This window comes from Pseudomonas sp. NPDC089401, from assembly GCF_044749485.1.
In the GTDB taxonomy this organism is placed as follows: domain Bacteria; phylum Pseudomonadota; class Gammaproteobacteria; order Pseudomonadales; family Pseudomonadaceae; genus Aquipseudomonas.
The window spans coordinates 112021-167949 of the sequence record NZ_JBIVIA010000005.1 but is presented as its reverse complement, the minus strand read 5'-3'; the positions used below and the strand labels follow the sequence as shown (position 1 = coordinate 167949).

The following is a 55929-nucleotide window of genomic DNA, read 5'->3' as shown; positions in this document are numbered from 1 at the left end:
TCTCACCCGGTAAGCTTCTCGAGTTTGGCTCTTATCACGCAATCGTGGCCTGTGTGGCAGCAGGGATGGGAGTCGGTGTCATCTCCCAGGCGTTGCTCGATCATGCAGTGCTGGGTACCAGCGTTCAGTGCCATCCGTTGCCGGCTGCATTGGCGAGCAATCGAACGCATCTGGTATGGCAGGGAGAGATGACTGCGCCTGTGGCAGCTTTCATGCATCTTTTGCAGACTCCCGAAGCCGCCGCTGAGTGTATGCGGCCTAGGGCTGGTAGCGAAGCTCAGCCAGCCCTGGTGAAGTGATGCTGCAGCTTTACTTTCACTCGCCAAGGGCGAAGGCGACAGCGGCATCGACATGAATGGCAGTTGAATCGAAGCCTGGTAGCGGGAGCTTGTCCGTTTCCAGAATCATGCAGATCTCGGTACAGCCGAAAATAACCGAGTCAGCGCCTTGGGCTTTGGCTGTTTCAATGATACTGATCAGCAGATCACGCGAACCAGCGAGCACTTTACCGATGCTCAACTCGTCAAAAATGATGTTGTGGATCTGCTCCCGTGCTTCGGCATCTGGAACCATGACGTCGATGCCCGCTGCTTTCATCCGGGCCGGATAGAAGCCGTTCTCCATGGTGTATCGCGTAGCGATCAGCAGTGGCTTGCGTTTGTTGGCAGCGATCAGGCGCTGGCCAACCGCGTCGACGATATGGATGAAGGGCAGGGGCGTGGCCTGGGATACTGCGTCAGCTACCAGGTGCATGGTAACCGCGCAGATCATGATGCAATCGGCTCCGCCCGCTTCCAGGCTGCGCGCCACCGCGGCAAGGTGGTCACCCGCATCGTTCCAGCGGTTGGTTTTCTGCATGTCGACGATGGTCTGAAAGTCGACAGAGTGCAAAAGCACTTGTGCAGAGTGCAGGCCGCCCAGGCGTTGGTTGATCGCTTCGTTGATCCGGCGATAGTACACGGCAGAGCCCTCGAAGCTCATACCGCCAATCAGGCCTATTTTACGCAGGGACATGGTGACTCTCCATTGGGCTGGAAACGGTTTGACAACTGTGTTGAATAAAACTGAGCAGCAGACGCCTGGCGTGGGCGGTGTCTTGAAGGGCTGTCAGCAGCTTCGCTGGGTCCAGTCCTTGAGTTGCAAGTGTTGACTCACGACGGCGTATGCAGGCCGCTGCCAAGGGTAGGGTGAATTCTGGATGGAACTGAACCGAAATGGCATTTGCTGCATAGCGGATGATCTGGTGTGGATCATGATCCGAGTACGCAAGCACCTGGGCGCCAGGCGGTAGGCCAGTGACGGTCTGCAGGTGAGTGAGGTGAGCAGGAAACGCTGACGGCCATTGGCCGAGCAGCGGGTCGCTGGTGCCCGCTGCAGTCCGCCGGACTGGCAGACAGCCGATTTCGCAACCGTCAGCATGGTAGTCGACGCTTCCTCCCAAGGCGTGGGCCATGAGTTGGTGTCCGTAGCAAACCCCGAACAGCGGCATGCCCACTGCCATCGCCTGGCGGATCCAGCCAGCGAGGTTTTCGCTCCAGGGGTGCCTGTCAGTCACCATCGACCATGATCCGGTAATGATGGCTACTCGATCGATGGTGGGGTTGGGCAGCGTTTCGCCCAGGTAGGCCTTGACCACTTCCACACTGTGCCCGGTGCCTTGCATCGCATTGAGAAACCACTCGGGTATGTCGCCGTTGTCATCGCGCACGTCTTCTGGAGCGGTACCTGCCTGGAGGATTACGACATCGGTCACGTTGAGCTAAGCCTGATAGTGGGTGATTAGCAGCTGATGCTAGCGAGCCTTTTCAAGCATGAATACTGAATTGTCATGACTGATATTTCTCATTTTGAGAAATATGGGCGTGAGTGTTCTGACTTGCATAGGCTCAGGTGATACAGGACGCAGGGCTGAGAAAATCGGTAGTTCTACGGAGGTGTTGGACGTTCGAGATGAATACGATCCAGGGACAATAACCACAAGAAGGAGTCACCCATGTCCATTGGATACGTCTGGAATACCCTGTATGGCTGGATGGATACCGGAACCGGAAGCATGATGGGCGCCAGCGTTGGCGCTCGACTGCAACCCATCACCCATCACCTGGCCCATCCTGATACCAAGCGTCGCTTTCACGAACTGGTCTGCGCGTCCGGGCAGTTGGAACATCTGCGCAGCATCCAGGCCATCAAAGCCACAGCTGAAGACATCAACCGTGTCCACGTTCCCGAGCATTTGCAGAACATGCAGCGCATCAGCGCCTTGCCTGCTGGCGGCGATGCTGGCGACGGTGTGACGATGCTGGGTAATGGCGGGCTTGAGATCGCGCTGCTTTCAGCGGGTGGGGCGATCGAACTGACGCGCAAGGTGGTGCAAGGCGAGGTATCATCTGGTTACGCACTGGTCAACCCACCGGGCCATCATGCCCCGCGGCAAGGGGCATTGGGTTTCTGTGTCTTCAACAATACTTCTGTTGCCGCCGCCTATGCGCGCGAGGTCTTGGGTCTGAAGCGCGTAGCGATCGTCGACTGGGATGTTCATCACGGTAACGGCACCCAGGATATCTGGTGGCAAGATCCGAGCGTGCTGACCATTTCCTTGCACCAGCACCTCTGCTATCCGGCCAACCTGGGTTACACGACCGAGCGCGGGGAGGGTGATGGTCACGGCTACAACCTCAATGTGCCTCTCCCACCAGGCGGTGGTAATGCCGCTTACCGTTATGCCATGGAAAAAGTTGTCGTACCGGCACTGCACGCCTATCAGCCGGAACTGATCATCGTCGGCTCCGGCTTCGACGCCAGCATCATGGACCCACTGGCGCGGATGATGGTGACCGCGGCTGGTTTCCGCAACCTGGCGCGTACTATCATCGACTGCGCCAAGGATGTATGCGAGGGGCGTATCGTGTTTGTCCAGGAGGGGGGATACAGTCCGCATTACCTGCCATTCTGCGGTTTGGCGGTGATCGAGGAGCTGACCCAGGTGCGCACGGTTGCAGACCCCTTCAATGACTTTCTCACCACCATGGGCGGTGATGAGTTGCTGACTGCAGAGCGCGAGGCGGTGGACAGCGCCGCGAAATTGGTGCGCGATATCCGCTGAGGGTCAAGGCCTGAGCCTGCCGGCATGGCGCGGCTCAGGCCTGGGTGTCATGCAACTGCCATGCAGGCTGGCGAAGAGGATGCCATCAGGGTCAGGAATGTACCAGTGATTGATGGCGGCCTTCACCGCAGCCTGGGAGCGTCTGCTGACGTCCAGCTTTCTGAGCAGCGAGGAGACATGGCTGTGCACGGTCCTCTCGCTGACATGCAGGGCGCGGGCGATTTCCTGATCGGCCAGGCCGGCGATCAGCCAGCTAAGTGTGTGCAACTCCTTGCCGGTGATCTGCTGCGGGTACAGCACGGGTGTGAAATGGGCCAGCACCCCGTTTGAGGCTAACGATACCGCCGTTACGCTGTAGCAATGCCGACCATCCGGCCAATAGAAACGTATCGGTTGAGTGCCGCGAGGCAGGTGTGACAGCGTCTGCGTAAGACGGTCGCAGGCATGCGGGGCAAGCAGCCTGGAGGCGCCTGTGCAATGGTTATTGGCAATGCGCAGGGTGAAGGATTCCGGTGTGTGCAACACCAGCGTTGCTCGTTCGAGGGCTGTTTCGATGACTTGCCTGGCCACTCGGGCAAGCTTGCGGCTCTCGATACCATAGGCGCATTCGGTTTTGCTGGAAAAGTGCGCCAGCCCTATAGGGCGATCCTGGTGCCACAGCTCCAGCGTCATGCCGTCCCGAAAGCCCTGCCGATGCAAGGCCAGTTTGTAGATGTCGGTGCTGCGAAATGGCGGGTACAGATCATCGCCTTGCTGGGAAATCGACGGCGGAAGCAGTTGCGCTGGCGAAACGCAGGCGGTGAAGCCGGGTGGGTACAGGGCTGGAAAATCGTGAGACAGCGCCTGGGTGCAAGCACTGTCGTATCCCTCGCTCCAAAGCTGCAGGTGATGGCCGTCTTCGGTGCAATTGGTGAGGATCAGCGCAGCATCGAAATCGACCAGCATTTTCAGCGTCTGGATGCAGTCGTTCAGCGAGTTCATGGCCCATTCCCTCTTGCTCAGCCACCCTTTCACGGCGGTCTGACCTGATGCTGCAGGGCGGCAGGGGTACTGACTATCCAATTTCAGCAGCCTTGCAGATGGCGCTCATCAGTGTCGACGGGCCATCGCAAGTTCTGTCATCTGCAGCTGGAGCTTCAGGCGCTTGAGCCGTTCGGCGAGCGTACAGCCCGCCGCGTTTCGGATCAGATGATGTTGTCTTTGGTCAGTTGGTCGATCTGGCCCACGTTATAGCCCAGCTCCGCCAGAATCGAAGACGAATGCTGCCCGACTGCCGGAACGTCGCCCATGCGTGGCTCGAACGCCGAGCTGCGTCCTGGGGGTAGCAGTGCGGGTAAGGTGCCCGCCGGGCTGCCCACCTCACGCCAGCGATCGCGCGCCTTGAGCTGTGGATGCTGCCATACGCCGGCCATCTCGTTGACCCTTGCATTGGCGATCTGTGCTTCATCCAGGCGCTGCACCACGGCGTCGGCGCTGAGGCTGGAGAACAAATCGAGAATGATCTGCCGCAGCTCCACCCGGTTGGCCGAGCGCAGTGGGTTGGTGGCAAAGCGCGGGTCATCGGCAAGCTCGGGCAGTTGCAATACGCTCTCGCAGAACGACCGCCACTCGCGCTCGTTCTGCAGACCCAGCATGACCACGCCGCCGTTGCCCGCATTGAAGGGGCCGTAGGGGTAGATGGTGGAGTGCGAGGCGCCGGCCCGTGGCGGTGGTGGCGCGTCGTTGTAGGCGTAGTACAGCGGATAGCCCATCCACTCCACCAGGCTCTCGAGCATGGAGATGTCGACGCGGCTGCCGGCGCCGGTCTTCTCGCGCAGCAGCAGCGCACTGAGAATGTTGGTGTAGGCGTACATACCGGCGGCAATGTCGGCAATCGAGCAGCCGGCCTTGGCCAACTGGTCTTCGCCCTGGCCGCCGGTCACCGACAGAAAACCGCCTTCGCTCTGGATGAGCAGGTCATAGGCTTTCTTTTTCTCGTACGGGCCGCCGACGCCATATCCAGATATGTCGCAGACGATCAGGCGCGGAAAGCGCTCCTTCAGCGCCTCGTAGTCGAGCCCCATGCGCGCTGCCGCACCTGGCGCCAGGTTCTGGATCAGCACGTCGGCGTCTTCCAGCAACTTGAGCAGGATTTCCTTGCCTTCGGCAGCCTTGAGATCCAGGCCCAGGCTCTCTTTCGAGCGGTTGGTCCAGACGAAGTGGGAGGATAGGCCATTGACTCGAGTATCGTAGCCGCGGGCGAAATCACCGCTGCCTGGCCGTTCTACCTTGATAACTCGGGCGCCGAGGTCTGCAAGTTGACGGGTGCAGAAGGGGGCCGCGATTGCGTGCTCCAGGCTGATGACTTTGACGCCGTCCAGCGGCCTGACAGTGTGTGCATTGTTCATTGATAGTCTCCCGTTGCAACGCCAGCCGTCTGGCGGCTGGCCGGACAGTCAGTTGAGAGTGGCATGCGCTGCCTGAGCGAGAATTTGCTCGGCACGCAGCACCACCGGGCGATCGATCATCTGGCCGTCGATCGTGGCCACGTTGCTGTCTGATGCGCGCTGAACAATTGCGGTGGCCCAGGCGATCTCGTCTTCGGTAGGCAGGTAGGCGCGTCGTACCGGGGCGACTTGGCGAGGGTGAACGCAGAGCTTGCCGGTGAAGCCCAGGGAGCGGGCATATTCAGCCGCATGCAAGGTCACTGACTCATCGAGGATATTGGTCGTAACCCCGTCGATGGGGCCGGCGATCTGGCTTGCAGCGCAAGCCAGCACCAGTTGAGAGCGTGCGAACAGTTGTGCCTGGTTGTCGTCGGACTTGATCTGCACGTCTGCAGCAAAATCGACATTGCCGAAGGCCAGGCGGGCAACGCGGGGAGAGGCCGCGATCTGTGGCGCGTTGAGGACACCCTTGGCGGTTTCGATCAGGGCGACGATCAGAATCCCGTCGCCGAGTGTGGCAACGGTTTCGGCAATGTCCTCAGCGGTTTCGGCCTTGGGCAGCATGACCGCACGCGCAAGCCCGGCGAGGGCGTGCACGTCTTCCTCGAACGCCGGGGTCGTGCGCGGGTTGATGCGTACGACCGTCGGCAGGGTCGGGTTGCTCAGGAGCCAGGTCCGCACGTTTGCTCGTGCTTGCGCTTTCTCGGCTGTAGCGACGGCATCCTCAAGGTCGATGATGACGATATCGGTGCCTGACTCATGGGCCTTCTGGAACCGTTCAGGACGGTTGCCTGGTACGAACAGGAACGAAGTGGCGCCATTGATGACGGTGTGCAGCGACATGATTCTTATCCTCTGAGGCGACGCAGGCGCCGCCCCGTGCATCAGTGGTCAGGAACGCTCGATAAGGCTGGCGATCCGCAGAGCGCGGTTCATTTCGTTGAAGACGATGTTGTAACCCTCGTCGAAGCCCATGCCGGGCTTGGCCAGCATCTGGCTAACGCCGGTTGCCACGCCGATATGGGCGGTAGTACGCGCCGACTGGTCCGTCTCTGCGCAGGTACCGCCGAGTACCGGGCCGATACCGTATTTGTGGCAGTCGAGGATGGCGTCGATGGAGTTGTGAATCGAGCCCAGGTCCGGGGTCTTGATCTGTACCATGTCGGTAGCACCGGCGGCTGCGAACAGGTGGACGTCCTCGGCCGTGTTGGCCCATTCATCGGCAATGATCGATACCTTGCTGCCACGCGATTTCAGCGTTTGTCGCAGATTCCCCATGGCTTCGATCTGAGCGTCACGGTTACCGGCATCAAGTGGGTGTTCGATGCGCAGTTCGTGGTCGCCTGCAGCACGTTCGAGCTTCTGGATGATGTTGGCGGTGTGCTCGATCGAGCCTTGTGCCACGCTGCCGATCAGGCCATACACGTCGATGTGGAGGATGGGTTTGTAGCTTTCGCTGACGCGCAGTTGGCCGATGCGCGCGCGCAGCCAGCCGATGTACTCTTCCAGTGCGACGCCGTCGGTGCCTACCAGGCTGGGAGTGTTGATCAAGCCATGGGGAAGGACCGGGACGCTCTTGAGGATCATCTTGTCGACGGTGGTATAGCGTTCATCGCCGCATTGCCCGTAGATCGGTACCGCAGCCAGTGGGCGACTGATGTCCCATTCGTCCTTGATCACCTGAGCCATCAGGTGGTGACCCGCGGCATGCGCAGCAGCATTGAGCAGTGCCTGGGACACGCCGTAGGCAGCACCTCGCTTGCTGTCGAACAGTTCATCGACCAGGCGCTCGGTGGCGATCGCGGCTTCACGGAAGCCGTTCACCGGCATACCCACCAGGCGAGGCCCCAGTTCCTGTTCGATCTGCTGGGCTAGGGCGGCGGCGTGGAAGCGTGGCTCGCGGCCGCCCACGCCGGTGTACTGCACGCTCGCGCAGTCGCCGTGGGCGATGTAGCCATCGCTCAGCACCAACATCACCGAGACGGCTTCGGAGGGCTCGCGAACCGCTTTGAAGCCAGGGGTCACAGGGACGCCCAAGTAAGCCGAGCCATCCCTTACTGCACCCGCCTTGATCGCGGCTTGGTCATCGAAAAAGAACGAACCTACGCCAGGGGACGCAATTACCTTGGCGATTGTGAGTGGAGTAGCCATTTCAACCTCTTCGAGATGTCGCGAATAATCGCGCCCATTGATATTTGGCAAAGGGCGCTCCCGATCCAGGACGGTGAGCGCCAGTTCGTCATGTTGCGAGTCAGAGCGCAGACTGGTTGATCAGCTTGAGTTGGGTGTAGGCGAGCACGCCTTCGCTGCCGCCTTCGTAGCCGTAACCACTGTTACCCAAGCCACCCAGCGCAACGTCGGGCAGGGACGGGGCTGTCTGGTTGATGCCCAGGTTAGAAGCGTTCAGCTTCGCCACGACCTCGTTGCGCACGCGCAGCGAATCGCTGAACAGGTACGCAGCGAATGCATAAGGTGCTGCGTTGGCATGCTTGAGGGCTTGCTCAAGTGAGGCGACTTTCTGCACGGTGGCAATCGGGCCAAAAGGTTCTTCGAAGAGGATCTTGGCGTCGCTAGGTACATTGCTGAGGATGGTTGGCTTGAAGAAGAAGCCGGGGCGGTCGACTTGGTAGCCGCCCGTCTCGACCACTGCACCTTTGCTAACCGCATCCTCGATCAGCGCCTTGAATTCGGCGATACGACCTGCATGGGCAACAGGGCCGAGGGTGGTGCCGTCCTCGAGGCCGTGGCCCAGCTGATAGGACTCGGCCTTTGCGACGAGACCCTGAACAATCTTGTCATGCAGGCTTTCATGAACCAGGTAGCGAGTCGGCGCGACGCAGGACTGACCGGCGGTGCCGAACTTGGCAGGTGCCGTCACCTGGATAACGCGCTCTGGATCGGCATCCTCCCAAACGATCACCGGGGCGTGGCCACCGAGTTCAAAGACGCAGCGTGTCAGATTGCGCGCCGCTTGGGCGGCCAAGAGCTTGCCGACATGGGTGGAGCCAGTGAACGAGACGATCTTGACCTCAGGTGCGGCAAGCAGTTGCTCACTCACTGCGGCAGGGTCGCCGTACACCAGGTTCACAACCCCGGCCGGGATACCCGCATCGACGATGGCGCGGATGATCACGGTGGCACTGTACGGCGTGAACTCAGACGCTTTGAGGACTGCAGTGCAGCCGGCGGCAAGTGCAGCACCCAGCTTGCGGGCAATCAGCACGGCGGGGAAGTTCCACGGTGTGATCGCTGCCGCTACTCCCAATGCAGTTGGTACTGACAGGCGCGTGCTGCCCTCGACGATGCCAGTGTGGACTTTGCCGAAGACGCGCGAGGCCTCTTCGCCGTTCCAGCCGAATGCTTCGATGGCGCGCCCGGCTTCGCCGTAGGCATCTGCCTTGGTCTTGCCACCTTCGAGCAGCAAGGCATTGGCCAGCTCATCGACGCGTTCCGCCAGCAGGGCCGAAACCTTCTTCAGCAGCAGCCCGCGGTGGACGGCAGGGGTTCTGCTCCAGGCCGGGAACGCTGCGTCGGCCGCCTTGATAGCGGCATCGACCTGACTAGCGCTGGCCAGGCTGACAATGCCAAGGATCTCGCCGTTGCCAGGGTCCACGTTGTCGCGTTTGCCCGCGCTGCCCTCCTGCCATTGGCCATTGATGAAGAGATGTGCATCCAGGTTCTTAGCGGGCATAGCGGACTCCGAAGTATCAATCGATGGGCATCAGCGCCAGGGCTCGGCGGTTGTTTTTTGGATGTCGTGCCGAGAATTTCATTCGCATGACTGATTCTACACAATGCCTTTCGAATGACAACAGTCTGCTTAAAAATCCTTTCTTATGAAAGATATTGATTCAATGTTGTTTTTGTATGTAGAGTCGCCCAGGGCTTTCGCTTTAGCAGCCCTCAGGCCTCTTCGTTAAGCCTTGACCGCTGCAGTTCTGCTGCAGCGGTCTTTTTTATCCGGCTGTGTGCGGCTTCAGGCGTCGGTGCGCAGCAGAATGCGTTCGCTCCAGTACTGCGGGCCGGTTTGATGCACCGAGGTGCCTTGGCTGTCGACTGCCACGGTAACGGGCATGTCCTTGACCTCGAACTCGTAGATGGCTTCCATGCCAAGGTCCGCGAACGCCAGCACGGTCGACTTGCGGATGGCTTGCGCCACCAGGTAGGCGGCGCCACCGACGGCCATCAGATACACCGCCCGGTTATCCTTGATGGCCTCGATTGCCGCAGGGCCGCGTTCGGATTTGCCGATCATGCCAAGCAGGCCGGTTTGTTCCAGAATTTGCCGGGTGAACTTGTCCATGCGAGTGGCAGTTGTGGGGCCGGCAGGACCAACGACTTCGTCACCCACCGGATCGACGGGGCCAACGTAGTAGATGAATCGGCCTTTCAGGTCGACGGGCAGCGACTCACCCCGGTTCAGCATTTCCACCATGCGCTTGTGCGCCGCATCGCGCCCGGTCAGCATCTTGCCGTTCAGTAGCAGTGTCTCGCCAGGTTGCCAGCTGGCGATGTCATCCGGGGTCAGGCTGTCCAGGTCAATGCGGCGTGCGCTCGGGCCAGCCTCCCAGACGATCTCGGGGTAGGCGTCAAGCGAAGGTGCTTGCAGCTCTGCGGGACCGGAACCATCAAGCACGAAGTGAACATGTCGGGTCGCCGCGCAGTTGGGAATCATGCAGATGGGTAGAGATGCCGCATGGGTGGGGTAGTCGAGGATCTTCACATCCAGGACCGTGGTGAGTCCGCCCAGGCCCTGTGCACCAATCCCCAGTTGATTGACCTTCTCGAACAGCTCCAAGCGTAACTCCTCGACCCGGTTCGCAGGGCCGCGGGCCCTTAGCTGGTGAATATCGATAGCCCCCATCAGGCTTTCCTTGGCCATCACAGCAGCTTTTTCCGCAGTACCGCCTATGCCAATGCCGAGCATGCCAGGAGGGCACCATCCGGCACCCATCGTTGGCACGGTCTTCAACACCCAGTCAACGATCGAGTCGGAGGGGTTGAGCATGGCCATCTTTGACTTGTTTTCCGATCCACCGCCTTTGGCAGCGATGTCGATTTCGACGGTCGCGCCCGGTACCAGCGAGTAGTGAATGATTGCCGGGGTGTTGTCGCGCGTATTGGGGCGTCGGCCTGCGGGGTCGCTGACGATCGATGCGCGCAGCACGTTCTCCGGCAATTGGTAGGCGCGGCGTACCCCCTCATTGATCATGTCGTCGACGCTCAGGCCGGAATTCTCCCAGCGTACTTGCATGCCAACACGTACGAATAGCGTGACGATGCCGGTGTCCTGGCAGATAGGCCGGCGCCCGGTTGCACACATGCGTGAGTTGATCAGTATCTGCGCCATTGCATCCTTGGCAGAGGTTGACTCCTCGCGTAGGTAGGCCCCATGCAAGGCTTCGATGAAGTCGGTGGGATGGAAGTAGGAAATGTACTGCAGGGCGTCCGCCACGCTCTGGATCAGGTCTTCGCTTCGGATGACAGCTGCGTTGTTGGGGGGGATCTTGGCTTTATCGTCCGGATGCATAGAAGGATCTCGAATTTCGATTATGGTCATTTGATTTGTTTTTCTTTGATTGGCCTTTCCTTTGTAATTTATATTGCATCAAGTAATTTCAAATGAGAAGATTTTGCGGGTCGCAGTTTTCTTTGCTTTCGCTGAATGTCAACGGGATGACGCTAGGGCGCTGGACGCGGGAGGTGGATAGCTCGGGTTGATCGCACACCAGGAATTATCATGACCATGAACATCAAGGACTTGGCGCTTTTCGTCGAAATCGCCAGCGCGCCGAGTCTCAGCCTTGGGGCCAAACGGGCGCTACTGTCACCGGCCGCAGCCAGTGCGCGGATCAAGGCGCTCGAGTTGGAGTTGAACGCTCAATTGCTCTATCGCAATAGTTGCGGGGTGATGCTCACGGATGCTGGTTCACGGCTGTTGGTACACGCCAGGCTCGTCATGCAGCAGCTCGAATGCTTGAAGTCCGAGTTTGCTGAGCCAGGCGTAGGCAGCTTTGGGCGCATCAAGGTCGTCGCCGATACGATTGCGGTCATCGATGCGTTGCCGGTAGCGCTAAGACGTTTTCGAGCGGATTTTCCAGGTGTGGAGATTGAGCTCCAGGAGCGCAATTCAGTGGATGTCCTTGGCGACATTCTGGAGGGGGCTGCGGATATTGGAATCACCACTGGCCCTGTCAGTGGTCCGGTATCAGCCATCGGCCTGGAGGTCATTCCGTTCAGTGCTGAGCGTCTGGTGCTGGCTGTGGCCGCAGATCATCCGCTGAGTAGAAACCATAGCGTGACGTTAGCTGACACCTTTCTCTATTCCCATGTCAGCTTGCCGGCGGGAAGTCCGCTGCATGAGCTCCTGAAGAAGCACGCGAGCCAGCTCGGCTGCGAGTTTGCTCCACACCTTCAGGTGGCCAGCTTCGAGTCTGTCAGCAGACTGGTGGAGGCGGGGGTTGGCGTTGCGATATTGCCTCAGTCGCTCGGCAGAAGGTACCGCAAGGCCATGAGTCTCCACATCAAGGAGCTTTCGGAGCCGTGGGCGGTGCTGGAGCACAGCGTTGTTTTCCGAGATTTCAGCGCACATCCAGGCTACACCAAGTCACTCATCAGCATGCTCCGTTCGCTTCATTGACCGCTTCACTCTGAGGTATACAGCTCCAGATATGGCTATTGCAGAGTGCGTGCGCGCCTGATTAGGTTGGGCGGCAGACTTACCCTAAGAAACTAGGCCTTGCTGATAGGGCCTCTGTCTGAAGCAGATCTCAAACTCCTATATTCGTCTTGTTGGGCACGTTTCCCCTCGCTTTAAGACTCAGCGGCAAGCTCAAGGTGAAAAACCCCAAGACTGAATTTTATTGAGCCTTGCTTGAAAACGGATCGTTTGTCACTGCTGTCTCTGATCTAGACCATGACACCACCCCAAACAATAACCAGAGGTGGTAATCGTGGAATCGGTACTCAAACTTGACCCAACCGCAGGCGGCAAGAAACGTATTTCGATCTATCAGCCTGAACAGGAAGGGCTCATCTTTCCCGAGATCCCTGAGTTCAAGAACTTCGAAGAAGAGCGCCAGTACCGCAAGAAGCACTTGGTGGCTGCGTGCCGCGCATTCGCTGAGCACAGCCTTGATTATGGTTTCGCCGGCCACCTGACCGTGCGCGACCCGGAGTTCCCCGAGTTGTACTGGACGAACCCGATGGCTGTCCACTTCTCCAAGGTCAAAGTGTCCAACCTGATCTTAGCCGATCACAAGGGCAAGGTGGTGCAGGGCGAGTACGCCATCAACCGTGCCGGTTTCGTACTGCACGCTGCGGTGCACGAAGCGCATCCGGATATCGTCGCCATGTGCCATGCGCACACCATCTACGGTGGTGCCTGGGCCTCGACCGGGCGGCCACTGCTTCCGATCACCCAAGATGCTGCTGTGTTCTTCGAAGACCACGTGGTCATCACTGCTGAAGCCGGTGCCGTCGCGGTGGAAGCCAAGGCCGGTAACGCAGTCTGCGACTACTTCAAGGATGTACGAGCCGCCATTCACCAGAACCACGGCCTGCTGACTGCTAGCCGCCACAGCATCGACGAAGCTGCGTTCTGGTTCATCGCGCTGGAACGTTGCTGCCAGCAGCAACTACTGATCGAGGCCTCGGGCATCACGCCGAAACTGGTATCGCCGGAGCGCTGCCGCTATAGCCGTGAGAACGTCGGCAGCCCGTTCATTGGCTGGCTGCACTTCCAGGCGCTCTACGACAAGATCGCGGCTGAGCAGCCTGACATGTTCTCGTAAGTACCCTGGCGCTGTCCGTCCGGGCGGCGCCTTTTCTTGCCCGCCATACAATAACAATGACTGGAGATAGGCAGATGCCTAATGCTCTTGATGCTGCCTGCGTCCCTGATTCGCGTTCCACCCCGGACGAGTCAAAGCTGTACGCGCGCTTGACCCTTCGACTGATTCCATTTCTCTTTCTCTGCTATGTCTTCGCCTACCTTGATCGGGTGAACGTGGGATTCGCGAAGCTGCAGATGCTGGATGAACTGAAGTTCAGCGAAACCGTTTACGGGCTGGGGGCAGGGATTTTCTTCTTCGGCTATTTCATTTTTGAAGTGCCGAGCAACATGATGCTGCACAAGGTCGGCGCTCGTCGCTGGATCGCTCGCATCATGGTCAGCTGGGGCGTGTTGTCGGCCTGCATGGTGTTCGTTCAGACGCCTGCCATGTTCTACACCCTCAGGTTTTTCCTGGGCGTAGCAGAAGCTGGATTCTTCCCCGGCATCATCTTGTATTTGACCTATTGGTTCCCTTCCTCCCGGAGGGGAAAAATCACCGCGATGTTCCTGACGGGTATTCCGATGGCGGGGGTATTGGGTGGCCCACTTTCCGGCTGGATCATGTCGAGCACTCACGGCTGGCACGGCTTTTCAGCTTGGCAATGGCTGTTCGCCCTCGAAGCAATACCATCGATCGTCGCTGGCTTCGTTGTCTTGGCGTACTTGCGTGACAATCCCGACGATGCCAAGTGGCTCACCCAGGAAGAGAAGGCCATTCTCAAGCGCAACCTTCAGGGGGAGGCCCAGCCGCATCACGGACATTCCGCATTCAGCGCTTTCACCAATCCTAAGGTTTGGCTGCTAAGTGCAGGATACTTCGGTGTGATGATGGGCTTGAATGGGATCACGTTCTGGCTGCCATCGCTCATCAAGAACTCCGGCGTTCAGAGCGCTGCTGAAGTCTCGCTGCTGACCACCATACCGTACGCGTTGGCCACGATTGCGATGGTCATGACTGGGCGACATTCTGACAACGTGTTAGAGCGTCGATGGCATGCGGCGGTGCCGGCAGTGATTGGCGCGATGGGTTTGGTGCTTGCTACTACTACGGAGCAGAACCCTATTCTGACGGTCGCGTTTCTCTCGATCGGAGCCATGGGCGTGATGTCTGCCATGAGTCAGTTCTGGTGCTACCCACCCGCGTTTCTGGGCGGGGTCGCAGCAGCTGCCGGCATCGCGATGATCAACTCCATCGGTAACTTGGCGGGCTTCATAAGCCCTTATCTGATCGGCTGGGTGAAGGATTCCACAGGGTCGACCAGCATCGCGTTGTACTGCATCGCAGCGGCGCTGGTTTGTGCTGCCGTGGTCTGCCTAACAATGCCGAAAGGGGTGGTGAACCGTTAGCGAATTAGAGTCGGCGCTCGTACTCGATCATGTCTCGTCGAGGCGGGCGTCCACAGACTGAATGAAGGCAGAGAGGCACGGGTTCGAGTTGGTCGTGTTCCAAACCATTCCCAGAGCCAGTTCGGGGGCATCATCGATCCGTACGAATCGAACTGACTCTGGGTTCGACTTCGACATGGCGGTTGGAATGATCGAGACACCTAGCCCTTCTCCAACCAGGTTCACGATCGTCCCTTGGAGCTGCGTATACATCCGAGCACGGGGCTCAAAGCCGTTTTGTCGGCACAGCTGGACGATGCCATCGTACAGCACCGATGCAGTGTCGCGGGGGCTCAAGATGAAGGGTTCATCTATAAGGTCTTTGACGCCTACGACCTTCTGGTGCGCCAAGCGGTGATCGGCTGGAACGGCGATGCTCAGCGACTCACGCTGCAGCTCCAGGTATTGATACGGAGGCTGAACCGTTGCCTCGAAGGTGAGGCCGATATCGCATTCTCCGGACTCTACGGCTTTCATCAACGCACCTGGGATCAGTTCGCTCAGCTCCAGATTTACGCCGGGTGCGCTATCGGCGTAGGCCTTGATCAGCCTGGGCAAACCAGACCAGGCGATCATGGACGTGAATGCGATACGCAGCGCTCCTTTCTCACCTCGGGCTACGGCCTGGGTGGAGCGAATCGCCGAATCCATCGCCTGCATGACCAGTTGCGCGCTGCGCTGAAACTCCAGGCCAGCCGAGGTCAGTTCAACTGAACGAGAAGTGCGCACAAAGAGCTGGCACCCAAGCTGGGATTCCAGGTCTGCAATCTGGCGGCTTAGCGAGGACTGGGCCACGTTCACCTGTGCAGAGGCCCTGCCGTAATGAAGTAGATCAGCCAGGGCCAGGAAATAGCGCAAGTGCCGGTGTTCGATCATTGATGCTCCGGAGGTATCAATCGACTACTTCATAGTCATTGGACTGCATTGGTTGGCGATTCTAATCTATGCAGGCCCAAAACCCTCGTCATTGTGGAAGTCATGTACACCGTTCTCGCTATCGTTTTACCTATTTTCGCTCTCATCCTCGCTGGATTTATTTGCCGAAAGACGAATCGACTTGGAGACCAAGCCGCCTCCGAGATCAACAAAATGGTGGTGTGGCTCTGCTTACCTGCCTTGCTGTTCAAGGTGACCGCGACCGCATCATGGGCTGAAATCTGGCAACCTGGTTTCATCATTTCCTTCGGTGCCGGCACCTTGGCAATTTTCGCAGGGACGCTGGTCTGGCGACTGTGCACTGGGCATAGCCTTGCCAGCTCCAGCATCGACGGCTTAAGCGCTGGTTACGCCAACACCGGCTACATTGGCATTCCGCTCTGTGCCATCGTCTTTGGCCATCCAGGCCTTCAGCCCGCGCTCATTTCGACGCTCATTGTGGTGTGTGTCCTGTTCGCGATTGCGGTCATTTGCATTGAGGTTGGCTTGCAGGAGGAGCGGCATATCGGCAAAGCGATAGCCGTCGTCGTGAAGGCACTCTCGAAAAATCCCTTGGTCATCGCGCCCATCGCTGGTGCTGCCTGGGCCATGACAGGGGTTCCGCTGGTTCACCCTGTCCTGAGTTTTCTCGATATGTTGGCAACAGCAACCACGCCCTGTGCGCTCATTTCTCTGGGACTGTTCCTTGGGCAGAAAACGGTCAAGTCGGCTGCGGGCAAAAGCAGCCCCTGGCCCCTTGTCACCATCAAGCTGGTGGGGCAGCCGTTGCTGACGTGGTTCCTCGCATTCAAGGTGTTCGCACTTCAATCGATGTGGGCAAATTCTGCGCTACTGCTCAGTGCGCTTCCAACCGGCACCGGGCCTTTTATGCTGGCAGAGTTTTATCGTCGGGAGGCTGGGTTGATTTCCCGCACCATCCTGATCTCCACCTTGGGTTCTCTGGCGACTCTGACAGGCCTGATGATCTGGATGAATGCTGGGGTGGCAGGCACTTGAGGGGCCTGGCTCTGACTCAAGTTTGAGCGGGGAAGGGCAGAGGCTTCATGCCTCGTTGATCTGGCTCATGATCCATTCCTTGAACCGCTCAATCTTGCGGCTGCCTCTCATCGATCCTCGATAGCAGAGGAAATGCATCTCGCGCTGCAACGCAGGCATATGCCCGTTCAATACCACCAGTGAGCCTTGACGCAGCTCATTCTCCGCCAGTCGGGTAGATTCCAAAGCAATGCCAAGCCCATCTGCTGCGGCTGAGAGAACGAGAGCCGCGCGGTCGAAAGAAAGCCCTCCCAAGTCCGATCGTTCAGCCACGCCCTCATGTCGGAACCAGTCGCTCCATCGCACCGGGCTAAGCTGGGAATCGATCAACGATCCTGGCTTGAGCGTGCGAGGTTCAAGCGTTTCAGATGCGTCGAAGAAACGCGGTGAACTCATGGGTGCGATAGTTTCCAGGCCCAAGGGCTCGGAAATTACGCCGACGCGCTGGATCGGCGCACCGTAGGTGATCGCGATGTCGATCTCCTCGTGCCGAGTGAGCTCGGGGGGCGTAGCACTGGAGGTCAAACGGATGTGAAGAGGGTTTGGCTCACTCACCAGGCGTGCCAAACGAGGCGAGAGCCATTTGGAAGCAAAGCTAGGTGCGCAATGGACGGCGAGCTGCAGCTGCTCCGCACTGGGCATCCACATCGACAGTGCCGACTCCAAGCCGTCGAGGGCTGTGGTGAGACGCTGAGCGAGGGCACGACCTTGGATCGTTAACTCGACCGAGCGCGGCTGTCGTTTGAAAAGCTCCATGCCCAGAGTAGCCTCAAGTTTTCTCACCTGGTGACTGACGGCGGAGGGAGACAAGTGCAATTCGTCAGCAGCAGCGACGAAGCTTTCCAGGCGAGCAGCAGCCTCAAAAGCCTTGATAGCGGCGAAGTTAGGAATCTTTCTCATTATTATTTGATTAGGCTAAATTTAATTCAACCTTGAGTGAAAAGCCTTCGTTTGTCAATCCATACGCCTAAAGTCAACTATGGGTCTCCAACAACAATAAAAGATGAGGTTGGCATTATGGATCCCTTGCTGCGAATTGAACCAGCATCCAACGAAAAACGCCGCATATCGGTCTATCAACCTGAACAGCAGGGACTGATCTTTCCGGAAATGCCAGACTTCAAGAGTTTTGAAGAAGAGCGGCAGTATCGGAAGAAACATCTTGTTGCAGCCTGCCGGGCGTTTGCAAAACACGGCCTTGATTACGGTTTTGCCGGTCATCTGACCGTTCGCGATCCGGAGTTCCCAGAGCTGTACTGGACAAACCCGATGGCCGTCCATTTCTCGCAGGTGAAGCTGTCCAGCCTGATCCTCGCGGATCATGAAGGGAAGGTCGTCCAGGGTGACTACGCGATCAACCGGGCTGGCTTCGTGCTGCACGCTGCCGTTCACGAAGCGCACCCGGATATCGTCGCCATGTGCCATGCGCACACCATCTACGGCGGAGCCTGGTCTGCCACCGGGCGCCCGTTGCCGCCGATCACCCAGGACGCAGCGGTGTTCTTCGAAGACCACGTTGTAATCACCGCTGAAGCCGGCGCCGTTGCGGTAGAGGCGAAGGCGGGCAAGTCAGTTAGCGAATACTTCAAGGATGTGCGTGCAGTAATCCACCAAAATCACGGCCTGCTTACGGCCAGTCGGCACAGTATCGATGAGGCTGCATTCTGGTTCATCGCGTTGGAGCGGTGCTGCCAGCAGCAACTGCTGATCGAAGCCAGCGGCATCACGCCCAAGCTGGTGACGCCGGAGCGCTGCCGTTACAGCCGTGAGAATGTGGGTAGTCCCTTCATCGGCTGGCTTCACTTCCAACCCCTCTACGACCAACTCGTGGCAGAACAGCCGGACATGTTCTCCTGACCCATCTCTGCAGCAGCGCCGAACCTGGAACGGCGCTGCTGCACGGCCCGCCTACAACAAATACAAAATCAATCGGAGATTGGCATCATGTCTAATGCTCTAGAGGCACCTTATGCCGTCCAGGATTCAGCCGCTGAGTCCCAGTTGTATACCCGTGTAGCCTTGCGACTTATTCCCTTTCTATTTGTTTGCTATGTATTCGCGTATCTGGATCGTGTGAATATCGGGTTCGCCAAACTTCAGATGCTGGATGAATTAAAGTTCAGTGAAACCATCTATGGTCTTGGTGCTGGCATATTCTTTCTCGGATACTTCATGTTTGAAGTGCCCAGCAACATCATTCTGCACCGGGTAGGAGCAAGGCGCTGGATTGCCCGGATCATGATCAGTTGGGGCATCCTGTCGGCAAGCATGATCTTCGTTCAGACGCCGATGCAATTCTACGTTCTGCGCTTTCTGTTGGGTCTCGCCGAGGCAGGTTTCTTCCCTGGCATCATTCTGTACCTCACCTACTGGTTCCCACCGTCGCGCCGGGGCAAGATTACGGCGATGTTCATGACCGGGATCCCTATGGCGGGAGTGGTCGGTGGCCCTCTGTCGGGCTGGATCATGGCCTCCACGCACGGGTGGATGGGGCACTCTGCCTGGCAATGGTTGTTCTTCTTGGAGGCGCTACCCTCCATCATCGCGGGTGTGGTCGTGCTGTTCTACCTGCAAGACAAGATCGATGATGCCAAGTGGTTGTCGCCGAGCGACAAGGAAACCTTGAAGCGCAACCTGGAAAAAGAGGGTGGAACCAAGGAAGTCCATTCGGTGTTCGGGGCATTCAGGAACAAGCGGGTATGGGTGCTAAGCTCGGGTTATTTCGGCTTCATGATGGGGCTCTATGGCGTCAGCTTCTGGTTGCCCTCCCTGATCAAAAGCTCAGGTATCCAGGAGGCATCCACAGTCTCTCTGCTGACCACCATCCCGTACGCGTTCGCCACGGCTGCAATGATCTACACCGGTCGTAGTGCCGATCGCCACAAGGAGCGCCGTTGGCATGCAGCCTTGCCGGCACTGCTGGGAGCGTTCGGCTTGGTGATGAGCACGCTCACAGCCGGCAACCCAACTGTTTCTCTTGTTTTCTTGTCATTAGCGACGATGGGAATCATGACCGGGCTATGCCAATTCTGGTGCCTGCCCCCTGCATTTCTGGGAGGAGCGGCAGCAGCTGCCGGCATTGCGATGGTTAACTCTATCGGCAGTCTGGCCGGATTTGTCAGCCCGTACATGATCGGTTGGGTGAAGGATACTACTTCATCCACCGACCTGGCTCTGTACTGCATCGCTGGATCTCTGACCTTTGCCGCGTGTATATGCCTTGCAATGCCTAAATCTGTAGTCAACCGATAAGCCACTCGTAGCGGGTGCCCGGTTTCCCGGGCGCCTGTTTCACGCTTGCGAAAGCAGATGGCCGAGCCGCTCGATCAAGTTTTCACTCGCCTGCGTTGTATGGACATCAGTCAGCGCGCCCGCCGCTTCCACGTCACCCGCCGCAATCGCTTTGGCGATTCCTTCATGCTGATCCCAGATGGCATCGCGTTGGCCCGAGGACTGCAGTACAGCCCCCATTGCTCGACGCAAATGCACCCAGTAGACCTGAGCACTCTGCGCGATCAGTGGGTTCCCAGACGCTTCGTAGATCGCGTTGTGGAATGCCACGTCGGCATCGATCATTTCCTTGATGTTCTTGCCCTGTGACGCCTTTCGACCGCGCTTGATCAGCGCCGGATCCAGCGGGATTTTTCGCGCCGCTGCCATCTTGGCTGCCAGGTTATCCAGGGCTCCCCGGATCAGGTAAAGGTTGCGGATGGAGTCTGTTGTCAACGGTGTGACCAGCAGCCCACGACCTGGAGCGTCCTGAACCAGGCCATCTTTCTTAAGCAACCTCAAGGCCTGTAGAACGGGCGACCGCGAGATGTTCATCTGATCGGCGATCTCTTCCTGCGTCAGCCTTGCTCCTGGTGCAAGCGAGCCATCGCTGATTGCGTCGAGCAGGGCTTTGTAGACCTCATCAACATAGTCAGTGCGTGATTGGATTCGCTTGAGTGTGCTTGTCATTGCTTGACCCTGCCGAGCCTCGGCTTCCTTCAGTGAGAGCTGCATTGTCCACGTTCTCCTCAGACATTCAAATTTTCCTTGACTCCCGTTCAGTGTAGGTCAAGACTGTGAACTCTGTATACAGAGTACATAGCGCGAAATCCTGAACACAAAAACAAAAGGGTCTCACTGATATGAAGCTGTTCTACGATAAAGATGCCGACCTAAGCCTGCTCCAGGGACTCTGCGTGGCGATTATCGGCTACGGTGCGCAAGGGCATGCGCACGCTCAAAACCTGCGTGACAGTGGAATCGATGTCATCGTTGGGTTGCGTCAGGGCTCGGCATCGTCCAAAAAGGCACTGGCTGCAGGCCTGGCCGTGAGCACTGTTTCCGAGGCGGTTGCCCAAGCTGACCTGGTGATGATGCTGATCCCTGATGAACTGATCGCCGAGGTCTACCAAGCCCAGGTCGAGCCGCATCTGCGTCGCAACGCGACCCTGGCCTTCGCCCACGGCTTCAACATCCACTATGGGCAGGTCAAGCCGCGCGCTGATCTGGATGTCATCATGATTGCGCCAAAGGCGCCGGGGCATACTGTTCGCTCGACATTCCAAGCGGGGCATGGCGTACCCGCTCTGATCGCCGTCGAGCAGAACACATCTGGCCATGCCGTTGAGCTGGCCCTGGCCTATGCGTCAGCCATCGGCTGCGGTAAGGCCGGCATCATCGAAACCAACTTCCGCGAAGAAACCGAGACTGACCTGTTTGGTGAACAAGCGGTACTTTGTGGCGGCACCGTCGAGCTCATCAAGCTGGGTTTCGAAACGCTCGTAGAAGGTGGCTACTCGCCTGAACTGGCCTACTTCGAGTGCCTGCACGAACTCAAGCTGATCGTCGACCTGATCTACGAAGGCGGCATCGGCAACATGAACTACAGCATTTCCAACAACGCCGAATTCGGCGAGTACGTCAGCGGGCCGAGGATCGTGCCTGCTGAAACAAAGGACAGGATGCGCGAGCTGTTGACCAGCATCCAAAACGGCGAATACGCCAAAGATTTCATTCTGGAAAACAAGGCAGGCAATCCTACGCTCACTGCCCGGCGTAGCCTGCTGCAGCGTCACCAGATCGAAGTGGTTGGTGAGCGCTTGCGCGACATGATGCCCTGGATCAAGGCGGGCGCCCTCGTCGACAAATCCATCAACTGACCCCTTAGCGTTTGCAGCAGTACCCGCAGCACCATTGCGTTCGAACAATATGTATACAGAGTACGAATACCGTATCCCGTATCTGACAATAAAGCCTGAGGCAATGAAAATGACTGAGAAATTCGACAAGCATGATGACCAACGTGGCGCCGGCGGCACTGCCGTTCCGAAGAAGCTGATCGCCTACGGTGGCTACTACACCAACAAAACCCCTGACCATGATCCAGAGCTGACTGAAACCGGCCCAGGTACCCCATCTGGTGAGTACCTCCGTCGCTTCTGGCATCCGGTCTGCATGTCGCTGGAACTCACCGATACGCCTCGCTTCCTCAAAATCATGGGCGAGGAACTCGTGGCGTTCCGCGATGGTAGCGGCCAGGTTGGTGTGCTCCATGCCCACTGCTGCCACCGCGGTGCTTCGCTGGAGTACGGTGCGATTCAAGAGAAGGGCATCAAGTGCTGCTACCACGGCATGGTCTTCGACGTAGATGGGGCGTGTCTGCATGTGCCGTTCCCTGCCGGCGAGGAGAAGGAAGGTGAGAAGTACGCCTGCTCGATCCGCCAGGGCGCCTACAAGGCGTTCGAGCGTCATGGTCTGGTGTTCGCCTACATGGGCCCGCCGGATGAAGAGCCGCCGTTCCCGGAGTGGGAGCAGAACTTCACCGTGATGGAAGGGGACGAGTTGGTGCCTTACAGCAACTTCCAGCACTGCAACTGGCTGCAGGTTCAGGACAACGCGGCGGACAATTTCCACCCGACGGCCTTGCACTCTGCGAAGAACGTGGTGGGTGAAAACTTCCAAGGCACCACTTTCGACGAGGTCGGCGCAGCTTCCATGGAAGTTGCTCCCGACATGCAGTTCATCCCCGTTCACCAAGGCCGCAGTCTGGCCTGTGCCGGCGCTCGTCGCGTGAACGATGACCGCATGTTCCTGCGCATCCAGCACCAGGTGCTGCCAAACCTCAGCCTGCATGCCTACACCTCGGAAGACGGTTCGGCGAAGAAACTGTTCAGCCGCTTCCACATCGTGCGCTGGACAGTGCCGGTGGATGACGAGAACGCCAAGATGATTGGCTGGCGTGTCATGGGCCCTGGCATCGATACCCGTGGTGTGGGCGACAAGAGCATGGTCGGCTACGAGACCATCGACTTCCTGGAAGGCCAGGTCGCCATGCGCCGTCCAGAGCGCTTCGGCAAGTACAAGATCGACGACATTCCGCCGATCCCGTCCAACCACCGTGAGCGCCACAACTACAAGGAAGCCCAGTACGCACCCGGCGACTACGAGGCAATCATCAGCCAGCGCCCGATCGCGGTGCACGCGCTGGAGAACCCAACCAAGTTCGACGCCGGCCTCTATGCCTTCCGCAAGATGCTGCGTGACGGCATTCGCGGCAGTAACCCGCAGGCTGCGGCAGCAGGCTTCGCACAATGGTTGCGTGACATGGGAGGCGAGCCGAACAGTTACTGCACCGGCAACGTGTTCAACATGCCTAGGGCTGCAACACCGGAGCAGGAGGTCATCAACCGTCGCAAACTGGCCCGTGAGGCCGTAGCGATCCTCACCGAGGCGGACAAGCTCAAAGGCAAGGAGCGCGCCGAGTTCGTCACCGCGCGGTTCGAACAATTGGAACAGAGCTTCAGAGAACAATAATAAAAAGCGGGGGCCCTGGTATGCCCAGGGCCCCGTGCCTAGGTGAGAGGTGAATGACGATGACATCCTTAGCAAATCCCAACCCCGCATTGCTGGAGCTGTTGATCCGACGTGTTACCCGTGAAGCCCAAGGGATCAACTCCTACGAACTCGTCGATCCAAAAGGTGGTGCGCTTCCACCATTCACCGCTGGATCGCACATCGACATCCATCTGCCGAATGGAATGGTCAGGCAGTACTCCTTGAGCAACTCGCCTGCCGAGCCGCATCGCTATGTCATTGGTGTGCTGCGAGACGAACGTGGTACCGGTGGCTCGATCGCAGTCCATGAACTGCGGGTAGGGCAGACCGTCAGGATCAGCGTACCCCGCAACAACTTCATGCTCAGCAAGGACGCACGCAGAACGATCCTGCTCGCTGGTGGGATTGGCGTGACGCCCATGAAGTCCATGATGCACGCGTTGGAGCTAGCCAGGCAGGACTATGAGCTTCACTACTGCTGCAAAGGCCCCGAATTCGCGGCGTTCTCGGAGGAGATGGAAGACCTGATCGGCGAAGGGAAGGTCATCCTGCATTTCGATGGTGGTGATCCGTCCAAGAGTTTCGATCTGAAGACGTTCCTCAAGGACGCCTCCGACGGGTGCCACGTCTACTACTGTGGGCCTGGCGGCTTCATGAATGCCTGCAAGGAAGCTGCTGCGCACTGGCCTGCCGGGACAGTCCACTTCGAGCATTTCAAGGCGCCGGTGAAAGCCCCGGAGCAACCGAGTTCTGAACAAAGTAACGGTTCGTTTGTAGCGCGGATTGCCAGTACCGGCGAAGAGGTTGTCGTCCACGCCCACGAGAACCTTGCCCAGGTGCTTCAGGATGCGGGTTATCCAGTTGAGACTTCCTGCCAATCCGGGTTGTGTGGTACCTGCAAGATCCGCTACCTGGAGGGGGAGGTTGACCATCAAGACTACATCCTCGACGACTCGGAAAAGAGCTCCTGCATGACCGCGTGCGTGTCTCGTGCGAAGTCCCCGCTTATCGTGCTGGATCTCTAGTAGCGGGTGAAGCACATGAACGTCAATAAGCTGGAGAGTTTTCTGGCGACCGTCGACCACGGCACGGTAAGTGCCGCTGCCGCTCAGTTGGGAATTGGTCAGCCTGCGGTAAGCAAACATCTCAACGCGTTGGAAGCGGAGTTAGGGGTGGAGCTGTTTGACAGCGAGTCGCGTAGGACGGCGCTCAGCCCGGCAGGTGCGAAAGTGCTATCAACCGCTCGAGTGATTGTCCAGGCAGTGATTATGTTGCGGGCCGAGCTCGAAACTGGCCGCAACAGCTAAAGGTTGCATATGGAACTTGGCCCTAGTGAGGTACTGCTGGGGCATTTTTTTGACGAGACATAGATTCCAGGTATCAACCGGCTGGTTATCGGCCAACGAGTGACTTTATCAGGCCACTAATGCGTCAGCACTCCAGCTGCTGCTTGGCTGTCAACCGTTGCTCGTGCAGTACCACTGAGGCAGTTTGTCATTCATCTGGTTCGGCTGCAGGTCAATCAGGGGGGTACTGTAGGTCATAAATCACGATCGAGCTCACTCTCATTCACATTGCGAGAACCATAGGGAAAGGCAGTTGTAGAGGACGGTCAATTTCTTCCATTGAGCAGGATGGCCTGATGGGATCGACCATCCACAAATTAGGTCACTTGCCTACCCCGAAAAATGAGTCAAAAATCAAGGCTATACCTGTTTCAGGAATTGCTGAAAACCCTTTGATTTCAATGGCTCGCAGGCCCGATGCGAGTCTCGTTTCCCGCTCCAAATATCGATCTACAGAGTTCCATGGAAGTCATTGAAAATAGACGCTTAGGCGTCTTTTTTTGTTCCAGTCAAAGCCACTCCGATCCATGGGCATCCGGACTTTTTTAGTCCAGAAATTAGTCCATGAAATCCGGGCTGCTACCGTGGCGGTTTGTTGCTGGAGAGGAGCGTTGAGCGTTACGAGCATCTAGCCCTGAATTTCATGTTCAGGAGCTCGTACATGGCACTCTCAGATGCAACTGTTCGCCAAGCCAAGGCAGCCGGCAAGGACTACACCCTCGGCGATAGCGACGGCCTGTCACTCGGCGTGAGCGGGGCTGGCGGCAAGTCGTGGCACTTCCGCTACTCATGGGCCGGCAAGCAAAAGCGCATGTCCCTGGGTACCTACCCCGAAGTCGGCCTGCGCCAGGCACGCTCGCTGCACGACGAAGCGCGGCGGCTGATTGCCCAAGGCACCAATCCCTGCACCCATCGCCGGCATCAGCGCCACACCCACAACCTTGCAGAGCAAAACACCTTCCAGGCCATTTACGCGTTGTGGCTCGAGCACCGCAGCCGTGTGCTGAAGAAGGGTCGGCAGAGCACCCTGGCGCAGATCCAGCGCATATTCGACAACGACGTGTTGCCGGTACTGGGCAAATCTTCCATCTACGCGGTCAAGCGGCATGACCTGCTGGACGTACTGGCCAAAATCGAGCGGCGCCGAGCTTACATCGTGGCCGAGAAGGTCCGGACGTGGTTCAAGCAGCTGTTTCGCTTCGCTCTGGTCAAAGCACCAGGGCTGGAGCAGAACCCTGCGTCGGACCTCGATGTGGTGGCCGCGCCCAAGCCGGCTGTGGTCCACAACCCCTTCCTGCGCATGTCGGAGCTTCCTGGGCTGTTGAGGGCTATCGACGGGTACGGTGGTGCATTGCAGACCCGTCTCGGCTTGCGCCTGCTGTTGCTAACGGGCGTGCGCACGGGCGAGCTGCGCATGGCTACGCCGGATCAGTTCGATCTGCAGCGGGGGCTATGGACGATTCCGCCCGAGGTGGTTAAACAGCTGCAGCTTGAAATGCGCTAGGAAGGCCGTCGTAACCAAGAAATTCCGCCTTACATCGTGCCGCTTTCCAGGCAGGCGAAGGACATTGTGCGGCAGTTGCTGCAGCAGATACGGCCAGCGCAGAAATACGTGTTCTACAACCGACGCGACCTGACGGACCGTATGAGCGAAAACACCCTCAATGCGGCATTGCACCGTATGGGATACGCGGGGTTGCTGACCGGTCATGGCATGCGTGGCACGCTTTCCACGGAGCTGCATAAGTTTGGCTATCCCAAGGCTTGGATAGATGCCCAGCTTTCGCACGCGGACCCCGATAAGGTCAGCTCGGCCTACAACCATGCTGAGTATGTGGAGCAGCGCCGGCGCATGATGCAGGATTGGGCCGATCGGCTGGACCTGTGTGAGCAAGGGGAGATTAAGGCGGCTACCAGGCAGTTGACCATCTATCTGGATGGTGTGGCGTTGGAGAGCGAGTTTCAACACGGCAGGTGCACGGCGCTGTCGTCGTCCAGGGTACTTCCTTTTGTTGCATCAGGTGACGGGCGGTGATGACGGCTCTTGTTCGGCCTCAGGCGGTAGCAACTGCAGGTAGGGATTGTTGAGGGCGATGTCGCCCATCAAATCCTTGGGATCTTTGAGCAGGTAGCCGTGGAGGCGCCTCGTTTTGCGTGGGCCGGAGACTTGGCAGGTCCAGATGTTGAGCCCGTTGGGCTGCTTGCGGTGGGTCCGCTGGCGTTCGAACTGGCGTTGCAGCCATTCCCAATCCTGTTGCTGATCCTGCTTGGCCAGGCGTGCGATATGGGGGTGTTCACGACAGTAGCGCTGGAAGATGCTGGGCGTGACCAAGTACAGGGTGTCAGCCACGGTGTGGATCAGGGCTTTGGCGTCATTGATGATCAGGTGGCGCGAGCGGATACCTTGTTCCAGCCATAGCAGGAATGCTTCGCCTGCGCTGGCTTCCTCTACTGGTGCAGATTCCGGGGGCGGGGCATCGTCAAGAAACGGCGGTAGGAAGTCCATCAGAATCGAGTCGGGATCAGCGTACGGAGCTGGAATTTCCGGCATGTCGGGCGGTATGGGGGCGCTGGGTGGTGCCTCTTCAGTCAGTGGATCGACTGTGACAGTCCCTGCAAACGGTGCCGGGCGTTCAGCGCTGTTCCAGATCAGTGCCGGCGAGAGTTTGAGGAAGGTCAGGCTTTGCGTCCAGCCGCTATCGCTGGTGACGGTGGCTTTCCAGATGGCTTTGCCGGTGGGGCTCTCCAGGGCGATGCCGTGATCCTGCAGGACGTTGAATACGGCGGTGTTGCGTTCCGGTATGCCCTCGATACCGTGGCTGAGCAGATGTGCGCGCAGTTTGTCGGAAACGGTCTTGCTGACCAGCCAGAGGGCGTCGTCGGTGAGCCAGGCATCGGAGGCTTGAGGCTGGTTGAGTTTGAGTTCTTCCTTGAGCAGGTAGCGCAGTCCATCGATCAGCTTGCGCTGCAACGCCTGCTTCGGCGCGGCAATGGCCTTGCTGGGGTCACCGCCCAAGGCCTGCGATGCCGAGGCCTGATCGGCGCGGGCTACAAGTTCGCCGAGGATGCCGGCGTGCTCGTGCTGGCCAGACAGCACGAACAGCAGAGATGCCCATAACTCCGGGTAGGTGCTGAGCCAGTCGAGGCAACCGCGGCCGAGCACGCGGGCGTACAGCAGACCGGTGGCCGCATTGTGCAGGCGGTACTGACGGTCGGTGCGGTAGCGTAGCCGGTAGGGTTGCGTCAGTGGTCCGTGCCACGGATGCCAGGTGCTGCCATCCATCAGTTCGACATGCAGGTCCACGGCGATCTTGCCGAGGTCGTGTAGCAGCGCGGCGTAGGCGACGGCAGCTGTCCAGGCTTCTGCTTCAGCGGCTTGGGCTTCGGGTGGTGCGCCAATCGGTAGTAGGTGGGATTGGCGCAGCTTGAGGGCGAAGGCAACCGTTTCCAGGCCGTGGTCCAGCATGCCACCAGGGTGGGCGTGGTGGTGGCTCTCGGAAGCCGGAAGCTGCTGGACCAAGGCGGCGTAGCGGTGGAGTGGGGCCAGGTACAGCGTGTCGAACTGTGGGCGGGAGAGCGACGTGCGTTGCCAGATGTTCTCTAGCAGCTTCTGCCGGCGCGAGGTATTTAGCAGTTCAACGGCAGGTTGTGGGGCAGTGAAGCCGCTCGCAATGGGGGCATCGGCCGCAACGGGAGTTGGCGTTTTTCGCTTGAACCAGAGGTGCATGGCAGACCCCGCGAGTTGGATGGTTGTAGTCCTTTTTCCATTTTCGGGTAGGGCCTTTCCCCTTCGACCTCTTGCCCGTGCAGCCCTTCCATTTGCCGTTTACCGTTTTGGGGTGAGCGGACCGCAGTGGTTTCGCTCGGAGTGGAACGGCGATCAACGTTCGGATCGGGCTAGGCGCCGATAATCCTTTTTCAGCGGCAGGAGGCAGCAGATGAAACAGCAAAAAGGTAAGAGCATCCCGGAGCGGCTTGGGAGGCTAGCGGCAAAGGCTCGAAGATGGTGCGTGGATCGCGAGCGAGCTCTCACCGCTCGATTGACCAAAATGGGAGTGCCACTGTTGCTCAGTAAGACTGTGCTATGGGGCGCCAAAGTAACTCTTGCTGCGGTAATGCTGTATGCAGCCTTCTGGATTGCCATTGTCCTCATTGGCCTTGCGCTATTCATTTGGCTTGTCAGGAGTGTGGACGATACAGAGGCGCCTCAATGGGGAGCCAGAGCTAGCGAGGATCATCGGGAAAGCATCTTCTATCATCCTGCTTCTCACAACGATGATCCTGATCCTCGCTTTGACGATGACTAGTTTCCCTTTGAGGCTTTGATTGCAACGCCAGAGCCTTTGGAGCCGGCTTGGCCTGCTTCTTTGGTGCCATCAGTCAAACCTTGGAGAACGCTACCCGCACGAAGCCCTGCCCAAACCAAAGATGTCATCCAAAATCCAGGCAGCACCAGAAACATGGATGCCATCACGAAGTTCAGCAACATGTCACCGAACGAGTTGTTGAGACCCATCAGCAAATTGAAATTGCTGTGCGGTGAGTCCCATCCGTAGAGTGCATCCAGAATGGTGCTGTCGATCCAGCGCGCCAGTTGGAACCAGAAATCAACGAAGAACAGCGCGAACTGCACGCTTGTGACGGTCATCAACGTTTTCAAGTCGTAGGTGCCGAACAGCATCACCAATGGCATGCAGGTCACCAGGGCCATCTTCAAGAACGAAAGCACCATGGGCAGTGCTTGGCGTACCACATCCATTGCTGGAAAGTAGCCGAGAGCTCCTACAGAAAGCCCCAAGTCACTCGTGGCCCGAGTGGCGATGTTGGGGGCCGTCATCGCCACCTGCCCACCGTAGTCGGTATACACCGCGCCTTGATTCAACGCCTGCTGACGAGGGGAGGCGAGGGTGCGGATCATCGCGTCGTCGGCTTCGGTCTGGCTGAGGAACCCGGCCCATTTCCCCAGGTTCGACAACAGCCCCGGATCAACTTGGCCAACCAAGCGGGCGCGCAGGCCTCTGCCGGCGTCATCCCACCATTGGCTACAGGTCGGGTAGCCGCCAGCACCTTCAATCTGTGCCAGCCCTGCATCGCGTTTGGGTTCATAGTCCCAAGCTTTCATCGGGGTCTTGGCGTGGTAGTAGTCGTAGTAGCCCGGCATGTTCATGAAGAACTTCGAGCCGATCCAGTTCACCTCGTCCATGTCAGCCTCGGCCAGGCTTGGGCGCTTCATGAACAGCCGTGCCCGTGCTGGGCCATAGCAGGCGTGACTGAAGTCCGCGACTTCCTGAGCCAGCAACGGGTCCCGGATGCGCGTGGCATCGATGTCCATACGCATTTGTCGTAGGTCGGTGCCGCAGGGGATAGCTGCAACAGCCGCGCCGGTCACGGCCTTGGAGGCCGCATGAACCAGGTACCACCAGATCGGCACCTGGGCGCTTTGGTTGTTGAGGGTGGTGAAGCTGTTGGACCAGCGTGTCTGCTGCGGGGTGGCGACTTGCACCTGACATTGTGTGGAACGCGAGGTGTCGTAGCCCAGGGTATTCAGGTCGATGGGGATCGCCGGTATGCAGGCGAAGTACATCACGGCCATCGCCACATACAGGCGACCCTCGATGCGCAATGTGGAGAGCAGGCCCTTGTTCCCTTCGTCAGCTCCCTCGCTGCGGGCCTTGAGCCATTCCTGCGTGATCATCACCACGATGGGCAGGGCGACTATGCCGCTGACAACCAGGACGTCCCAGATGCCATTGCTGATGATCCAGCCGACCAGTGTCAGGTAATACTCCAGGTAGTCATTGGTGTAGAGCGTCATGGCTCACCTCCAGGTGTTTGCAGCTCGATCAGTACCAAAAGGGCGACGACCGTGCATTCCAGTCGCAGTAGGCGCTGGTGGCGTGCGGGTGGGAGAGGGTGCGCACGCCGTAGGCGAATCCAGTAGGCGAGGGTCGCGGCGTAGAGGCCGATTCGCCAGATCCGAAAAGCGCCGGTGTGGTCGGCGATCCATTGGCGCCACTCGATCAAACCGCCCGTCAGCTTGATGCCTATCAGGCTGATGCCCGTGCCGATGGCAAGCACAAGCAGAGCTGTACCGGCCACCGTGGCCGCTCGCTTGAGTGGCTGTCGCAGATTCATGGCCGTGTCCTCGTTTGAGGTGCTTTCTCAATCTCACCCAGGCGGTTCCGAGTGGGGTCACCCTCGTAGATGCCTCGTGAGCCACTGCTGCGTGTGCTGTGCCGCTGGACCAGCATCATGGCGGAATTCCCGGCCAGGGTCTGGCGAAGCTCCAGCTCTGTCTTCAGGTTGTTGATTTCCTGCGTCAGGGTGTCGCTTTCACTGCCGATAGCCTGTTGAGCCAGATCGTTGATGGCAACGTTGGGCTCCTTGCGACCGGTGAGCAGGGTGCGCTGCAACAGCAGGGCCTTTTCCAGGACGCTGGCCAGGGCTACTTCGGAGGCCAGGCGCTGGGTCAGGAGACTGCTATCTGCTTCTTCGCGCAGTGCTTCAACCACCCCGCGCGTGATGGGCAGGGACTGGCAACCGGCTACGGCCAATTGTTCGGGGGTTGGGTCAGTGGTGCCTTTGATCAGGGCCTGCAGGGCTTCAAGCTTCTTCTCGTACTCTTCTTGAATCAGCGGGGTCAGCCCGACACCGGGCGTGGTTTGGGTCTTGCTGCAGCCATCACAGGTGCGTTGCTCGCGCTCGCCTAGCACGCGGGTAGCGAAGTCGGCTGCGGCTTGCGGCGAGTCCCAGGTCTGGCAACTCAGGCTGTTGCCACAGCGATCCTGACCAATGCTGGAACGATCGCCGACCTGGCGGCCGTTGAGCAGGTTGTACCCGGCGCGGCTGACATCGCTGATCAGCTTGATAGGGGCCTGGCCTTGTCCACCGGCCTGCTGGCCGCCGACCCAAGGCACGCCCTTGTTACCACGCTCTTTTTCGGATTGCTCGATGGCTGCCACCGCATCGGTGTTCTGGCCGGCTGTCGATTGGCCGAGTGCCTGACCCTGAGCCATCTGATCCCAGCCCAACTGGGCCCCGGCCATGTCGGCCATGCGATTGGCCATAGCCTGACAGCTAGCCTTGGAGCGGTCGAAATCCAGGCGGCCCTGCAGGATGCCGTTATTCAGCAGGTTGTACAGCGCCGGGTCGGCACGCTGGATGATCATGGCCGGCAGTGAAGCCACGGCGCTGGTGGCGTTCTGGATTACCGAGCTCATGATCGACTGAAAGCCGTTGGTCACGCCGTTGAGCTGGTTTTGCAGGGTGGCGCTGAGGTCCATGTTTCCGCAGATCAGATTGCTGTTCCAGCCAACCCCGATCCCAATGCTGCGCATGTCGGCGGCGCCGCTCATGGAGACTGCACTGCCGCCGCCGATGCTGTAGAGCACGTCGTCTCCCAGCACGCTGCCAGTGCTTTCGTAAGTGGTTCTGGTCTTTGGGGTATCAGCTGAGTGGACGGTGCTGGTGATGGCCAGCAGCGCAACCAGCAGGCTGCGTGAGGTGGCGTTCATCGCTCAGCACCCTCGGTATCGACGCTACCCAGGAAGATCTGCCCGGCCCGCTCACAGCAGCTGTAGGGGCGCCACAGCGCCCAGGCAAAGTCGCTTTGTTCTGCCTGTAGCTGCGTCTCCTGATGAGGGAACACTGCACAGGTGGCGGCGGCGGTGGGGGTCAGCTCCTGCCACTTTCCAGTTTCGGCATCGTTCTCTTTCAACTCACCCGCGGGCCAATAGCCGTCTTGCTTGTCCGCCAGCAGCGGCTGGTACACGTGCACCTGTCCCCGGCGAGTCACGATGTCGCCGGCACGCTGGGCGATCACGGCAGCGGCCTTGTAGTCGTCGGTCTGCTGAACGAATCCACTGCGCGGGTAGAGGTTGCCCCACAGATCAGAGGCCGTTTGGCTGCCAACCTCACGGCGGCCCGGCGTCAGCGACTCGGGGTAGACAGCTTCAGGAATGCCATACCGCCAGGCCAAGGTGTCGAGTGTGCTGAGCAGGTGGGGCATGAAAGCGGTACCTGCCCCAGCGCAGGTGTAGCCGGATTGGCCGGCAAACTGGCTGAAGGCCCAGCCGCCAGGGTGGCCGATTACATCGGCGTTTTTGAAGCGCAGAGCAGGGGACTCGTGACTGTTGCCCGCAGTACTGGCGCCGCCGCTCTGTGCTTTGGCATTGGCCGGGCTGAAACTGCGCACATCACGCCAGGGGTTCTCGCCCGTGTTGGCGTAGCTGGACACCACCGCGTCGGGGATGTAGTGGCGGACCTTGGTCGAAGTGCGGACCTGGCAGCCGTAGGGCGTGCAGAACAGCCAATAGCAGATGCCGACGACGCGGTAGGTCAGGCAGTCGGGGGAGGCTGTTGAAGCGGTGATGTCAGCGGTGCTGAGTGCCATCGACGCGGCTGGGAGGCATAGAAGACCTGCCAACAGACTGCGGCGAAGGGCGAGGGAGGGAAGTGCGGCCATGATCGAATCCTGCGAGCGTGGATGCTGGCGATTGGATCAGGTGCGATGAATGAAAACCTCAAAGAATAGGGACGTGAAGATTTCGTATTGTCTACTCTGAATTGGGCGGGCAGGTACTCCAGTAAAGCGAAGCACCTGCCGGACAGCTTAGGCTTACTGGCCGCTAGTAATTGCCTTGTGAATGGTATGGACCAGGCTGTGAGATTTCAGTTGGTCGGGGTCACTCTTCATGTAAGTGAGCAATTCGGAGCTGGCGGAGTAGTCTCGGTATCTATCGGGTAGCCGCTCAATAATCTCTTCGCTCTCAAGCAGAAGCTCAGCCAGTGATGGGGTTGTATCAACCTTAACCAGTGCGTCGATACGTCGAGCCAATGCGTAGAGCCATAGGTTAACCTCATGAGCCCGGATGTGTGACTGCCAGCTCACCTGAGCGCTTAAAGGTTGGCGGATCGTCCGAGCCAACGTATTGAAGATCTTCCACAGTTCAGCAACGATCACTTCTTGAACCTCTGACGCCAAATAGCGGGTCAATATGGCCAGTTCGTCAGTGAAAGCGCCATCTGCTTCCAGGCTGAAATGCAGGCTGTTGTTGTCTTTGAGAGATGCGCGCCATTGGTTCGTTAGCTCATTGAACCATTCTCTAGCGACCTGGGCTGGATCTACTGCCTTCTGTTCGAGCATGGGAACCAGCAACGACTCAAGGATCCAAGGCGTCAAGTAATGCAACTTTCCAAGCCGGTCGCGCACAGGCTGCAAGATGTCCTTTAGCTCTTGGTCAGACAGACGCTTTTGAAGAGATTGTGTGAGCTTTGAAATCAGTTGCTGCTTGATGTCCGATTTACCGTAATTTGCTTTGTTGATGAGCCAGCACAGAATTGTTCGATGAGCGCTGGCTGGTGTTATCTGGTCGATCAGGCCAAGCGTTTCAACGCCCCACTCGCCCTTGTTGATTGCATCTTTGAAGGCATGAAGGCCTACCCAAGTGACGAGGCTTGTGTCACTGCGCAGCAGGGCTTCTATTTGTACTGGGTGCTTATCGAAGCCGAGCGACAGGCAGATGCGCTTGAAGACCTCAATGACCAAGCTCCTAGTACGCAAGTCGTTGATAGGCTGTGCGCACACTTCGCTCAACCAACTGGCAAGCGCCTGTGGTGCATGTGACCAGAGTAGCTTGAGCGCGTAATAGTCACTCCATGACGTATCGGGTGGCGAGTAGTGGAAAGCCGCATCTGGATCATCAGTGGACAGCAGCAGTTTTGTGAGGTCTTGTGATCGATAGTGTTCAAGATCCAGCAGAGCTTTCCGACGCCTTGGTTGCAGGGCACCTTGGCGTGCAGGGTTGAGGTGTTCGAGCAAAGCGCTCTGCAGCGCTTGCGGGAAGGGCTTGTGCTCGTCGGTGAACAGGTGCCCCCCTTGGCAGTGGGCCAGCACATAGCCAAGAGCATCCCAGGCTGAGTGGAAGTCTTCGAGAGGCAGGCCTTTGGTCCAGAACTTTGCAGGGATACTCTCAAACATTTCTGGATTGAGCTTCCCTTCTTGAACGTAGTCCTTGGTCTCCAACTGATTCATCAATTCAGCACCAGACAGCCCCGCCAGCTCCAGGTCATCAAGCCACCAAGCCAGCACATCGCCAGCGCGAGGCGCTTCAGTGAAACCGGAACGACGGTTCAGACCTTCTGGTTCCTCGTCTTCCTTCCCGGATTTGATGAACGAGGTTGAATCGAAGATCAGCTTGGCGGTTGGTACCTTCTTGCCCTCACCATGTAGCGTGCTTTGAATGATCTGGTCACAGTATTCGAAGACGTGCGGCATCACATCCAGAGGGATTGGGGTTACCACCAGTGGGTAGTTATCATTGGCGCGTTGTATCGAGTTGGAAAGCTGGTAGCCAGCCAGTGGACGACCGCTGGCTGATCGAATCAGGATCATTCGATCATGGATCTTGCTCTCAGGTACGGCTAGCACCTTGAGGCGAACGTTTCCGAAGTAGCCATTGCCCCACCCAGAGCACTGGTTGAGAAGGTTCTGAACACGGCTCGGCTGATCAGCACCTGCTTTGCTATCGTCCTTCGACTCTTTCTCAGTCGTGATGATGAGATAGTCGCCTGTCGCGGTGCCCATTCGATGGAGTAGATCAATGCCCACGTCCTCCATGAATGGATCGAACCAGGCAATCTGAGCGTCATGGTGGTTCTCGAAGATCTGACGGAGCCATTCCGTCAGTTGTATCCGGCTGGTGCCGCCGCTGTCGGTAAGCGTAAGGAAGAAGCGCCCTTTGGAGGTCTTGGGGCAGAGCTGTGCCATGGTTGTTTCGGTTGCGCTGTTTAGGGCCACCCAAGGATCAGAGGTATGGCCTCCCAGCTGCGAGCGCGAATCTCGGAATGCCCGGCCTACCCGTGCAGTGGCTGGAAGCTTCGCTTGTTCTTTCGGTGGGACGCGTTTTTCCAGCCAGCTCAGCTTTTCGTTAGAGCGGATAGGTTCGACGATCTGCATGTTGAGGTTCATGCTGCGGACGAAGTAGTTACCGGTCTGTAGCACCAGGAAGGATTCGCCGAGGTCATTGAGGGCGTAGATTTCCAGGGTGAATGATGTACTGATCTGCTTCTCGAAGGCTTCAAGCCTGAAGCCATGCTTCAGTGGGTACTTTTCGTGCTTGGCCAACCGAGCTGTATGGGTGGCCAATACGCTGTCGGCACTATAAGCATTTACCACGACCAAGAGGTCGGACGCCTCACGTGTCAGTGGCTCGAAAAGTTTGAGGGAGGCGTCATCTCCCTTCAACGTGATGTCGTACTTACTCTTTTCCGCGCGATTTTGGCTGGGGATACAGATGAACTCAAAATCCCCAGTGCGCCACGCATCCAAGGCGGCGAAGTCGAGTCCGGTATCTGCGTTGAGGCTCTGGCATGCGACCTCTGCGATCTTTCGGTCCAAGCCCTCCGCCATATTGAAGGTCTCTGCCTTGCTGTCGGACGAAATGGCTGCACTGTCCACGCTGGCATAGCTGGTCGGACTGAGGCGGCTGGTACGAAACTGAAAGAAGTCTCGCGTCGGTAAGTGCATGACTGGGCGGGCGACTGGCTTGCCCCCGAAGAGGGTAGCACCCACCTTTTTGTTCAGTTTGTCATCTAGCTGCAGATCGGCCAGCTGGCTGGCAGCATGCAGTGTCTCGCCGGCAAGGAAGTGCTTCAGGAAGGTCTTGAGTTGCTGAGTGGATGTGTGCAGTGCCAAGGCATGAGTCTTGGCGGAGCAGCCATCATACACGGGCGTCTTGCTAGTTGAGGTACCGCTCCACTTGTGAGACTGATGGGTACCGGGCAGTGATCGGGCGTAGAGGAACCGCAGTTCAGCGGATCCGGTGCGTTCGATTTCAAGAATCCATATCTGGGTGGCAGTAGCGAGTTGATCGTCACCAAAAAGCTCATGAAGCCGGAAATCGGAGGCCAGTGTGTCGAGAGCATCGGTCATAGCGCATCCTTTTGCTTGGTCGGGGATCAGGCCTGGAGCGCAACGCTGATGGCGTAGCGGCATAGACCTGCGTCAATTTGACATCAGTTTCATTGACAAGACTATGACTGAACTCAATGTTGGCGAAGATTCAAAGAGTTCTGAGATGTTGAGGCGATCCCGTGGAGTTGGGCATGTAGATAGACAGAAGCCAGGCATCAACCTGGCTTGTGTCTTCCAACGATGAGTTTTTGGTGAAAGCGTTACAGTTCGCCACTCTCTGCGAAGGAGTAGGCTTCGCCGCTGCCCACGATGACATGATCCAGCACTTGCACATCCACTTGGCCAAGCAACTGCTTCAAGGTCCGGGTAAGCGACTTGTCCGTTTCGCTGGGCAGTACATCGCCCGATGGATGGTTGTGGGCGAGGATTACTGCAGCACAATTGATCTCCAAGCAGCGCTGCAAGACACGGCGAGGAGGGACTGTGGCCGCATTGATCGTGCCTTCGCACAGAATCTCGAAGGCCAGGAGACGATTACGGTTGTCGAGGAAGATCACGGCGAACACTTCGTACTTGTACGTCACCAACTGCAACTGCAGGTAGCGTTTGGTCACAGTAGGTGTGTACATCCGTGGCCCGCGCTCGAATAGGCGCTTTTCCAGGACCTTGATGGCCCGGCTCACCAGGCGTTCTTCGGCGACGGACAAGGCCGAGACGTGGCATTCAATGCTCGGGTAGGACTGCGACATGGAACCTCCAGGGACGAGAGGAAGGTTCCGCCCCACCGGGCTGGAACCCCGTTGGGAAAGGACAAATTGGCCCGGTATGGGCAGGGACAGACGCGTTCAACACCGCAGCGCGGTGTCGTAGCCGTGACGAACGTGGGCTACCTGGGCATGTCGCTGATCACGTCAGCAGGCATTTCGGAAATTTCGGGTGCACTCAACAGGTCCACTGCCGATAGCAGGGCATCTGGCTCGATGGGGCCTTGCAGGATCAGGGTGTGCCGGGTGTGATTGTCCACCAGGCGCAGGGTCGGCGTGGCATTCAATCCGTTCTGTGCGGCTTCCGCTTTTTGCGCATCTACAGTTTGAACTACCTGTTCGCCTGCCAGGCAACGTTGCAGGCTTGGCGTCGAGCCGGGGTAGGTGGTGCCGGTCGCCAACCCTCGGCCATTGCCCTGTGTGTTCAGGTAGACCCAGACGACTGCGCCCCAAAAGCCCTCACGGCCCTCGAGCTGACCCACGCATTCGACCAGCCGCGCCTCACGGCTGGCGGCGGGCTCGTGTTGGCGCAGCGGCAGGTGGTGCCAGGCCAGATTGACGTGATCGTTGGTGACGATCCAGCGCTGCAGTTGCGGCAGGTAAATCCGGCAGTGCGGGCATTCAAGGTCGGCGTGCAGTACGACCGTGAAACGCGCATCGGGATTGCCATAGATCCAAGGTGGGCCGCCATGCTGGGTGGGGCGAAACGGTTGCCACCAGCACAGTGCCAGTCCTGCCAGGGCAAGCCAGCCGATCGCCCACTTCATATTGTTCGCACTTATCCATTTGCGCATGATGCCTCTCCTGGTAGGTCCAACTGCAGCGGTTCTATGCCGCGGGCCCGGTCAATGTCCTGGGCCATGCGGATCGCGGCATCGAGTTCGCTGATGCCGTGTTGCCGCATGAGGGTATGACGGGCGGCTTTTTCTTCTGGCTCCGTCATGGCCAGGGCCAGATACAGGCTCGGTGGCACGGCGCGGAACAGCAGCTCCATCGACTTGGATAGAATCACCCCCTCGCAGTACTTTCCGGATTCCTTGCGGGCCGAGAGCATCAAGGCCTTCTGCTCTGGGCTCAATTCGCGGAAGCGGGCGATCTTTTCCACCTCGTCCGGGGGCATGCTCAAGCAGATCCACCACTCGATCATGTTGAGCATCGGCTCGGCAGCTTTGGGCAGGTCGTCGAGGTTCTGCGTGGCCAGCCAAAACCAGGCCCCGAGCTTGCGCCACATCTTGGTGATCTTGACCACGTAGGGCGCGAGCAGCGGATTCTTGGTAATGATGTGGCCTTCGTCGGTAACGTTGATGATCGGCCGGCCGAGCATCTGATCGCGTTCAGCGATGTTGTTGACAGTGTTGAGCAGGGACAGGTAGGCAATCGACAGCTGGGCGTTGTAGCCCTCGCGGGCAAAGGTCGCCAGGTCCACGATGGTGATATCCGCCTCGGGCCAAGGCGTGCCGGGGCGATTGAACAGCTCGCCGTCCAGACCTTGGCAGAACAGGTCCATGGCCTCGGCCATTTCTTGCAGACGGTTGCGGCGGGCCTCAGGCAAGGCAGTGTCGCTCGCACGATCACGCAGGGCATTGCGCACGTCCTCGGTCAGCACGGTGCACTGCTCGCCCGAACAGCGGTGAGCAGCATCGAGGATGGATTGTCGAATCAGACTGCGGTCGGCTCGTGTCAGGCGAGCTTCCTCCTTGTCCTCGCCGCCGGTGATCATAAGGCGGGCGGTGATTTCCAGTTCGCCGAGGACATCGCGTTGTTCGTCGCCCTCTGCAGGGGCTGTCTCTTCGAGGCTATCGGCGTCGAGGGTCTGTACTTGACCGGAGGTCTCGACCAGTCGTCGGGCATCGGCGAACGGGGCCAGGGAGACGCCGGCGCCGGCCGACAGCTTGATCCGGTGCACGCTCAGCCCCAGGCGTTTGGCGAAGTCGCCGAACAGGCCGAAGGAATTGCCCGCCTCGACGATGAAGAGCCGGGGCCGGTAGATGGCGGTGATCTGGTTGAGCAGGGTGTTGAGGGTCGCCGACTTACCTGCACCCGTGGGGCCGAACAGGAACAGGTGAGCGTTCATCTGCCGGTCCAGGCGGTTCAGCGGGTCGAAGGTGATCGGGCCGCCGCCGCGGTTGAAGAAGGTGATGCCGGGATGGCCGGTGCCTTGGCTGCGACCCCACACGGGTGCGAGGTTGGCGATGTGCTGGGCGAACATCAGTTGGCTGTACCACTGGCGCTTGTCCTGGGCCGGATCGAAGACGCAGGGCAACCAGCGTAGGTAGCTGCTGAGCGGTCCCACTTCGTCTTCCTCACGCACCGGCTGCAGACCTGCATTGAGCAGCACATTGGCGAGCTGCACGCCACGGGTATCCAGGTCAGGCAACGAATCGCCCTGCAGGAAAAACGCCAGGCTGCCGCGATACAGCTTGTGCGCGCTGCCGATCAGGGCGCGGGCTTCCTGGACATCGGCGCGGGTTTGCTCGGAGGCCAGGGTGTCACCGACCGATTTACGGCTCAGGTGGTTGAGGTGGGCTTCCAGGGCGTCCTGCGGTGTGGCGACTAAGGTCAGGCACATGACCGTGCCTTCGGGTAACTGGTCGAACAAGCTGTTGATTGCATCACCGCGCCGGGTCTCGCCCGTCAGGTGTCCGGTGAGCGGCGAGGAACGCAGGCGGTCGAGCACTACGACGCGATGGGGACGGCCATCGAAGCACCAAGTGCCTGACTCGGCATCCGAACGTGGCTGGCTGAAGAACAATCGCTGCGAGAAATCCATGCCGCTGGCCAGCTCCCAATCACCATCGCCGGCAGGCTCGGGGTAGGAGGTCAGCCGGTAGAAACGCTCCCGGTCCGATTGCTCACTACCGAGATGCCTGGGGTATGGATTGAACCATCGCAACAGCCAGGCATGCATGTCTGCGCCGTGTAGGCGTTTGGTAGCCACACCAGCATTGGCGAGCCCGCCGATCAGGCGCTCGCACACCGTGTTCAAGGCGTCCTCCGGCGACTGGTGGCGACGGCCGGGCTCAATCCTGCCCACCCGGCGATACACCACCATGCGTACGCGGCGGTTCTGTCCGCGCCAGGGCAGGCGGGTGAGGGCGGTATCCTCGAACAAGCCGCCCGGTTTGGCGATCGCCTGGAGGTGATGGGCAAAACTCTGCAAATAGAACTCGCTGAAGCGACTGCCCGTAGCGCGAGGTTGCACATAGCTCCGCAAAGTTTGCAGATAGCTGTCCCAGTTGCTGTCATCCTGGGCATAGAACTGGACTACCCACGGATGCTGGTCCAGTTCATCGAAGCTGTCCTGCAAGGCGTTTTCGACGGCATCGCGAGCCTGCAACAGCCAACTGGGTTCACGACCCTCGGTGCCCACCGGCTTCAACTCGAAGAACGCGGCCACGGACTGGCCATCTTCCAGCAACATGCACTGACTATCTGGCAGGTACTCGACCCACGGCAACAGATCCACCAGAGAAGGCGCCACGTCGTAGAGGGCCTGCTCGTCCTGCTCCGTTGCAGGCTGGCGTGAAAAACTGCCCGGTACAGGAATGCCGTGTTCTTCTAAGAGCGCCAGGTATCGCACCCAGGCATCAGGTTCCTCCGCTTCCGTATCCGCAGGCTGCCGCTTCCAAGGCCAACGCATGGTCAATAGTCCTCGGTGCGTTCGCCAGGCAGCGCGTACTGCACGCGCTGGTACAGCGGAAACACGGTGCTGTAGCCCGGCACCGGTACCGGATCGGTGCCGGCCAGATGCGGAAATACATACATCACCAGGTCGGGATTGGGCAGGCGATGGAATTGGCGGTAGATCTCGTTCTTGGCGGTGCGTGTATAGCTGGACGCGTCTTCACTTTCGGGCTCATCGAGCGGCCGACGCAGCGCCTGCCGGGCGTACAGCAAATGACGCTGGGAGGGATCGCCCCCGGTTTCCTGCCGCCACACCTGATCCATGCTGCGGCCACCGTGGGTGAGCAGCTTTTCCGAGTTGGTAGCGCATCCCGTCAGTGCGGTGACCAGCATCAGGGCCAGAGCCTTAGTCGAGCGGCGTGACATAGCGTTTCTCCAGGGTATGGTCGACCTTGCGGCCCGAGGGGTCGTAATCGAGGGTGAGCGGTTGTTCGATGTGCACGGCCACCTTCGCGCCCGGCTCGACGTACACCGCCGCAAAGGCCTGGCCGTAGAGCTTGTTCACCCACTGCGACATGTCCTGCACGCCGCTGCTGAGGATGCGGCCCATGGCTTCGTCGCTGGAGATACCGACCGTGCCCAAGGTGCTGTTGCCGTTGCTGGCGAAGGCGGTGCCGTTGTCCGATTTGATCAAGGACGCCGCCCCCGCCCCAGCAGCCGTGATCAAGGCCTGGGAGCCCAGATACTGCTGGGCATTGCTGCGGCGCTCGCCGGCCACGCACGGAATGCCATAGGGATCGCTGATCCAGCCCAGGCCACCGTCCGTGGTTGCGGTGAGGCCCTGGCCCTTGGACTCCTCGGGCAGGGTGCGAATGGTGCCGTCCTGGAAGACAAAAGTGATGGAGCGGATCTGCCCGCGCACGCAGGAAAGCGTCCAGTCACCGGAGGCGCTGCCACTGACGACGGCGCCGGTAACTTCCGGCAGGTCGATGCCATTGGCGGTGAGGTTGTCGGCCCCGATGACCACCTTGAACGGGTAGGGGTCGTTGACGGTGCCATCCACGGGGACGCGGCCGATCAGTGCGGTCATGGCGATCGAGCCCATCAGGGTGCTGTTGGCGGGAACGGTGTAGTAGGACGTGGGGCTGGACACGCCGAGCGCCTTGGCCCCTGAGGCTGCGAACGTGTCAGCGGCGCTCTCCAGCTTGGGTAGGCTAAACCCGGAGACTAGACCGCTGGTCTTGCCCGGTTCACTGGGCTTCTGATCAGCCGGCTCAATCCAGCGCACTTCATCACGCTTGAACGTGTCGCCATCCCCCTCCTGCAAGCCAAGGCCAATCGGAAGATCTGCATTCTCACCAGACTGGCCCATCGAATCCAGCCGGCGCTGCAGTTCGTTGAGCAGCCCCTGCGTTTGCTGTTGGTCGCCGGCCATCGCACTGCGCTCCTCGCGCAGCCGGTCCCGCTCGCCGTCCAACGCCTGCTGCACGCGCTGATCGATGGCCTGTTCGCGTTGGCGTAGCCGCTCGTTGTCGACCTTGTGGTTCTTGTTGTCGTTCAGGGCCGTTTGCAGCTCGTTGCGCAGTTGCTTGACCTGGGCTACCAGGGTCGCCACGGTGTCGCGCGGCGTATCGCCTTCGATACCGAGGGCCTTCATCTCTTCGGGAGACAGTGTTTCGGGATGGCCTGAGTTGCTGGGCTCGGCGCGTTCCGGACTCCACAGCTTGAGCAGGACGAACCCCAGCAGCAGTGCCAACGGCACCATCAGCCACATGAGCAGTTGATTACTTTTCATCGGCCACCTCCTTGGTGTCGCCGGGCCGGGGCAGGTTGAGGGTGGCGTCGATACGACTGATGCTGGGCAGGAGAGCTTCACTCAGCTCTCGGCCTTGGGTAACCAGGTACAGCACCGTGGCATCGGTGGCGCGGCCATGTGGGCCGAGGCGGGCATGCTGGAAGGTGGCCGCTGCGAAGTCCCCTTGCAGCTCTCGGGGATCGAGATCAATCCACGCGGGAGATTGATTGCGTAGCTGGATGGCGGAGACCCAGTGCTGCCCGAGTCGCCAGGCGGCTAGCGGCGTGGCCTCGATCAACTGATTGGGCAACAGCGTATGCAGCGGTAGCTCCCCAGGCAGCTTGGTACGGCGTACACCGGGCAAGCCTTCTACCGTGCGAAGTGGGGCGTACAAGCTCTGGGCGGCATAGCGGGTCAGGACAACCGGTACGGGCGTGGCAGTTGGAGTGGATGGGGTTGAACTTTCATGCTCACTCTCAGGGCCGATCGCACTGATGATCTTGATGGGTTCCGGTGCGGCATCGTCTTTCGTTGCCGCTGCGGCGGAAACATCGAGCAGGATCAACTCACCCGTCTGGATATCCTGCAACTGCACACGGCTCGGTGCGAGTTCGCTCAGCGGTTGAAGGTATACGGCACCACCGGTGCTTTGGACGCGCAGCGCCCCCTCAAGCCCAGCCGGCATCCCCACCCGCACATCGCGATCCACGAAGATCACGCGCTCCTGCCCGACCACCAGCGGAATGCTCAATGGTAGCCGCTCCCAGCGCATGACCTCGGTGGCATGGCTGCCTGTGGACCAAGCGAGTGCCAGGCCGCTGAGGGTAAGCCTCATGACGAAATTCATTGGGTTTCTCCAGGGGAAGGGGCGACAGGCGATGCCGCTGTCGGCGCTGTGATGCGCTGCGGTGCCTGGCTGTAACAGTCCAAAGCCAAGCCAAACGGATTGCGCTCGGGGTCGATGTCCAGGCGCACGACCTTCAGCGAGTAGCGCACCAGGGCCCGTTTGACCTGCTCGGCGCCGTAATACTCGTCGGCACTGAGGTCCAGGGTGACGCGCCAGTCGTCCCGGCTGATCGCCTTCACGCGGCCGGTCGGGTCATCGCCATAACCGCGCCCGGGAATCTCGTAGACTCCACGCACCCGCTCGCGCAATTCACCGGTACTGCGTCGGTAGCCGTAGTCCTGCTGCAGGAATGCCTTGCAGCTGGGAGTCAGATAGGCCGACAGCGCCTGCAGGTTGCGCGCATAGTCCTGCTCACCATCGGTGGGCCAGCGGTTGAGTTGTTGGAAGATGTAGAAGCTGAAGGCATACACCGACTCGGGCGGCACGTCCCACCATTTGCGGACGCTGCCGGAACGCAGGTCAGGCGGAATGTGCAGGGTCAGGTCCCGTGGCGCGCTCCACCAACCCGCGCCGAGGCCCAGTGCGAGCACGAACAGTGCACCTGCCCCGATACGCAAGGTCCGTACGTGTGCCTGCAGGTGCAGCACCTCGTTCTTGAAACGGCTCATTAGGCGCCCCTCCGGGTGGTCCAGAACCCGGAGCGCTGGATCAGGCCCGGAAAGCCCAGGCGCTGAGCCAGCGCCGGATAGCGCTTGGCGCCCCAACTGTGCAGACGGCGGTGCAGCCAAGTGTCGGGGCGGCCACGCTTCAAACGACGTAGCAATCCGCCGCCTGCAAACACGCCTACCGCGATGGCCGCGACGATGCAGGTAGGGAGTAGGGCGATGCTGCTCCCTATCCAGGCCAATGCCAGCCCAAGCAGAAACCCGGTCGAGCCCGACAGGCCGGCACAGATCCACAGCTCATCTGCCGTCAGCCCGCGCACCACCACCGGTTGGCGGTTGAGTCGATGCGGTAGAAAACTCACGGTGCCGTCAGCCAGGCTGATCATCGAGGAAGGCATGGCGGCATCCTCACAGAATGGTGGTGGCCTTGGTCAGCAACCAGATCCCTACCACCAACAGCATCGCGCCGATGGCGATCGTCAAGCCGAACTGCCCCCAGGTCGCCCGGCCGGTGTGGATCTCCGAGTAGCGGGTATAGGCGTGGTAACACACGCCAATGAACATCCCGGACACCACCAGCAGGGCGATCAGCAGCACGATGTCGTAGCCGTAGTTCTGGATGGTCTGGATGATGCCGTTGCCGGCACCGCGGGACGGATCCTCCATGGTCGGCAGGCGACCCTGGGCAATCGCTATGGCGGGGCTGGAAAGGGCGCCGAAGCAGGCAGCACGGCGGAAACGGGCAAGGTAACGGTTCATCATGACAACCCCATCAGGACAGGAAAAAGAACGTCAGCACCAGGTACAGCGCGACGAAGCGGATCACGACACCGACGAACTGGCGGTTGCTGAGGCGTTGCTCAGCCCAGCCGGTGTAGGCGGTACGAATGGCCCAAGCCCCCCAGAGCAGGGTGATGGCGAACACCAGGGACAGGACCAGGGTCGCCATCTGGGAGGGGGTAAAACCGCTGTGGGCCTGGAAGGCGGCTTGCTGGGCGGCGGTCATGGCGCATCGGCCTCGCCGACGTACTCACCGAGCATCGGCGCCAGGTCACGGGGCTGGGCGCGCTGGGGCGTCAGGTAGTCCTGCACGCCAGAGCGGATACGCTGGATGTCCTCGCGCAGGCGCAGGTAGTCGAAGTGGTAGCGCGCGGCGATTGGGTGGGAGAGGGCGGCGCTGTTGTCGGCGTGCCGTTCCAGGGCGTCGAGCTGCCGGAGTACAGTGGCTAGCTGGGCGCGTTCGATATCAGAAGCACTGGCTGGCAGCGTACCGATACCGTCAATTAGTAGAACGCTAAGCAGTAGCCACTGCAAAGCGCAGTGCGATGGTGCATTCACTTTCATGGCCCTCCCACATGTTCGGAATGGGCCGATGGTGGGTAAGGCAGCCTGTGAATGCTGCAAAGAAACGGGCACTGCGATCCACCGCTTTATTCGCGACAGCGGTTAAGGCAGTCTTGGCTAACTATCTGGCTAGGCTCGACATGGAGCTATGAAGGACTATGGCAAGAATCAGAAAGGTTGAAATTGCGAACTTCCGCGGGATCAAACAGCTGAGTTGGTGCCCCAGCCCAGGAATCAACTGCTTGATCGGCCCAGGCGACAGCGGGAAGTCAACGATCCTGGACGCCATCGACCTGTGCCTGGGCGCGCGTAGAAGTGCCCAGTTTTCAGATACCGATTTCCACTGTCTGGACATCACCTCACCCATCAGCATTACGCTCACGCTTGGCGAGCTTGAAGCATCCATGATGAGTTTGGACGGATATGGGCTGTTCCTGCGAGGGTACTTCAGTGAGCTGGATCTCCTGGAGGATGAGCCCGAGCACGGTGCTGAAGTGGTGTTGACGCTCAACCTCTCCGTCGCAAGCGATCTTGAGCCGTCTTGGACCCTGCTGTCTGATCGCGCTGCTCAACAGGGCGTTACAAAAAGTCTGGCGTGGAAAGATCGATTGGCCTTAGCGCCAACTCGTATCGGTACGTACTCGGACTACAACTTGAGCTGGCAGCGTGGTTCAGTGCTCAATCGCATTTCCGAGGAACGGGCAGATGCGTCCGTTGTTCTGGTGCAGGCAGCCCGTGATGCTCGTCAGACGTTCGGAGACCAGGCAGAGCAGCAACTGGGTGCTGCGTTAGGACTGGTCAAGATGACTGCGGATGAGCTGGGCGTTTCAGTGGGTGCTAAGGCGAGAGCGCTGCTGGATGCCCACTCTGTGTCATTTGGCGCAGGCACCATTGCGCTTCATAACGAAGCGGGGATCCCTTTGCGTGGGCTAGGCATTGGCTCTACGCGCTTGCTGATTGCAGGGCTTCAGCGCAAAGCGCAGGCCGGTGCCAGCATCGTCTTGTCTGATGAACTGGAATATGGGCTGGAGCCCCATCGCATCACCCGTTTCTTGGGCTCGCTTGGAGCCAAGGAAGCGGAAAAGCCACCGATCCAGGCCTTTCTCACCACGCATTCTCCCGTCGCACTTCGGGAACTGAGTGGTGACCAGCTTTGCGTAGTGCGTCCAACCCTCGCCGGCCACGTGGTGCGTGACGTTGGACGTGCGGACGACATTCAAAGCACCATCCGATTGTACCCGGAGGCCTTTCTGGCAAGGTCCGTGATCATCTGTGAAGGTGCAAGCGAGATCGGCTTGATTCGGGGACTCGATCTGTACCGGGTCAGCCAGGGGGTGCCCTCATTGATGGCTCTCGGGGTAGGCCTGATTGATAGTGGCGGTGGTGATGCTGACCGTCCCTACCAGCGTGCTGCCGTATTCCAGGCATTGGGTTACCGGGTGATGGTTGTTCGCGATGACGATAAACCACCTACGGCTGCTACCGAGCAAGCGTTCTTGCAGAAAGGTGGACAGTTCATCGCGTGGAACGACGGGAGGGCGCTTGAAGATGAGCTGTTCCATAGCCTTTCGGTAAATGGTTGCCTGAACCTCATCAAGTTCGCCCATAGTCTTCACGAGGACTTGGTTCGTTCGCACGTTGTGACCGTATCGAACAATACAGCTTCGCTGGATTCCATCTGGGCGGAAGCCCAGGGCGGTTCGCTGTCAGCGGATACACGGACCTTGCTTGGCAAGGCATCACGTATTCGCAAATCTGGATGGTTCAAGTCGATCTCATGGATGGAGGAAGCCGCCCGCACCGTCATTGCGCCGGACCTCATGAATGGCAACCAGGCCTTCACTGCCAAGATGGACCGCATCTTTGGATGGGCAGCCCAATGATAGAGGCCGAAGTCAATCTACTACAGATCAACCGTGGAACCGTCACAGCCCCTGCGGGCTGCGGTAAGACTCAGCTGATTGCCAAAGCGCTGGCTTCTTACCAAGGCTCCAAACCCATTCTCGTTCTGACTCACACCAACGCGGGCGTAGCAGCGCTGCGCGCTCGACTCGACCGTGCGGGTGTCCGGTCATCGGCCTACAGGTTGTCAACCATCGATGGCTGGGCAATGCGGCTTATCTCGACGTTCCCTGCGCGAAGCGGCCACGACCCTGCAGTTCTGAATTTGAAGAACGCTTCGCGTGACTATCCTGTCATTCGCGAGGCCGCCTGGAGGCTGCTTCAGGCAGGGCATGCCAATGACGTGATCCGCTCCAGTTACGCGCAGCTGATCGTTGATGAGTACCAGGACTGTTCGGTACCCCAGCACACGATTGTGTATTTCCTTTCGCACGTGTTACCGACGTGCGTGCTTGGCGATCCCATGCAGGCTATTTTTGGATTCCCAGGGAACGCGTTGGCCGATTGGAACCAGCACGTGTGCGCGCACTTTCCTGTCGTGCACGAACTGCAGACACCCTGGCGATGGAACAACGCGGGCGAACCGGTACTGGGTACATGGCTGCTGCAAGCTCGCCACGCCCTGATGCGCGGTGAACGCGTCGATCTGCGATTAGCGCCGCCTCAAGTGACCTGGGTACCACTCGCAGGCGCCGACGATCATCCAAAACGTCTGGCCGCTGCGCGGACAGCATCGCCGATCGCTGAGGGCCGGGTGTTGATCATCGGCGATTCGACCAACCCGGAAAGTCAGCGCAACATTGCGAGTCAAACCCCGGGAGCCGTGACGGTTGAAGCTGTGGACCTGCGCGACTTGCTTGCTTTTGGACGTAGCTACGATCCAGCCAGCCAGTCCGGCTTGGCAGACCTCATGGCGTTCGCGCAAAGTGTCATGACGAACCTGGGCGTGCCCGCGTTCCTGAAGCGGCTGGAGTCGTTGGCAAAGGGTACAGCGCGCAATCCGGCGACTAAGGCTGAGACAGCGGCGCGGGATTTTCAGGTATCGCCCTCCTTCGATCTGGCGACCCACTTGCTGATGGAGTTGCGGGCACAGCCAGACGTGAGAGTGCACCGACCAGCGATTCTGTACTCAGCTCTGAAGGCGATGCGCCAGGCCGCATCAGGGACAATGACATTTGAGGCTGCAACTCAGCGTGTGCGTGAGGACAACCGGATGCAGGGCAGACCCTTGCCGAAACGTGCCGTGGGCAGCACGTTACTGTTGAAGGGTTTGGAGGCTGAGGTTGCCGTAATCATGAACGGCGATGGATTGGATGCTCGCAACCTCTATGTGGCGATGAGCAGAGGTTCAATGCGGCTTGTTGTGTGTAGTGTCAAACCGGTATTGGGAGGATGACTGCAGTACACGCTTGCTGGCAGGAGTAACGGACGGCACGATTCACAGATGCTTCTTGAAGCTCGCCGCCGAGATTCCCACGACTACTGCCAGCAAGGCTGCTGCCGGCAGCAGGATCAGAATAGGGGATATGCTGACCGGCAGTGCCAAATAGAGCACCCATGGCAAGACTGCCAAAGGCACCAGGCATGCCCTGGCACGATGGTAGATAAAGCCTGATTCTCGGCCCGCCTCGAAGCGGCGAATGTCTCGCCGCACTAGTCCATCCACCAGCCCGACGAAGGCGGCCACGGCGAACAGCGGCAGGCTCAGGCAGAGCACCAGCAACCGCACCAGAAACACCAGCACGGTGTAAGCACCCGCCAGCAGGTAGCTTTCTAGCGACCGATAGGCCTGCCTCACATAGAAGCGAAAGTCTTGCTCGGCTGGCAGACGTTCTCCGCGAGCTTGCCGCGCCGCGTCCTCAACCCATTCGACCAAGCCCGATTGCACGAATAGCCCGTCATAGGCGAGCCCGACGATCTGCTGCGCAGTGCGCCCCGGTTCCTGCACCAGTACGCTGCGGGTGAAGTTCCTTGGCAATTGCTCCAGCTCATAGCTCAGCATCTGCTGGGCATGCCGCCAGCCCTGCTCGGGCCAGAACACGTGCATGCCCACGCATTCGATCAGAATGCACAGGAACAGGGAGCCGCCGAGCACGCCAACAAAGCGAAAGGGCAGGGTGATCAGACTGACCAGGGCACTTTGCTGTTGCGCCTGCTGTCGCTGTGCTGTCACGGCTGGGTCTTTCATGGCGCATGCTCCTCCTGCAGATCGGCAGGCAGATCTGCCCCAGGCTCCTGAGCAACCTGCTTCCACCAGTCATCGTCGGGTTCCTGCCGCATGTAATGGGTCAGGGCCTGCAAGTCCGCTGGGATCACTTCGTCTGAATCGGGCGCCGGCAGCGGCATTCGAATCTTCCACAGCTGGCCACCCTCGATCAGCGCAAAGGCCTGCCCCTTGGGCAAGGCAACGATGTGTGCCGGCTCGATCATCGGCACGCTGTGGGTGTTGATGCGGTCCTGGGTGTTGGAGGTGAACGCCGTGGCGCCCTGCGGATCGGAACTGTCCGTGGCGCCGCTGACCACCGATGTGCTGTACACGTCGACCGTCGGCAACTGCTTGGTCAGCAGTTCGGCCGTGGCCGTCTCGCGCACGCGCAGCATGATCAGGTTATTGAAGTTGCCCACCACCTGTCCGGCCTTGGCGCGGTTACCCAGCCGCGCTTCGATGTCGCTGAGGGTCTGGGTATAGGCCGTCACCTGCATGCCGGCGCCGCCGCCCTTGTTGATCAGTGGAATGAACTCGTCACCCATCAGCTCGTTGAACTCGTCGGCGTGGACGTTAATCGGCAGCTGCGTGCCCGGCTCACCACCCGGCAGCCCATCATCTATGCCGAACTTATAGATGTGCCCTGCCACCGACACCAGGTCGGCAAACATGGAGTTGCCCACGGCGGCGGCTACTTCGGGATCGGACAGGGCATCCAGGCCGACATAGACGATGGCCCGTTTGCGGATGATCTGCATCCAGTCGAAGATCGGCCGCGGGTCGTTCAGGTCGTTGTAGTCCGGGGCGAGCAGCTGGGCGATCTTGCCGGTGGTCAGCTTTTCCAGCAGGGGCAGCAGCGAGGCGACGATCTTGTCGAAGTAGGTGCGGTCGTAGCGCACGGCCGAGCGCAGGCCTTCCAGTACGGGGTCATAGAGCTTGGTGCGGTTCAAGTACAGCTCGATGGCCACCACGCGCTTGTCTCGTCCGGCCATATGGCGGGGTGTGTTTTTCTCGTTGAGCTTGGCCTCGATCTGCACGATGGCTTCCCAGGCCTTGGGATCGTGCTTGGCAAAGAAGTGCGCGGCGTATTCGACGAACAGCGGGTCGATGTTGACCACATGGCGCTGGATCAACAGATAGTCCGGGCGCCGCCCCAGCTCGACCAGGGCGCGGGCGATGATGTTGACGAAGCGCCAGGCGAACTCGCGGAAGGCTGCGGAGTTGCCTTCGCCGGAAAGCTGCCCGGCGATGCGCGAGGCCACCTCGGTGATGCGGCCAAAGCGGCCGATGGCGTTGTAGCGGGCGGAGGTGTCCGGTTGGCCCAGATGGAACACATAAAACTCACCCTCGCGCCCGGCCCGCTTGGCTTCCAGGTACATGCGCCTGAGCAGTTCGGCGTCGCCTTTGGGGTCGAAGACGATGCAAACCTCGTGTTGGCCGGCGATCTTGCGGCGGATGTCCTGGGTGATCAGCAACTCGGCCAGGCGGGTCTTGCCGACACGCGTGGTACCCAGCACCAGGGTATGCCCGACGCGCTCGCTCAGGGGTAGGGTGACATCGACCTCCCTGGGCTCGATGCCATGCAGACGGGGCAAGCCACCCACAGGCGGTAATGGACGTGCAGGGTTGAGGGGGTGATCCCAGCGCGTCAGGCGCGGCAGGTTACGCAACGGGTAGGGCGTGAACTCCAACCGGACTTCCAGTTGGCGTAAGGCCTGTACCCAAGCGGGCAACTCGACGTAGCGGCGAAACTCGGGACGGTAGGTCTGCAGCAGTCGGTGGGTGTGCCGTTGGTCCCAGCGAAAGCCCCGGCCGAGGAATAGCCGTTGCTGGCTGACTAGGACCTGGCGGCTGGTCAGGGTATAGCGGGGCAAGCGGCGTAGGTTGTGCTGGTAACGCAAAACCTCCCAGGCCTGCCGAAGCCGCAGTGCTCCGAAGGCCGCAAATATGATGGCCGATGCCAACCCCAAGGTGTCATTCAACGCCAGCGACCAGGGGGCGAACAGGCACAAGAATGCCGCAGCGAAACACACGACGGCGCTGTACAGTTCAACCACTGGCCGCAGCAGTACTTCAATGGCATGGGCCTGGCTCATGCTACTGCTCGATGGCGGTAGCAGTGATCAGCACGGGATAGTGCGACAGGTTCAGGCGTTGGGCCAGGTCGCCAGCCGACGCGGGGTAGAGGGCCACGCCGGGCGCCAGTGCGCGCAGGCGCTCCAGGTCAGCCAGCGAGCTGACTTGTACCACCAACCCCACTGCCTTGAGCTGCTGCAGTACAGGCAGGCGCCGTTTCAGCCAGGCCTGTGAAAGTGGATCATCCCCAATCAGGAACAGCGCCGGCATGTTGGGTGTGGCCAGTCTGCGCGAAGCAACCGCACCCGGCGAGAGCGAAACCGTGCGCACTGGCAGCATATCCGCCTCGCTGTAAGGCGATGTGGGCAGTCGGGGTTCGGAAGCAGACGCAAAGACAGGAAGCAGAAGTGTGAGCATCAGTAGACGCTTCATGGCGATAGCCTCCCAGGCGTGAGCTGATTGAGGCGTCCTGCCACGCTTCGGCGATAACGGGCCGCCGGGGCACCGCCAGCAGGGCGGTGATAGCGGCCAATGGAGGGCATCCAGTTTTCGCCTGCGCGCCTGTGCTGTCGTAGGATCCTGGCGGCCGCGGTGAGATTGCGTGTCGGGTCCAGCAGCTCGCAGGGCTGTTGGTAGTAGCGCTGCTGGTAGCCCAGGTTGAGCTGCATCAGGCCCACATCGATGCGTTTGGCACTGGTATGTTGTCGGGCGCTGAGCAGGGCCCGACAGGCTTCGATGCGGGTCGCGTAATAGTGACCCTTGCCGGCGATGTTCAGCGTCCAGGGCCATGGCAAGTGCCGCTTGCGAATGGAGATGCCGCTTTCCTGCAAGGCCACGGCGTACAACACGCTAGCCGGCACACCTGCCTGCCGGGCGACGCGCTGGTAAGTTTCCGGGATCTGCGCCCAAGCAACGGCAGGTGCCAAGCTAAGCCACAGGGCCAGCCCCTGACGTAGGCTCACTGTCGTTGCCATTGCCCACCCACTTCGCGCACCAGCGCGGGCAAATCGCCTGATAGTCCGAGGGACAACCAACGGCCGCCATCATGATTGAGCGTGATGCTGCGGCTCTGGACCTTGGACGCCGAAATCGCGGCTTCGCGCGCCCAGAGGCGAAGCTGGGCATCATCCTGGCGGCTACCCACCAGATACAGGTCGAACGAAGTGCCACTGGCTTGAAGCTGTTGCACCCGGGCGTTGCACGCGGGACAGTTGGCCTTGACGAACAGTGCCAGGCGACCACTCCCAGCAGGTAACGCAACCTTGGGGAACGCCGGTACGCCATCGGTGAGGTTGACGGGTAACACGCCAGGAAACTGCTTCTTCCACGCGTCATCGTAGGCGCGCTGATAGGCCAGTAGTTTCTCCACACGGCGTGCCTCGGCCTGCACTTGCAATGCTGCATAGCGTTGCCGCTCGGTGTCCGACTGCGCTTCGATGCCCAATGCGCTGAGCGGATCGAGATTGGGCGAGTAGATGCCCAATGGGCCCTGCATCAGCTGTTGGTAGCGGTTCCATTCCTCTGGCTTGAGGCCCCAGTCCCGGGCGGCCTGGTCGTTGGAGAGGGGCGCGACCGTTGATACCTTTGCGGCGCTTCGAGCCTCGCTGGGTTGGGCGGCCGACACAGATAGGGGCAGCGCGAGCGACAGCGACAGAAGAATTTTCATGGCTGTCTCCTACCGAACATCCAGGCGGCGCGTCAGCTCGCCCGTACGAAACACGACGGCCTGTGGTTCGATGGATTCGAGGTGCCACCCCAGGAAGTGATCGCCGATGCGCAGCAGCTGAATATGCTCAGGTCCGGGACGGCCCTGCGGACTAATAGCGACAAAGCGATGGCCGCCGCGCACCTCGATCCCGAGCACGGTGAAAGGTGGTTCCTTAAGCACGGGTTTAGGAGCGCGTGTGGCTGGGCGTTGTGCAGTCTTCTCAGCCTCGAGTTTTTGCACCGAAGCGCTCACCGCTTCTACCGAATCTTTCAGCATCTGTAGTTCACTGGCAGCGGCGCGATCAGCAAGCTGTACGTCCAGGATGGTGACTTGCGCTTCAAACTCACGCCTGAGGTCGGACAGTTGCTCCAGCGTGATGGCCGTGGGCTGCTTCTGCTGGGTGTCGTTGAACTGCTCCAGCGTAGAAAGGCGCTCGCCCAAGGACTGCACCTCAACAGTGGTTGAGCTGCCTTGCACCGATTCGGCCAACTGCTCCAATGACCGCTGTTGATAGACCAGCGCACCGGCCACTACTAATCCGGCCAACGCGGGCATCACCCAGGCCGGACGCGCTCGAAGCCGGTCAAAGGGTGCCATGGGCAGTCTCCTGCTTTTCGGCGATGTCTTGTGCAAAGCACAGTTGCCGGTCGAGGTCATTCACCTGCAACGCCCATCCTGGTCCTGCCAGGGTCAGCAGGGCGCTGCGCAGTACCATGGGGCCCAACTGGAAATGCACGGCGGGCAGGGGCAACGCGAACAGTGCCTGTGCCATTGGACTGTGCTCGCACAGCTGATAGCCCGAATGCCGGAGCACGTAACGCAGGGCATCCCCGACGGTCAGCAGTGGCCCATTGGGAAGGCGCACATCAATTGTCTGCAGCAGCAGATCCTGCTGAGCCAATTCCGGCGTCAGCTCCACGAACGTGTAGCGCGACTGCCGTTCAACCCAAATGGGTTCGGGACTGGCAGTCGCAAGCTCAGTCGCAACAGCTGCCGGTGGTGACGTTTCTGGCACGGTTACACACCCGCCCAGGGCGAATGCGAACGCAGTACAGGTGAATGAAAGCCGCATGACCCAACTCCCGTGATAGACGGGCGCCAGTATTTGCAACTTTTCTGAGGCGAATCAGCAATAAAACCGGACGTAGCGCAAACCCTGAAGATTGCCAGGCGCGTACAGTCCCGCGTCGATCAAGCTGAGAGAAAGGGGCTGCCAATGACCTATGCCGTGGAGGGTTCACGCTTGGGCCCGGAAGTGAAGTGGGCACTGACGATCTGCAGTGCGGTGCTGTTCGTCGACATCGCCCAGCCACTGTGGGCACAGCACGGCCTGCAGGTGTGGAGCGCGGGCTGCGAGAGTCTGGCGATGTGGGCGATTGTTCTGGCGGGGTTCGCCCTGTTCGCCTCGCTGGTACCAGTGCCACCTGGAGAAGCGGCAGAAGCGGGAGGCCTTCATGCAGGCGCTGGGCGACCGGGTGTTTGGCTGCCTGGTGCTGGTCGTATCCGACTGGACGATAGCGAGGAAAACGGAGCCGGACAGCTCGGCGATTGCCTTGGTCATGGCTACACTCGGTGACTTTGCCGTGCCCATAGCGTTGCTGATGTTGATCTGCGCTTGCTGGTTGCTCAAGCGGACCTGGTTTGCCGCCTACGTGACCCATTGGATTTACTATTCCCCGCTGGATCTCACCTTGCGCACGAAGGTCCATAAAGCGCGTGAGTGTCAGTGACGCCGGCCTCAAACATGGCGGCAAGATGTAGATGTTTGGCCAGCCACATGACCGTGGCGGCTTTCTGATACAACTCGTTGATGGACACGCTGACATGCGGGCGCAGCAATGCGAAGCTGCTGGGGGCTGCCCCGTAGTGCAGTGGTTGAATCCATCCGTGACGAAGGCCCAGTTTCTGAGCCTCGGGCCAGTGGAGTGGAGTTTGGGCAAACGCCTTGGGCTCCCAGACCAGCGGAATGCTTGAGTGGCGCAGACGGGCTGGCCGGAATTCCAGGGCTGCCTGGACAAGCGGGTCGCCGCCCGGTAGAAGGTTGCTCGGGTTGATTGAGTGCGCAGAGCTTGTAAACGCAAAGCTGTAGTAATGAAACCCCAATTCCTCGGCGAAGGCCTTAAGCTCTTTGAGTTGCGCCGAAAGATGGGACAAGCACTGCCATTCCTTAGCTATTCGGTCGAGCATCGAACC

At 59.6% G+C, this 55929-nt stretch carries 52 protein-coding genes and 1 pseudogene (1 of these 53 only partly in view); 17 read left to right on the top strand and 36 right to left on the bottom strand.

The features are described from left to right. Positions 1-299, top strand: partial view of a LysR substrate-binding domain-containing protein gene (locus ACIP21_RS13885; RefSeq protein ID WP_400688296.1) — the final stretch only. It extends 619 nt beyond the left edge of the window; 299 of the gene's 918 nt are visible here — the last part of the coding sequence; the start codon falls outside the window, past its left edge; the stop codon is at positions 297-299. A gap of 16 nt (positions 300-315) precedes the next feature. Here ACIP21_RS13885 and ACIP21_RS13880 read toward each other — a convergent pair whose 3' ends face one another. After that, positions 316-1014, bottom strand: coding sequence for an aspartate/glutamate racemase family protein (locus ACIP21_RS13880; protein ID WP_400688294.1), 699 nt, complete (start codon positions 1012-1014; stop codon positions 316-318). Beyond that, entirely contained in the window at positions 1001-1753 is a 753-nt protein-coding gene (locus ACIP21_RS13875) for a glutamine amidotransferase (protein ID WP_400688292.1), read from the bottom strand. Before ACIP21_RS13875 ends, ACIP21_RS13880 begins: the two co-directional genes overlap by 14 nt. 240 nt (positions 1754-1993) lie before the next feature. On the opposite strand from ACIP21_RS13875, the gene ACIP21_RS13870 reads away from it, so the two are divergent. Then, complete coding sequence (locus ACIP21_RS13870; protein ID WP_400688290.1) at positions 1994-3103, top strand: class II histone deacetylase; 1110 nt, start codon at positions 1994-1996, stop codon at positions 3101-3103. A gap of 3 nt (positions 3104-3106) precedes the next feature. Here ACIP21_RS13870 and ACIP21_RS13865 read toward each other — a convergent pair whose 3' ends face one another. From ACIP21_RS13865 to ACIP21_RS13840, 6 genes are all read right to left on the bottom strand, one after another. Beyond that, positions 3107-4084 (bottom strand): LuxR C-terminal-related transcriptional regulator, encoded by a 978-nt coding sequence (locus ACIP21_RS13865; RefSeq protein WP_400688288.1) that lies wholly within the window; start codon positions 4082-4084, stop codon positions 3107-3109. Positions 4085-4287: 203 nt separating this feature from the next. After that, positions 4288-5490, bottom strand: coding sequence for a CaiB/BaiF CoA transferase family protein (locus ACIP21_RS13860; RefSeq protein ID WP_400688286.1), 1203 nt, complete (start codon positions 5488-5490; stop codon positions 4288-4290). Between the two features lie 48 nt (positions 5491-5538). Beyond that, on the bottom strand, positions 5539-6372 hold the full coding sequence (locus ACIP21_RS13855; protein WP_400688285.1) for an HpcH/HpaI aldolase/citrate lyase family protein: 834 nt from the start codon (positions 6370-6372) through the stop codon (positions 5539-5541). A 48-nt stretch (positions 6373-6420) separates the two neighbouring features. Next, positions 6421-7680: a methylaspartate ammonia-lyase gene (locus tag ACIP21_RS13850; RefSeq protein WP_400688283.1), complete on the bottom strand. Its 1260-nt coding sequence runs from the start codon at positions 7678-7680 to the stop codon at positions 6421-6423. A gap of 100 nt (positions 7681-7780) precedes the next feature. Beyond that, entirely contained in the window at positions 7781-9220 is a 1440-nt protein-coding gene (locus ACIP21_RS13845; RefSeq protein ID WP_400688281.1) for an aldehyde dehydrogenase family protein, read from the bottom strand. 285 nt (positions 9221-9505) lie between these two features. Next, the gene (locus ACIP21_RS13840) at positions 9506-11059 is read right to left on the bottom strand and encodes a fumarate hydratase (protein WP_400688705.1); all 1554 of its coding nucleotides are present in this window, start codon (positions 11057-11059) and stop codon (positions 9506-9508) included. A gap of 210 nt (positions 11060-11269) precedes the next feature. Between ACIP21_RS13840 and ACIP21_RS13835 the strand changes: the two genes are divergently transcribed. The 3 genes from ACIP21_RS13835 (at position 11270) to ACIP21_RS13825 (ending at position 14710) form a co-directional block, all read left to right on the top strand. Beyond that, positions 11270-12169: a LysR family transcriptional regulator gene (locus tag ACIP21_RS13835; RefSeq protein ID WP_400688279.1), complete on the top strand. Its 900-nt coding sequence runs from the start codon at positions 11270-11272 to the stop codon at positions 12167-12169. A 313-nt stretch (positions 12170-12482) separates the two neighbouring features. Next, the gene (locus tag ACIP21_RS13830) at positions 12483-13322 is read left to right on the top strand and encodes a class II aldolase/adducin family protein (protein WP_400688277.1); all 840 of its coding nucleotides are present in this window, start codon (positions 12483-12485) and stop codon (positions 13320-13322) included. A gap of 74 nt (positions 13323-13396) precedes the next feature. Further along, positions 13397-14710 carry an MFS transporter gene (locus ACIP21_RS13825; RefSeq protein WP_400688276.1) on the top strand — a complete coding sequence of 438 codons (1314 nt, stop codon included), beginning with the start codon at positions 13397-13399 and terminating at the stop codon, positions 14708-14710. A gap of 27 nt (positions 14711-14737) precedes the next feature. Here ACIP21_RS13825 and ACIP21_RS13820 read toward each other — a convergent pair whose 3' ends face one another. After that, positions 14738-15625 (bottom strand): LysR family transcriptional regulator, encoded by an 888-nt coding sequence (locus ACIP21_RS13820; protein ID WP_400688274.1) that lies wholly within the window; start codon positions 15623-15625, stop codon positions 14738-14740. 102 nt (positions 15626-15727) lie between these two features. Between ACIP21_RS13820 and ACIP21_RS13815 the strand changes: the two genes are divergently transcribed. Next, positions 15728-16681, top strand: a complete 954-nt coding sequence (locus ACIP21_RS13815) for an AEC family transporter (protein ID WP_400688272.1) — start codon at positions 15728-15730, stop codon at positions 16679-16681. 45 nt (positions 16682-16726) lie between these two features. Here ACIP21_RS13815 and ACIP21_RS13810 read toward each other — a convergent pair whose 3' ends face one another. Continuing rightward, a complete protein-coding gene (locus tag ACIP21_RS13810; RefSeq protein ID WP_400688270.1) occupies positions 16727-17620 on the bottom strand; it encodes a LysR substrate-binding domain-containing protein in 894 nt (297 codons plus the stop codon). Positions 17621-17737: 117 nt separating this feature from the next. Here ACIP21_RS13810 and ACIP21_RS13805 point away from each other — a divergent pair, with 117 nt between their 5' ends. Both ACIP21_RS13805 and ACIP21_RS13800 read left to right on the top strand, forming a co-directional pair. Continuing rightward, positions 17738-18577, top strand: coding sequence for a class II aldolase/adducin family protein (locus ACIP21_RS13805; protein ID WP_400688268.1), 840 nt, complete (start codon positions 17738-17740; stop codon positions 18575-18577). 87 nt (positions 18578-18664) lie between these two features. Next, entirely contained in the window at positions 18665-19972 is a 1308-nt protein-coding gene (locus ACIP21_RS13800; RefSeq protein ID WP_400688266.1) for an MFS transporter, read from the top strand. 39 nt (positions 19973-20011) lie between these two features. Here ACIP21_RS13800 and ACIP21_RS13795 read toward each other — a convergent pair whose 3' ends face one another. Further along, entirely contained in the window at positions 20012-20725 is a 714-nt protein-coding gene (locus ACIP21_RS13795; protein ID WP_400688264.1) for a GntR family transcriptional regulator, read from the bottom strand. Positions 20726-20853: 128 nt separating this feature from the next. On the opposite strand from ACIP21_RS13795, the gene ilvC reads away from it, so the two are divergent. The 5 genes and pseudogenes from ilvC to ACIP21_RS13770 form a co-directional block, all read left to right on the top strand. Continuing rightward, a complete protein-coding gene (ilvC, locus tag ACIP21_RS13790; protein ID WP_400688263.1) occupies positions 20854-21870 on the top strand; it encodes a ketol-acid reductoisomerase in 1017 nt (338 codons plus the stop codon). Positions 21871-21979: 109 nt separating this feature from the next. After that, the gene (locus tag ACIP21_RS13785; RefSeq protein WP_400688261.1) at positions 21980-23524 is read left to right on the top strand and encodes a Rieske 2Fe-2S domain-containing protein; all 1545 of its coding nucleotides are present in this window, start codon (positions 21980-21982) and stop codon (positions 23522-23524) included. A 53-nt stretch (positions 23525-23577) separates the two neighbouring features. Beyond that, the gene (locus ACIP21_RS13780; protein WP_400688259.1) at positions 23578-24570 is read left to right on the top strand and encodes a PDR/VanB family oxidoreductase; all 993 of its coding nucleotides are present in this window, start codon (positions 23578-23580) and stop codon (positions 24568-24570) included. A 15-nt stretch (positions 24571-24585) separates the two neighbouring features. Further along, on the top strand, positions 24586-24852 hold the full coding sequence (locus ACIP21_RS13775; protein ID WP_400688257.1) for a LysR family transcriptional regulator: 267 nt from the start codon (positions 24586-24588) through the stop codon (positions 24850-24852). 700 nt (positions 24853-25552) lie between these two features. After that, positions 25553-26836: pseudogene (locus ACIP21_RS13770) on the top strand (tyrosine-type recombinase/integrase); the annotation flags it as partial. Positions 26837-26908: 72 nt separating this feature from the next. Here the strand turns inward: ACIP21_RS13770 and mobH are convergent. Then, positions 26909-28618, bottom strand: coding sequence for a MobH family relaxase (mobH, locus tag ACIP21_RS13765; protein ID WP_400688255.1), 1710 nt, complete (start codon positions 28616-28618; stop codon positions 26909-26911). A gap of 211 nt (positions 28619-28829) precedes the next feature. Between mobH and ACIP21_RS13760 the strand changes: the two genes are divergently transcribed. Next, positions 28830-29198 carry a DUF3742 family protein gene (locus ACIP21_RS13760; RefSeq protein WP_400688253.1) on the top strand — a complete coding sequence of 123 codons (369 nt, stop codon included), beginning with the start codon at positions 28830-28832 and terminating at the stop codon, positions 29196-29198. Here ACIP21_RS13760 and ACIP21_RS13755 read toward each other — a convergent pair. From ACIP21_RS13755 to ACIP21_RS13680, 16 genes are all read right to left on the bottom strand, one after another. Continuing rightward, positions 29195-30706, bottom strand: coding sequence for a conjugal transfer protein TraG N-terminal domain-containing protein (locus tag ACIP21_RS13755; protein WP_400688251.1), 1512 nt, complete (start codon positions 30704-30706; stop codon positions 29195-29197). The genes ACIP21_RS13760 and ACIP21_RS13755 overlap by 4 nt on opposite strands. Next, a complete protein-coding gene (locus ACIP21_RS13750; protein WP_400688249.1) occupies positions 30703-31026 on the bottom strand; it encodes a hypothetical protein in 324 nt (107 codons plus the stop codon). Before ACIP21_RS13750 ends, ACIP21_RS13755 begins: the two co-directional genes overlap by 4 nt. Next, positions 31023-32405, bottom strand: coding sequence for an integrating conjugative element protein (locus ACIP21_RS13745; RefSeq protein WP_400688247.1), 1383 nt, complete (start codon positions 32403-32405; stop codon positions 31023-31025). Before ACIP21_RS13745 ends, ACIP21_RS13750 begins: the two co-directional genes overlap by 4 nt. After that, positions 32402-33355, bottom strand: coding sequence for a TIGR03756 family integrating conjugative element protein (locus tag ACIP21_RS13740; protein WP_400688245.1), 954 nt, complete (start codon positions 33353-33355; stop codon positions 32402-32404). Before ACIP21_RS13740 ends, ACIP21_RS13745 begins: the two co-directional genes overlap by 4 nt. Before the next feature lie 153 nt (positions 33356-33508). Then, on the bottom strand, positions 33509-36823 hold the full coding sequence (locus tag ACIP21_RS13735; RefSeq protein ID WP_400688243.1) for a VPA1262 family protein: 3315 nt from the start codon (positions 36821-36823) through the stop codon (positions 33509-33511). Between the two features lie 242 nt (positions 36824-37065). Beyond that, positions 37066-37554 carry a JAB domain-containing protein gene (locus tag ACIP21_RS13730; protein ID WP_400688242.1) on the bottom strand — a complete coding sequence of 163 codons (489 nt, stop codon included), beginning with the start codon at positions 37552-37554 and terminating at the stop codon, positions 37066-37068. Positions 37555-37691: 137 nt separating this feature from the next. Then, positions 37692-38363, bottom strand: coding sequence for a DsbA family protein (locus tag ACIP21_RS13725; protein WP_400688240.1), 672 nt, complete (start codon positions 38361-38363; stop codon positions 37692-37694). Continuing rightward, the gene (locus ACIP21_RS13720) at positions 38348-41209 is read right to left on the bottom strand and encodes a conjugative transfer ATPase (protein WP_400688238.1); all 2862 of its coding nucleotides are present in this window, start codon (positions 41207-41209) and stop codon (positions 38348-38350) included. The genes ACIP21_RS13725 and ACIP21_RS13720 overlap by 16 nt, the downstream gene beginning before the upstream one ends. A 2-nt stretch (positions 41210-41211) precedes the next feature. Next, positions 41212-41619 (bottom strand): TIGR03751 family conjugal transfer lipoprotein, encoded by a 408-nt coding sequence (locus ACIP21_RS13715; protein ID WP_400688236.1) that lies wholly within the window; start codon positions 41617-41619, stop codon positions 41212-41214. Beyond that, positions 41600-42988, bottom strand: coding sequence for a TIGR03752 family integrating conjugative element protein (locus ACIP21_RS13710; protein ID WP_400688234.1), 1389 nt, complete (start codon positions 42986-42988; stop codon positions 41600-41602). The genes ACIP21_RS13715 and ACIP21_RS13710 overlap by 20 nt, the downstream gene beginning before the upstream one ends. Beyond that, entirely contained in the window at positions 42978-43835 is an 858-nt protein-coding gene (locus ACIP21_RS13705) for a TIGR03749 family integrating conjugative element protein (protein ID WP_400688232.1), read from the bottom strand. Before ACIP21_RS13705 ends, ACIP21_RS13710 begins: the two co-directional genes overlap by 11 nt. Next, the gene (locus ACIP21_RS13700) at positions 43832-44503 is read right to left on the bottom strand and encodes a PFL_4703 family integrating conjugative element protein (RefSeq protein WP_400688230.1); all 672 of its coding nucleotides are present in this window, start codon (positions 44501-44503) and stop codon (positions 43832-43834) included. Before ACIP21_RS13700 ends, ACIP21_RS13705 begins: the two co-directional genes overlap by 4 nt. Next, positions 44503-44898 (bottom strand): TIGR03750 family conjugal transfer protein, encoded by a 396-nt coding sequence (locus ACIP21_RS13695; RefSeq protein WP_400688229.1) that lies wholly within the window; start codon positions 44896-44898, stop codon positions 44503-44505. Before ACIP21_RS13695 ends, ACIP21_RS13700 begins: the two co-directional genes overlap by 1 nt. Positions 44899-44908: 10 nt before the next feature. Continuing rightward, a complete protein-coding gene (locus ACIP21_RS13690) occupies positions 44909-45262 on the bottom strand; it encodes a TIGR03745 family integrating conjugative element membrane protein (RefSeq protein ID WP_400688227.1) in 354 nt (117 codons plus the stop codon). Between the two features lie 10 nt (positions 45263-45272). Continuing rightward, positions 45273-45506, bottom strand: coding sequence for a TIGR03758 family integrating conjugative element protein (locus ACIP21_RS13685; protein ID WP_400688225.1), 234 nt, complete (start codon positions 45504-45506; stop codon positions 45273-45275). Next, the gene (locus tag ACIP21_RS13680; protein WP_400688223.1) at positions 45503-45844 is read right to left on the bottom strand and encodes an RAQPRD family integrative conjugative element protein; all 342 of its coding nucleotides are present in this window, start codon (positions 45842-45844) and stop codon (positions 45503-45505) included. The genes ACIP21_RS13685 and ACIP21_RS13680 overlap by 4 nt, the downstream gene beginning before the upstream one ends. A gap of 158 nt (positions 45845-46002) precedes the next feature. On the opposite strand from ACIP21_RS13680, the gene ACIP21_RS13675 reads away from it, so the two are divergent. Continuing rightward, entirely contained in the window at positions 46003-47727 is a 1725-nt protein-coding gene (locus ACIP21_RS13675; RefSeq protein ID WP_400688221.1) for an ATP-dependent nuclease, read from the top strand. Beyond that, positions 47712-49142 (top strand): UvrD-helicase domain-containing protein, encoded by a 1431-nt coding sequence (locus ACIP21_RS13670; protein ID WP_400688219.1) that lies wholly within the window; start codon positions 47712-47714, stop codon positions 49140-49142. Before ACIP21_RS13675 ends, ACIP21_RS13670 begins: the two co-directional genes overlap by 16 nt. 42 nt (positions 49143-49184) lie before the next feature. Here the strand turns inward: ACIP21_RS13670 and ACIP21_RS13665 are convergent, their stop codons facing one another. Genes ACIP21_RS13665 through ACIP21_RS13635 form a run of 7 tightly spaced genes read right to left on the bottom strand, consistent with a single transcriptional unit; the run spans position 49185 to position 54808 of the window. Continuing rightward, positions 49185-49934: a TIGR03747 family integrating conjugative element membrane protein gene (locus tag ACIP21_RS13665; protein ID WP_400688217.1), complete on the bottom strand. Its 750-nt coding sequence runs from the start codon at positions 49932-49934 to the stop codon at positions 49185-49187. Then, positions 49931-52048: a type IV conjugative transfer system coupling protein TraD gene (gene traD / locus ACIP21_RS13660; protein WP_400688215.1), complete on the bottom strand. Its 2118-nt coding sequence runs from the start codon at positions 52046-52048 to the stop codon at positions 49931-49933. Before traD ends, ACIP21_RS13665 begins: the two co-directional genes overlap by 4 nt. 1 nt (position 52049) lies before the next feature. Further along, entirely contained in the window at positions 52050-52460 is a 411-nt protein-coding gene (locus ACIP21_RS13655; protein WP_400688214.1) for an integrating conjugative element protein, read from the bottom strand. Beyond that, on the bottom strand, positions 52457-53002 hold the full coding sequence (locus ACIP21_RS13650) for a transglycosylase SLT domain-containing protein (RefSeq protein WP_400688212.1): 546 nt from the start codon (positions 53000-53002) through the stop codon (positions 52457-52459). The genes ACIP21_RS13655 and ACIP21_RS13650 overlap by 4 nt, the downstream gene beginning before the upstream one ends. Beyond that, the gene (locus ACIP21_RS13645; RefSeq protein ID WP_400688210.1) at positions 52987-53694 is read right to left on the bottom strand and encodes a TIGR03759 family integrating conjugative element protein; all 708 of its coding nucleotides are present in this window, start codon (positions 53692-53694) and stop codon (positions 52987-52989) included. Before ACIP21_RS13645 ends, ACIP21_RS13650 begins: the two co-directional genes overlap by 16 nt. Positions 53695-53703: 9 nt before the next feature. Then, positions 53704-54333 carry a hypothetical protein gene (locus ACIP21_RS13640; RefSeq protein ID WP_400688208.1) on the bottom strand — a complete coding sequence of 210 codons (630 nt, stop codon included), beginning with the start codon at positions 54331-54333 and terminating at the stop codon, positions 53704-53706. Beyond that, entirely contained in the window at positions 54320-54808 is a 489-nt protein-coding gene (locus ACIP21_RS13635) for an integrating conjugative element protein pill, pfgi-1 (RefSeq protein WP_400688206.1), read from the bottom strand. Before ACIP21_RS13635 ends, ACIP21_RS13640 begins: the two co-directional genes overlap by 14 nt. Positions 54809-54952: 144 nt before the next feature. On the opposite strand from ACIP21_RS13635, the gene ACIP21_RS13630 reads away from it, so the two are divergent. After that, positions 54953-55312, top strand: coding sequence for a hypothetical protein (locus ACIP21_RS13630; protein WP_400688205.1), 360 nt, complete (start codon positions 54953-54955; stop codon positions 55310-55312). 110 nt (positions 55313-55422) lie between these two features. Here the strand turns inward: ACIP21_RS13630 and ACIP21_RS13625 are convergent, their stop codons facing one another. Continuing rightward, the gene (locus tag ACIP21_RS13625; RefSeq protein WP_400688203.1) at positions 55423-55923 is read right to left on the bottom strand and encodes an autoinducer binding domain-containing protein; all 501 of its coding nucleotides are present in this window, start codon (positions 55921-55923) and stop codon (positions 55423-55425) included. Between the last annotated feature and the right edge of the window lie 6 nt (positions 55924-55929).

What these genes read in the sequence shown, in the direction of transcription:
- ACIP21_RS13880 (WP_400688294.1), bottom strand. Translation starts at nt 1,014, where the DNA reads ATGTCCCTGCGTAAAATAGGCCTGATTGGCGGTATGAGCTTCGAGGGC.
- ACIP21_RS13870 (WP_400688290.1), top strand. Translation starts at nt 1,994, where the DNA reads ATGTCCATTGGATACGTCTGGAATACCCTGTATGGCTGGATGGATACC.
- ACIP21_RS13865 (WP_400688288.1), bottom strand. Translation starts at nt 4,084, where the DNA reads ATGAACTCGCTGAACGACTGCATCCAGACGCTGAAAATGCTGGTCGAT.
- ACIP21_RS13860 (WP_400688286.1), bottom strand. Translation starts at nt 5,490, where the DNA reads ATGAACAATGCACACACTGTCAGGCCGCTGGACGGCGTCAAAGTCATC.
- ACIP21_RS13855 (WP_400688285.1), bottom strand. Translation starts at nt 6,372, where the DNA reads ATGTCGCTGCACACCGTCATCAATGGCGCCACTTCGTTCCTGTTCGTA.
- ACIP21_RS13850 (WP_400688283.1), bottom strand. Translation starts at nt 7,680, where the DNA reads ATGGCTACTCCACTCACAATCGCCAAGGTAATTGCGTCCCCTGGCGTA.
- ACIP21_RS13845 (WP_400688281.1), bottom strand. Translation starts at nt 9,220, where the DNA reads ATGCCCGCTAAGAACCTGGATGCACATCTCTTCATCAATGGCCAATGG.
- ACIP21_RS13840 (WP_400688705.1), bottom strand. Translation starts at nt 11,059, where the DNA reads ATGCATCCGGACGATAAAGCCAAGATCCCCCCCAACAACGCAGCTGTC.
- ACIP21_RS13835 (WP_400688279.1), top strand. Translation starts at nt 11,270, where the DNA reads ATGACCATGAACATCAAGGACTTGGCGCTTTTCGTCGAAATCGCCAGC.
- ACIP21_RS13825 (WP_400688276.1), top strand. Translation starts at nt 13,397, where the DNA reads ATGCCTAATGCTCTTGATGCTGCCTGCGTCCCTGATTCGCGTTCCACC.
- ACIP21_RS13820 (WP_400688274.1), bottom strand. Translation starts at nt 15,625, where the DNA reads ATGATCGAACACCGGCACTTGCGCTATTTCCTGGCCCTGGCTGATCTA.
- ACIP21_RS13815 (WP_400688272.1), top strand. Translation starts at nt 15,728, where the DNA reads ATGTACACCGTTCTCGCTATCGTTTTACCTATTTTCGCTCTCATCCTC.
- ACIP21_RS13810 (WP_400688270.1), bottom strand. Translation starts at nt 17,620, where the DNA reads ATGAGAAAGATTCCTAACTTCGCCGCTATCAAGGCTTTTGAGGCTGCT.
- ACIP21_RS13805 (WP_400688268.1), top strand. Translation starts at nt 17,738, where the DNA reads ATGGATCCCTTGCTGCGAATTGAACCAGCATCCAACGAAAAACGCCGC.
- ACIP21_RS13800 (WP_400688266.1), top strand. Translation starts at nt 18,665, where the DNA reads ATGTCTAATGCTCTAGAGGCACCTTATGCCGTCCAGGATTCAGCCGCT.
- ACIP21_RS13795 (WP_400688264.1), bottom strand. Translation starts at nt 20,725, where the DNA reads ATGCAGCTCTCACTGAAGGAAGCCGAGGCTCGGCAGGGTCAAGCAATG.
- ilvC (WP_400688263.1), top strand. Translation starts at nt 20,854, where the DNA reads ATGAAGCTGTTCTACGATAAAGATGCCGACCTAAGCCTGCTCCAGGGA.
- ACIP21_RS13785 (WP_400688261.1), top strand. Translation starts at nt 21,980, where the DNA reads ATGACTGAGAAATTCGACAAGCATGATGACCAACGTGGCGCCGGCGGC.
- ACIP21_RS13780 (WP_400688259.1), top strand. Translation starts at nt 23,578, where the DNA reads ATGACGATGACATCCTTAGCAAATCCCAACCCCGCATTGCTGGAGCTG.
- ACIP21_RS13775 (WP_400688257.1), top strand. Translation starts at nt 24,586, where the DNA reads ATGAACGTCAATAAGCTGGAGAGTTTTCTGGCGACCGTCGACCACGGC.
- mobH (WP_400688255.1), bottom strand. Translation starts at nt 28,618, where the DNA reads ATGCACCTCTGGTTCAAGCGAAAAACGCCAACTCCCGTTGCGGCCGAT.
- ACIP21_RS13760 (WP_400688253.1), top strand. Translation starts at nt 28,830, where the DNA reads ATGAAACAGCAAAAAGGTAAGAGCATCCCGGAGCGGCTTGGGAGGCTA.
- ACIP21_RS13755 (WP_400688251.1), bottom strand. Translation starts at nt 30,706, where the DNA reads ATGACGCTCTACACCAATGACTACCTGGAGTATTACCTGACACTGGTC.
- ACIP21_RS13750 (WP_400688249.1), bottom strand. Translation starts at nt 31,026, where the DNA reads ATGAATCTGCGACAGCCACTCAAGCGAGCGGCCACGGTGGCCGGTACA.
- ACIP21_RS13745 (WP_400688247.1), bottom strand. Translation starts at nt 32,405, where the DNA reads ATGAACGCCACCTCACGCAGCCTGCTGGTTGCGCTGCTGGCCATCACC.
- ACIP21_RS13740 (WP_400688245.1), bottom strand. Translation starts at nt 33,355, where the DNA reads ATGGCCGCACTTCCCTCCCTCGCCCTTCGCCGCAGTCTGTTGGCAGGT.
- ACIP21_RS13735 (WP_400688243.1), bottom strand. Translation starts at nt 36,823, where the DNA reads ATGACCGATGCTCTCGACACACTGGCCTCCGATTTCCGGCTTCATGAG.
- ACIP21_RS13730 (WP_400688242.1), bottom strand. Translation starts at nt 37,554, where the DNA reads ATGTCGCAGTCCTACCCGAGCATTGAATGCCACGTCTCGGCCTTGTCC.
- ACIP21_RS13725 (WP_400688240.1), bottom strand. Translation starts at nt 38,363, where the DNA reads ATGCGCAAATGGATAAGTGCGAACAATATGAAGTGGGCGATCGGCTGG.
- ACIP21_RS13720 (WP_400688238.1), bottom strand. Translation starts at nt 41,209, where the DNA reads ATGCGTTGGCCTTGGAAGCGGCAGCCTGCGGATACGGAAGCGGAGGAA.
- ACIP21_RS13715 (WP_400688236.1), bottom strand. Translation starts at nt 41,619, where the DNA reads ATGTCACGCCGCTCGACTAAGGCTCTGGCCCTGATGCTGGTCACCGCA.
- ACIP21_RS13710 (WP_400688234.1), bottom strand. Translation starts at nt 42,988, where the DNA reads ATGAAAAGTAATCAACTGCTCATGTGGCTGATGGTGCCGTTGGCACTG.
- ACIP21_RS13705 (WP_400688232.1), bottom strand. Translation starts at nt 43,835, where the DNA reads ATGAATTTCGTCATGAGGCTTACCCTCAGCGGCCTGGCACTCGCTTGG.
- ACIP21_RS13700 (WP_400688230.1), bottom strand. Translation starts at nt 44,503, where the DNA reads ATGAGCCGTTTCAAGAACGAGGTGCTGCACCTGCAGGCACACGTACGG.
- ACIP21_RS13695 (WP_400688229.1), bottom strand. Translation starts at nt 44,898, where the DNA reads ATGCCTTCCTCGATGATCAGCCTGGCTGACGGCACCGTGAGTTTTCTA.
- ACIP21_RS13690 (WP_400688227.1), bottom strand. Translation starts at nt 45,262, where the DNA reads ATGATGAACCGTTACCTTGCCCGTTTCCGCCGTGCTGCCTGCTTCGGC.
- ACIP21_RS13685 (WP_400688225.1), bottom strand. Translation starts at nt 45,506, where the DNA reads ATGACCGCCGCCCAGCAAGCCGCCTTCCAGGCCCACAGCGGTTTTACC.
- ACIP21_RS13680 (WP_400688223.1), bottom strand. Translation starts at nt 45,844, where the DNA reads ATGAAAGTGAATGCACCATCGCACTGCGCTTTGCAGTGGCTACTGCTT.
- ACIP21_RS13675 (WP_400688221.1), top strand. Translation starts at nt 46,003, where the DNA reads ATGGCAAGAATCAGAAAGGTTGAAATTGCGAACTTCCGCGGGATCAAA.
- ACIP21_RS13670 (WP_400688219.1), top strand. Translation starts at nt 47,712, where the DNA reads ATGGGCAGCCCAATGATAGAGGCCGAAGTCAATCTACTACAGATCAAC.
- ACIP21_RS13665 (WP_400688217.1), bottom strand. Translation starts at nt 49,934, where the DNA reads ATGAAAGACCCAGCCGTGACAGCACAGCGACAGCAGGCGCAACAGCAA.
- traD (WP_400688215.1), bottom strand. Translation starts at nt 52,048, where the DNA reads ATGAGCCAGGCCCATGCCATTGAAGTACTGCTGCGGCCAGTGGTTGAA.
- ACIP21_RS13655 (WP_400688214.1), bottom strand. Translation starts at nt 52,460, where the DNA reads ATGAAGCGTCTACTGATGCTCACACTTCTGCTTCCTGTCTTTGCGTCT.
- ACIP21_RS13650 (WP_400688212.1), bottom strand. Translation starts at nt 53,002, where the DNA reads ATGGCAACGACAGTGAGCCTACGTCAGGGGCTGGCCCTGTGGCTTAGC.
- ACIP21_RS13645 (WP_400688210.1), bottom strand. Translation starts at nt 53,694, where the DNA reads ATGAAAATTCTTCTGTCGCTGTCGCTCGCGCTGCCCCTATCTGTGTCG.
- ACIP21_RS13640 (WP_400688208.1), bottom strand. Translation starts at nt 54,333, where the DNA reads ATGGCACCCTTTGACCGGCTTCGAGCGCGTCCGGCCTGGGTGATGCCC.
- ACIP21_RS13635 (WP_400688206.1), bottom strand. Translation starts at nt 54,808, where the DNA reads ATGCGGCTTTCATTCACCTGTACTGCGTTCGCATTCGCCCTGGGCGGG.
- ACIP21_RS13630 (WP_400688205.1), top strand. Translation starts at nt 54,953, where the DNA reads ATGACCTATGCCGTGGAGGGTTCACGCTTGGGCCCGGAAGTGAAGTGG.
- ACIP21_RS13625 (WP_400688203.1), bottom strand. Translation starts at nt 55,923, where the DNA reads ATGCTCGACCGAATAGCTAAGGAATGGCAGTGCTTGTCCCATCTTTCG.